This window comes from Nocardia sp. NPDC003482, assembly GCF_053588115.1.
The window spans coordinates 1-51,174 of record NZ_JBSFPI010000034.1 but is presented as its reverse complement, the minus strand read 5'-3'; the positions used below and the strand labels follow the sequence as shown (position 1 = coordinate 51,174).

Below are 51,174 nucleotides of genomic sequence, written 5' to 3'. Positions count from 1 at the left end.
GGTCCCGGGTGCACACAGTGCTCACCCACCAGCCGCTACCAGCAGCGAGTCTGCCCGACGACCGACCCGCTACACCTCATTAGGGTGCGGCTGGGTTCGTCCAACCTCGGAGGTGCACAACCTCTTTCGAGAGCAGCACCCGCGGACGCACACCTTGTTCGGATCCGCACCCGTTTCAGGGCTGTGGAACGTGTGCGGATTCGAATAAAGGGTGCGGCTGGGTTCGTTCCCCAGCCCGGAGGTGTCGAACAAGCCTGGCGGGGTGCGGCTGGGTTCGTCCTCGTGCCCGGAGGTGCCGAACAAGCCTGGAGGGGTGCGGCGGGGGAAGCGTCAAGCGGCGTGGGCGGTGGGGTGGGGGTGCCAGGTGTAGACGTCGGGGACTGCCTCGTGGAACAGGGCCAGGTCGATTGCGTCGAGGAGGGCTTGGCGGGGGGCCGAGCGGGAGAGTTGGGCGGCGGAGACGGCCAGGCGGAGGAGGCCGCCGCGGCGGGCGGTGCGGGCGGCGCTCATGACCAGGGCGTGGCACCACCAGGGTTCGGCGCGGAAGCCTTCGCCGATGCCGTGGACCCAGGAGCGCTGGGTGGTGCCGCGGTCGAGGTCGTGGACCGCGGAGAGGGTGAGGGCGAGGCGGAAGCCCACGTCGGGGAGGGCGGCGAGGGCGCCTTCGGAGGCGTTCCAGCGGGGGGCCGCGAACAGACGGGTGCGCAGGCCGACGCGTTCCATGACGCGGTCGGCGGCCATGAGGCGCAGGCGGGCTTCGTGTTTGGGGAGGGCGGCGAATTCGGAGCGGCGGGTCTTGGTCGCGGCCTGGTCGTAACCGTGCAGGACGATCGAGTCCCCGCCCGCCCGGCGCTGGCGCAGCCAGTCGCGGGTGGCGGGGTCCTCGGTCAGCCGGTACTTGCCCTTGAGGCGAGGGGCGACCAGCAGCGACAGCGGAACCTCACGCCGGTCCATCTCCGCGGCGAAACTCATCGCCGCTTCCCGGGTGGTGTCGCGGATTCCCGACACCGAGACGATCAGTTGCGCGCGCATGGGTGAACCCCCTGTTCGTGCTGTTCACCGGCCGACGCCGGTCGTCCATCCACTGTGCGGGCGGCAGATGACCACCCCGTTCTGATCGGGTGACGCGGCGACGAACACTCGAACCGGGCGCGCCCTAAGCCTCGGCGAGCCCGAGCGTATCCAGCACCCACGCGTACTCGAACGCCACTTCCTTCCACTTCTCGTACCGCCCGCTGACCCCGCCGTGCCCGGCGGTCATCTCGGTCTTCAGCAGCAGCGGCGCGTCACCGGTCTTGGTGGCCCGCAGTTTCGCCACCCACTTGGCGGGTTCCACGTACAGCACGCGGGTGTCGTTGAGGCTGGTGATCGCCAGGATCGCGGGATAGTCCTTGGCCGCCACGTTCTCGTACGGCGAATAGGACTTCATGTACTCGTAGACTTCCTTGTCCGCCAAGGGATTTCCCCACTCGTCCCATTCGATGACGGTCAGCGGCAGCGACGGATCCAGGATCGAGGTGAGCGGATCCACGAACGGCACGTTGGCGAGGATCCCGGCGAACAACTCCGGGGCGAGATTGGCCACCGCGCCCATCAGCAGCCCGCCCGCGCTGCCGCCGTCGGCGACCATCCGGTCCGGCGCGGTGAGCCCGCTGTCGATGAGATGTCTTGCGCAGGAGACGAAGTCGGTGAAGGTGTTCTTCTTGGTGAGCGTCTTGCCGTGCTCGTACCACAACCGGCCCATCTCGCCGCCGCCGCGCACATGCGCGACCGCGAACACCATCCCCCGATCCAGCAGCGACAGCCGCGACACCGAGAACCCGGGATCGATGCTCGCCTCGTAGGAACCATATCCGTAGAGCAGCAACGGTTTCGGTCCCGCGGGCAGATCCCGCCGCCGCACGATCGAGATCGGCACCCGGGTGCCGTCCTCGGCCACCGCCCAGTCCCGGTGCTGCTCGTAATCGGCCGGATCGTACCCGCCGAGCACCGGCTGTTCCTTGCGCAGCAGTAGCTCTCCCGTAGCGGGCACGTAGTCGAACACCTGCATGGGCGTGATGAACGAGGTCACCCCGATCCGCAGCGTCGGCTGCGCCCACTCCGGATTCGCGCCCACCCCGGCCGAGAACAGCTCCAGCCCGAACTCCAGCTCCTTCGGCTCGCCGTAACCCTCGGAAGTCAAGGGCCACACCGCGATTCGCGGCAGCGCCTCGCGCCGATAGGACAGCACCAGATGATCGGCGAAACAGTCGATGTCCTCGAGCCGCACGTCGTCGCGATGCCCGACGAGCAGCGTCATGGCCGCCGGATCGTCCACCGGCGCCTCGGCCAGCACGAAGTTCTCCGCCTTCACCCCGTCCACGACATCGTTGTGCAGGATCAAAAACCGGTCGCGCCCGGCGATCACCGCGTGTTCGACCGAGTACTCCACGCCCTCGCGGCGCGGCAGCAGCACCCGGAATTCGCCCTCGGGATCGTCGGATTCGAGCACCCAGCCCTCGCTGGTGATCTTCGACCCCACCCAGATCATCAGGTACTTCTCCGACCGGCTGGCCCCGATGCTCACCCAGTAGCGCTCGTCGGGCTCGTGGAAGACCCGCACGTCGGCGTCCGAGGCGGTGCCCAGCCGATGCCGCCACACCGTGTCGGGCCGCCACGACTCGTCGACGGTCTGGTAGAAGACGTGGCTGCCGTCCAGCGACCAGGTCGCCCCCGGCGCGGTGCCCGGGATCTCGTCGCCGAGCAGCTCACCGCTGCGCAAATCCTTGAACCGCAACACATATCGCTCGTCGCCGACCGTGTCGACCGAGTACGCGAGCAGCGTCCCGTCGTGACTGACCGAGAAGGCGCCGAGGGCGAAGAAGTCGTGTCCCTCGGCGAGGGCGTTGCTGTCGAGCAGGATCTCCTCACCCGCCGGAGCGGTGTCGGCCTCGAGCCGCGGGGGCGTCCAGTCGTTCGGATCGTCGATCGGGCACCGGCAGTGCACGCCGTACTGCTTGCCCTCGAAACTGCGGGAGTAGTACCAGTAGTCGCCCATCCGGGCCGGGACGGACAGATCGGTCTCGAGCGTGCGGGACTTGATCTCGTCGAAGATGCGGTCGCGCAAGGGTTGCAGATGCGCGGTCCGCGCCTCGGTGTAGGCGTTCTCGGCCTCGAGGTAGGCGATCACCTCGGGATCGTCCTTGTCGCGCAGCCATTCGTACTCGTCGACGAAGGTGTCGCCGTGATGCACGCGCTCGGTGGGCACCTTCTTGGCGACGGGGATCGTTGCGGGACCGCTGTCGAGAGCCATGCGCTCCACCGTAACGGGCGGCACGCGAGCTTCGTGGGCAGGTCGCTGTGTCGTGGCGGATCCGCCGCGCGCTACGACAGTCCGGTGGCTCGCCGCGCCGACGGGCGGGGGGCGCGGTCGTTCGCCCGCGGCACCCGGCGCGCGTCCATCAGGAAGTAGACGGCGGCCTTACGGCGTGGGCATTGGTCGGTGGGGCAGCTGCGGTGGATGTGCAAGATGTTGTGAGCCTGCTCGACGGTGAGGTGCCGGGGCACCACCGCGCAACTGTCGAAGACGGGTGCCATGCGGTGCTCCATCCTGGGTCGTGCGTGGAATGTGGCCGGTCACACAATTCGGGGACGCCGGGTCGGCTCGACCCACGCGGTCCGCTCGACGCCGTAAATCAGCCACAGTGGTCTGTGTTTCCGATTCGGTTGCCGGGTAAACCAGGAGAATTGTCGGGATCGCGCGGTAAATACCGCAGTGGGCGGTCCCGGTGGCATCGCCGCCGCTCCGGGAACGGACGTTTCTCCCCAACCGGCACGTCAGCCGCCGCAGGTCCGGGGCTCGTCAGCGCGTCGGCGCATCGCCTCGCTGGCGTGTCGGACTCTCCCCGGCGATACCGGGCGCGTCACCATGTGTTCATCACCACAGGGTCGCGGCCCGGCGGCTCGGTGCTTGCCACAAGCGCGGGCCCAATTATGCGACATTTCGCAAGTGTCTCGAAAATGTGATCGCGGATAACACAAAGCGATTGTTGAATGTCCAATCAAACGCGCCCCGCGCGCGGATTCCGCTGACTACTGTCTAGCCCCGGGGGCCGGGTGTGATCGCTCCCCCGCTCGGGATGAAACCGCATCGACAGGAGCACGCGTGGAACAGAAGAATCGCGAGATCGAACCCGACGCCGTGTGGCACCGCAGCGGCGACGGCACCGGCGGCGTCGAGGTCGCCTTCCTCGCCAGCGGCAATATCGGCCTGCGCGACGCCAAGAAACCCGACGGCCCGGTGCTGATCTTCACCCCGGGCGAATGGCGCGCCTTCGTCGCGGGCGCCAAGGACGGCGAATTCAACCGCCCGGGAACATAATTCGCGCGTCGATGATGAGCCTGGGGCAGCGGCCCTCAAGCCCCCAAGGCCGGGGCCAGTGCGCCCCAGGACACGTGCAGCGTGTCCTGCCAGTACGACCACGAGTGCGTTCCCACCGCGCTGTGGTCGACCCGGGCCGGAATGCTCAACGCGCGCAGGCGCTGTTCGAAGGCCGAGACGCACCCGTCGACGGCCGCCTCGATCGGGCCGCCGAAGAAGATGTTCTCCGGGAGTTGGGGTTTGATCTCGGTCTCGTGCGGTCCGGGGATGCCGGTGCCGGTGGACAGGTAGATCGTCTTGCCGCGCAAGCGGTCCGCGAGCAGCGCGGGATCGTGCTGGGCCCAGGCCGGGCCGCCGGGCGGGCCCCACATATTGCCGGGGTTGCCGCCGCGATTGGCGATGGAGAACAGCATCGCGCCCTGGGCCAGCCCGAGGTCCGGGCAGGCGCTGTATCCGGCGACCGCGGTGTACAGCTCGGGATTGCGGGCGGCGAGCACGAAGGCCGCGATGCCGCCCATCGACAGCCCGCCGATCCCGTTGACGCCGTTGCCGTCGAAGGCGCTGTCGATGAGCGGGGGCAGTTCGCGGGTCAGGAAGGTCTCCCAGCGGTAGCGGCCGAACCGCGGATCGTCGCTCTGCCAGTCGGTGTAGTAGCTGGCCTGGCCGCCGATCGGCAACACCACATTGACGTTCTTGTCGGCGAAGAACCGCTCGGCGTCGGTGGCGTTGGTCCAGGTGCTCTGCCGGTCGCCCGGATCGAGGCCGTCGAGCAGATAGTAGGTGGGCCGCTCGCCGCCGCCGGGCGGATGCAGCACCTGGACCTGCACGGTCCGGCCCATGGCCGGGGAGTCGACGAAGACGGCCGAACGCGTCGGCCCGAGTTCATCGATGCCGACCAGCCGGGCCGCGGCCGCGCGGGGCAGCCGCCCGGCCCACGGAGCCAGCACACCCAGGGTCACCGCGAGCACCACCACAGCAACGGCACGTCGCCGCATCTCCCCACCTCCATCGCCCCCACCGCTCGGCTCGGCAGCGGAAACGAGAGCGCGACGCCACGGCCGGGTTCCGCGTTACGCGATGCCGATGATCAACATCAACAAAAGTAACCCAGGATCACCGCGAAGGGAACGGATTGGCGAACTGGCATTCAGCCAGCAAACTTCACTGGTCGGCGCGCTCCAGAGCCCCGCGAATCGAGGCCGCCAGATAGTCCAGATCGGCCCGCGGCGGCGAGGTCGGACGCCCGCGCAACCCGAACCCGTCCCCCGGTGTGCGCGGGATGACGTGCAGATGCACATGGAAGACCTCCTGCCCCGCCGTCACCCCGTCGGCCAGGAAGAAGTTCACCCCGTCGCAGCCCACCTCGGACTCCCGCAGCGCCGCCGCCAGCCGCTGCCCGACCCGAAACAGCTTGCCGCCCATGTCCGGATCGAGTTCGGCGAGGCTGCGGGCGGGCGTCTTGGGAATCACCAGCAGATGTCCGGGCGTCATGGGCCGGATGTCGAGGAACGCCAGGGTGTCCTCGTCCTCGTACACCTTGGAGGCGGGCGCGCGCCCGGCGACGATATCGGTGAAGATCGTGTACGGGTTCATATGTCGCGCTACAGGATCGGGGCGGGAGTGTACCGGGCCGCCTCGGGATCGGCGTCGACCAGCTTCTGCACCTGCGCGACGACATCGGTCACCTGCGTCCGCGCCGCGCCGATGAACGCCGACCGATCGGCAAGGGCCGCATCGAGATCCGCGCGCGTGAGCGGCAACCGGTCGTCGGCGGCGAGCCGGTCCAGCAGATCGGGTTCGCGGCCCTGTTCGCGCATGGCCAGCGCTACGGCCACCGCGTGCTCCTTGATGACCTCGTGCGCGGTCTCGCGGCCGACGCCGGCGCGCACGGCGGCCATGAGAATGCGCGTGGTCGCCAAAAACGGCAGGTACCTTGCCAATTCGCGGTCGATGACGGCCGGGTAGGCGCCGAACTCGGCCAGGACGGTCAGGAACGTCTCGATCATGCCGTCCACGGCGAAGAACGCGTCCGGCAGCGCGACGCGGCGCACCACCGAGCAGAACACGTCGCCCTCGTTCCATTGCGCCCCGGCCAGTTCCGCGGCCATCGAGGCGTAGCCGCGCAGCACGACCTGCAGGCCGTTGACGCGCTCACAGGAGCGGGTGTTCATCTTGTGCGGCATGGCCGAACTGCCCACCTGCCCCGGCTGGAAACCCTCGGTGACCAGTTCGTGCCCGGCCATCAGCCGCACGGTGTGCGCGAAAGACGAAGGGCCCGCGCCGATCTGGACCAGCGTGGACAGCACGTCGTGGTCGAGCGAGCGCGGGTACACCTGCCCGACGCTGGTCAGCACCGACGCGAAGCCCAGATGCCGGGCCACCCGCTGTTCGAGCTGGGTCAGTTTGGCCGCGTCGCCGCCGAGCAGATCGAGCATGTCCTGCGCGGTGCCCATCGGACCCTTGATGCCGCGCAACGGGTATCGGTCGATCAGCTCGCGCAGCCGGGTCAGCGCGATCACCAATTCGTCGGCGGCCGAGGCGAATCGCTTGCCCAGCGTGGTGGCCTGCGCGGCGACATTGTGCGAGCGGCCCGCCATCACCAGCGTCTGGTACTCGGCGGCCCGCTCGGCCAGCCGCGCGGCGACCGCGACGCCGTGCGCGTACACGTGCTCGAGCGAGAGCCGGATCTGTAGCTGTTCCACGTTCTCGGTGAGATCGCGGCTGGTCATGCCCTTGTGGATGTGCTCGTGCCCGGCGAGGGCGTTGAACTCCTCGATGCGCGCCTTGACGTCGTGGCGGGTCACCCGCTCACGCTCGGCGATCGAGGCGAGATCGACCTGTTCGAGCACCCGCTCGTAGTCCTCGACGACGCCCGCGGGCACGTCCACCCCGAGGTCGGCCTGCGCCCGCAGCACCTCGAGCCACAGCCGCCGTTCCAGCACGATCTTGTGCTCGGGCGACCACAGCCGCACCAATTCGGGGCTGGCGTAACGGGTGGCGAGGACGTTCGGGACTGGGCTCACGAGCAGCCAGTTTAGTGGGAGTACGAGGGGCCCCCGGAGTCGGAGGTCAGCGGTCGGCCGCGGCCGCCGTCGGCGCTCGCGCCGATGGGCTCGGGCCCGCGCGCGGGGGGCGCGATCACGTCGATCAACTCGAGCAGCGCGCCGCGGGCGACCCGGCGCGGCTGGGGATCCTGTTCGGTCAGGGCGGCGACCACCGCGCCGTCCACCACGGCCACCAGCCGCCGGAGTTGTTCGATCCGAACCGCCCGATCGGATCGGCGCAACACCTCGGCCAGCAGCTCGTCGAGCTGGCTGCGTAGTCGGAGCTGCACCTCGCGGAGTTCGGGGTGCCGGGCCGAGGCCACCGAACGTTCGTAGCGGGCGATGAGGCGGCCGCGCTCGTCGTGCCCGTCGGCGCCGACCAGCAGGTCGAGCACCAGATCGACGGTCGCCTCCGCGCCGCGGCGGCGATGGGTCACCTCGCCCACCCGTCGCCGCATGGCCTCGAGCTCCGCGTTGCCGCTGAACTCGACCGCGCGCGCGATCAGATCCTCGAGCGATTCGAAGTAGTACGTCGTGGACGCCAGCGGGAGGTCCGCGCGGGTGGCCACCGAGCGGTGCCGGACCGCCTCGAAACCACCCTCGAGCAACAACTCGGCCGCGGCCGCGACCAGAGCCTGGCGACGCCTTTCGCCTTTCGGGGTCGTCGCGGTGATCACCGTGTCATCGTGCCAGTCATCATCGGTTCATCCGTGCCAAATCGGTGCGATCCATGGGAATTCAAGTGCGCCGGAGCCGACAACGCCGTCGGGGTTGAAAACGCAACCTTAGTTTTTCTACCGCATTCCGGCGACGCGGGTGGGCGAGACCGGAAAGTCTTTGCGCGACAGCCGGGCTCACGACTCGAGATATCGGCCAAGGCGGGCGAGTGCCTCCTCGATTTCGGCGGTCGCACCCGCGAAAGAGATACGAACCGTATGGTTTCCATTGCGGGTGTCGAAATCGATGCCGGGCGCCAGGGCCACGCCCGTGTGCGCCAGCAGATCCGCGCACCAGCGCGTCGAATCGTCGGTCAGGTGGGCGATATCGGCGTAGGCGTAGAACGCCCCGTCGGCCGGCGCGAGATCGGTGATGCCCAGTTTGGGCAGGCCCTCGAGCAGCAGGGCGCGGTTCTCGGCGTAGCGGCGCACGTGCCCGTCGAGTTCGGCGCGCGCCTCCGGGCCGAAGGCGTGCAGTGCGGCGTACTGCGAGATCGCGGGCGGGCACACGGTCATGTTCGAGGCCAGCCGTTGCAGGGCCGGGCGCAGCGCGGGCGGGGCGAGCATCCAGCCCAGGCGCCAGCCCGTCATGGAGAAGTACTTCGACACCGAGCCGATCACCACCGCCTCGCGCGAGGTCTGCCAGGCCGAGGAGGTGGGTTCGGTGTCGACGCCCGAATAGACGATGCCGTGGTAGATCTCGTCGGAGATCAGCAGCGTGCCGTGCGCGTCGCACCAGCGGGCCAGGGCGGCGAGTTCGGCTGGGGCGATCATGGTTCCGGTGGGGTTGGCCGGGCTGGCCACGATCAGGCCCGCGGGCGGTTCGGGGAGGGCCTCGAGCATGGCGACCGTCGGCTGGAAGCGATGCTCGGGGCCGCAGTCGAGTTCGATCACGCGGCAGCCGAGCGCGGCCAGGGTGTTGCGGTAGGCCGGGTAGCCCGGGCGCGCGACCACCACGGTGTCGCCGGGGTCGAAGGCGGCCAGGAAGATCAGCGTGAACGCGCCCGAGGAGCCGGTGGTGACCACCACGTCGTCGGCGTGCACGGCGTAGCCGTAGGTGCGGCGGTGATGCTCGGCGATCACCTCGCGCAGCGGCAGGATGCCGAAAGTCTCGGTGTAGCCGAGCAATTCGGTCTCGAGCGCGGAGCGCGTGGCGCGCAAGACGGGAACCGGTGCGGGCGTGGACGGTTGACCGGCGGCGAGGACGAGGACGTCGCCGTGGGTGCGGGCGCGTTCGGCGGCGGCCTTCCACACGTCCATGACGTAGAAGGTGGGCACGGTCGACCGTCGGGATTCACTACGCACTCCGACGACAGTAAAACACCCGGCGGCGACGCGCCCGAACTATTCCTGAGACCACCCTGAGTTCTGCCCGCCCCTCCTGCGTATTGGGCAATTGTCCTGTTATCGTCGGCAGAATGCCTGACCGGGCACGCCGCGCGAGGCCGTACGAGGGGGGCTGGATCGTTATCCGGCCCGACTGGCGAACCACGCTGCGCCGGACCGATGGCCGCCCCCGGCGGCCCGAATCCGAGAACCCGAGCGCGGGCGGGAGGTTCGAGGCCGACGCCTCCGACGATCAGGACGTGGACACGAGCCTCGACGCCGACACCTCCGACGAGCAGAGCGTGGACACGAGTGTCGAGGCCGACACCTCCGACCACTCGCATGAGAACGCGAGCCTCGAGGCCGACGCCTCCGACGACTCGCACACGGACACGAACCGCGGGCCTGATCCGGACGCTGACGCGGGACATGAATCGGGCGCGGGCGGGGAACCCGAGCGGCATGTGCGCCGAGAAGATCGACAGGACATGCCGGTTCGACGGGCTTCCCACGCCGCTGCGGCGGCCGTGACGCGAGCGTCGGCGTGGGTTCGCGCGAGCGGTCGTCGTGTCGCCGAAATCGATTGGCGCGAGCGGATTCTCAGCGATCCACGACCGGCCTTGCGGGAGTCCGGGGTTCGGTCGCGGGCATGGGTCGCGGAACATCGGGTGCTGGTCGCGGGAGTGGCCGTGGTCGCGTTGTTCGCGGCGGCCGACGGGGTCGCTCCCCGGCCGGTCTCCGACTCACCCGTCCCCGGGAGCGCGCAACTGGTTCCCGTCGCGTACCCCCTCCAGGTGCGGGCGTCCGCCGAATCGTCCAAGCGCTACCTCAACGCCATCAACAACGGCGAGCGGCTGCGCGAGGCCCAGGTGGTCGCCGCCGCGGCGCGCGCGACCCTCGACCGCGCCAAGGCCGAGGCCGCCGCCGCGATCGCCGGAACCCCGCAGCCGTGGCTCAGCGGACCGGCGACCTCGCTACCCGGCGGCGTCCCGCCCGGCGCGATCCTGCCCGGCGGCGGCGGATTCGCGCTCCCGGCCATCGGCATGTTCACCTCCGGCTACGGACAGCGTTGGGGCACTTTCCATTACGGCATCGATATCGCCGCCCCCATCGGCTCCCCCATCTACGCCGTCACCGACGGCACCGTCATCGACGCGGGCCCCGCCCAGGGTTTCGGCCTCTGGGTGCGCATCCGCCACGACGACGGCAGCATCACCGTCTACGGCCACATGTACGACTTCTCGGTCTCGGTCGGCGAACGCGTCCGCGCGGGCCAGCAAATCGCCCGCGTCGGCAATCGCGGCGACTCGACCGGCCCGCACCTCCACTTCGAGGTCCTCGTCAACGGCCAGCACGTCGACCCGCAGCCCTGGCTGGCCGTGCACGGTATCCGCGTCGGCTGACCGCGTTACGCCCGGGTCGGCACCGAGATGCGGTCCTCGACCGCCGCCAGCGCGATATCCCCGCGGAAATGGCTGCCCGGCAACTTGATTCGCTCGATGCGATCGTAGGCGTGGGTGCGGGCCTCGGCGAGATCGGCGCCGGTGGCCACCACATTGAGGACGCGGCCGCCCGCGGAGATCAGGGCGCCGTCCTCGCGCAGGGCCGTACCGGCGTGCAGCACTTCGGTATTCGGCTCGGCGGCCTCGGTGCCGGTGATCAGGTCGCCCTTGCGCGGGTGGGCCGGGTAGTTCTCCGCGGCCAGCACGACCGTGATGGCCGCGCCGTCGCGCCAGCGCGGGGGCTCGGCCTGGTCGAGGGCGCCGGTGGCGGTGGCGTGCAGCAGCGCGCCGAGCGGGCTGTCCAGCAGCGCCAGCACGGCCTGGGTCTCGGGATCGCCGAAGCGGCAATTGAATTCGACCACCGCGGGCCCGGCCTGTCCGATCGCGAGCCCGGCGTACAGCAGCCCGGAGAACGGGACCCCGCGCCGAACCAGTTCGGCCGCAACGGGTTCCACAATGTCGGTGACGATCTCGGCGACCGTCGATCCGGGCAGCCACGGGAGCGGCGTATACGCGCCCATCCCACCGGTATTGGGCCCGGTGTCGCCCTCGCCGACCCGCTTGTGATCCTGCGCGGGCAGCAGCGGCACCACGGTCTCGCCGTCGACCAGGCAGAACAGCGACACCTCGGGCCCGTCCAGGAACGATTCCAGCAGCACCGGATGACCCTGCTCGAGCAGTTCGGCCCCGTGGTCGCGGGCGGCCGACCGGTCGGCGGTCACGACCACGCCCTTGCCCGCGGCCAGCCCGTCGTCCTTGACCACCCAGGTCGGGCCGAAACGGTCCAGCGCTGCGTCGAGTTCGCCGGGGTGGTCGACGATCTCGCTGTGCGCGGTGCGCACCCCGGCCGCGGCCATCACGTCCTTCGCGAACGCCTTGGACCCCTCGATCCGCGCGGCGTCGGCCGACGGCCCGAAACAGGCGATGCCCGCCGCGCGCACCGCGTCGGCGATGCCCAGCACCAGCGGCACCTCGGGTCCGATCACCACCAGATCGGCGGCGAAATCGCGGGCCAGCGCCACCACCTCGGGACCGCTGCACGGATCGACCGCGCGCACCTCGGCGTGCTGGGCGATCCCCGGGTTACCGGGCGCCGCGCAGATCGCGCTCACCCCCGGATCGCGGCGCAGGGCCTCCACCAGGGCGTGTTCACGGGCTCCGGAACCGATGACGAGTACGCGCACGCACGACAGCTTAGGGGTAGGCCCATAGACTCGCCCCATGGCTTCTGTTTTCAGTGCGATCATCGCGGGCGAGTTGCCCGGACGGTTCGTCTGGGAGGACGACGAGTTCGTCGCGTTCCTCACCATCGCCCCGGTCACCCAGGGTCACACCCTGGTCGTGCCGCGTGCGGAGATCGACCAGTGGCAGGACCTCGACCCGGAGACGTTCGCGCGGCTGACCGCGGTCGCGCAGAAGATCGGCCGGGCCGTGCGCGCCGCGTGGGACGCGCCCCGCGCGGGCCTGCTCATCGCCGGACTCGAGGTGCCGCATCTGCACCTGCACGTCTTCCCGGCGTTCGAACTGAGCGACTTCGACATCTCCGGCGCCGATCCCGAGCCGAGCAAGGAATCCCTCGACGAGGCGCAGGCCAAGATCAAGCAGGCGCTGCGGGATCTCGGTTACGGGGCCAACGTGCCGGACTGAGCCGAGGGCGCCCGCCGCGGCAACCGCTACGCCACCGATGTACCCGACTCGACGCGGCGCGGCAACCGCACGGTGAAGGTGGTCCCCGCGCCCTCGGCGCTGGTCACCGACACCGTGCCGCCGTGCGCGGCGACCAGGGCCTGGACGATGGACAGGCCCAGGCCGGTGCCGCCGCTGTCGCGGCTGCGGGAGGTGTCGGTGCGGTAGAAGCGTTCGAAGACGCGCTCGGCCTGATCGGGCGGCAGGCCGGGGCCGGTGTCGGCGACCTCGACCAGGACATGGTCCTCGTCGGGGGTCAGCCGGACGGTCACCGACGCGCTCGGCGGGGTGTGGATGAGGGCGTTGTTGACCAGATTGGCCAGCACCTGCCGCAGCCTCGGCTCGTCGCCCGGAATCTCCAGAGTGCCTGGGCCGGAACGGATTTCGAGATCGATCGGACGTCCGGGTCCCTCGGGTCGCTGCGCGGTGTCGACCGCCCGCGCGTTGTGCACGGCGTCGCTGGCCAGCGCGAGCAGATCCACCGGACGCCGCTCCAGCGGACGTTGCGCGTCCAGGCGCGCCAGCATGAGCAGATCCTCGACCAGCAGGCTCATTCGATTGGACTCGCGTTCGATGCGGTCGGAGAACATGGCCGGATCGTCAAGGGCCCCTTGCCGATACAGTTCGGCGAAACCCTTGATCGTGGTCAGCGGCGTGCGCAGTTCGTGACTGGCGTCGGCGACGAAGCGGCGCATCTTGGCCTCGGACCGGCGGGCCGCCTCCTCCGACGCCTCGGTCGCGGCGAAGGCGTGCTGGATCTGGGTGAGCATGCCGTTCAGCGATTGCGAGAGCCGACCGACCTCGGTGTTGGTGTTGCGCACCGGAACTCGCCGATCCAGGTCGCCGCCCGCGATGTCGGCGGCGGTCTTCTCCACCTCGCGCAGCGGGCGCAGGCTGCGCCGGATCACCAGTTGCGCCACCGCGGCGAGGGCCACCAGCACGATCGCGCCGACGACGACCTGGAGGCCGATCAGCCGATCCACGATGTTCTCGGTCTCGTTGAGGCGTTGCGCCACAGTCGATGTCGTGCCCTGCGGGGAGACGACCCGCACCACGCGCCAGTGCATACTCGAATCGCCCACGGAGCCAACGGTTCTCGGGTGCCGATCCAGGTCGGCCGGAATCTCCGGGGTGGAGTTGCGGTCGGGCGCCTCGAGCCGGATCTGGTTGCCCGACGCGTCCTTGACGTCGACGTAGAACGGGATGAAGTTGCGATCGAACGACGGTCGCGGTGGCGGCGGCCGGTTGGAATCGGCCGAGCCCCTGGCCAATTGGACGATCTGCCGGTCGACGCTGTCGAGCAGCACCCGCTGCATCGCCGAGGTCACCGCGATGCCGGACACCAGCAGCCCGAGCCCCGCCAGGCACACCAACGCGACCACCAGGGTCACGCGCAGCGGCACCGACGCCAGGCGACGCGCGACCGCCCGCCGCACATCGCTCATTTGGCCGAGGACCTGCTGCGGCTGGGCGCGCGCATCACGTAGCCCACGCCGCGCAGCGTGTGGATGAGCCGGTCCGGGCCCGTGTCGACCTTCTTGCGCAGGTAGGACACGTAGGTCTCGACGACCCCGACCTCCCCGCCGAAGTCGTAGCGCCAGACGTGATCGAGGATGCGCGGCTTGCTCAGCACCGTGCCCGCGTTGACCATGAAGTACCGCAAGAGCGTGAACTCGGTGGGCGACAACGACACCGGCTCCCCCGCCTTCCACACCTCGTGGGTGTCGTCGTCCAGCTCGATGTCCTCGAACGTCAATCGCGAGGACTTCCGCTCGTCGACCGCGTGCCCCGACCGCCGCAGAATCACCCGCAGCCGCGCCACGACCTCCTCGAGGCTGAACGGCTTGGTCACATAGTCGTCGGCCCCCAACGTCAGCCCCGTGACCTTGTCCTCGACCTCGTCACGCGCGGTCAGGAACAACACGGGCGCCTCGATCCCATCGGCCCGCAGCCGCCGCAACAACCCGAACCCGTCCATCCCCGGCATCATCACATCGACGATGAGCGCATCCGGCCGAAACGTCTTGGCCCGATCCAACCCCTCGGCCCCGTTCCCCGCACTGGCCACCTCGAACCCCTGATACCGCAGACTCACCGACAACAGCTCCACGATCATCGGCTCGTCATCCACCACCAGCACCCGAGCCTCGGGCGCCCGATCAGGCACAGCGTTCATGGCCTTCATCCTCCCCGCCCCACCGCAACCCCGGCTGAGCACACGCTGGGAGGTTCCTGGGAGCGTCGCTACGGCTCGTTCCCCTCCGGGGAAAGCGCGGCATACGCGGCCCCGGCGGCGTTCTGCTCGGCCTCCTTCTTGGACCGCCCGACCCCACTACCGTAGGCGACCCCGCCGACGACGGCCCGCGCGGTGAACTCCTTGTCGTGATCGGGCCCGGTGGAGGTGACCTCGTAACTCGGCACCCCGAGCCCCCGTTCGGCGGTCAACTCCTGAAGACTGGTCTTCCAGTCCAGCCCCGCCCCCATCTTCGCGGCCCGCTCCAGCAGATCCGCGAACAACCGCAGCACAACCCGCCGCGCCACCTCGATCCCGTGCTCGAGGAACACCGCCCCCAACAGCGACTCCATCCCATCGGCGAGAATGCTCGACTTGTCCCGCCCCCCGGTCAACTCCTCCCCCCGCCCCAACCGCAGATGCGGCCCGAGCCCCCCGTCCCCCAACCCCCGAGCCACCTCCGCCAGCGCATGCATATTGACCACCCGCGACCGAATCTTCGCCAGATCCCCCTCGGTCCGCTCCGGATGCCGGAGATACAGGAATTCCGTAATGCTCAGTCCGAGAACAGAATCCCCGAGGAACTCCAACCGCTCATTGGTCGGCACGCCGCCGTTCTCGTAGGCGAAGGATCGATGTGTCAGGGCGAGCGTCAACAGGTCGTCCTCGACGGGGACACCCAATGCCTCGATGAGGCCGGTCCGATCGGGCTGCTCCTCTGCACCACGCCGCTGCTCGGTCAAGACAGTCACCCCTCCTCCGCAGTGCTCCGAAGTTTACCCATGCCGGTTGGTCAGCTCGAAATATGCAGCCTCGATCCGGGGGCGACAAGCGCTCTTACAGAAAGTGATCCAGCTCACATCATTTGGTGGAACGTCAGCACGATTCACCCCGTCCAAGCTTTCGACACAACATCGGTTGTGTGAAACAGGAAGTGGGGGAACACAAATGAAGTCATCCGTAACTCGTCGCGCCGCCGTCATCGGAGCGTTGGCGGGCGCGATCGGACTCGCCGCTGTGAGCACAGCGGAGGCCCAAGACGTCGCGTGCCAGCCGAACGGCTCCCCGGTATGCCTCTGCGTCGTCGGCGACGCTCATGGCTACCAGGCCAGCGCTATCGGCCAGGGATTTGTCGGATTCCTGTCCTTCTCGGGCCCCGGAATCGACCGCGATCACGCCGCTTCCCCGACCGAGGCCAACCCGAGCTGGATCGTCAACGGCATCGGTCGTGGGCGGGTCTGCGTGATCGGATATCAGAAGGACGGCGGCAGTTTCCGACAGATCGCCGTGGAGTGCAAGGACGTGGACTGAATTACGATCCGAGCGAGGAGTGGGAGCGGATTTCGCGCTCCCCTCCGACCAGCCACGGACGGGCGATGACGACGGTCTTGTCGTCATGACGCTTGGAGCGAGGCGCCACGACACCGATGGGGGTCAGCATCGGCCTCCCAGCGGTGGCACAGCTCCAAGAACTCGACGAGACCGTCCGAGTCGAGATGAGCGACTTGGTGCTCCCTGAAACACCAAGGGGCACAAGAGATTCGCCACTCCATCCGAAGTGGGCAAACGGCATCGAACGGATAGCCGAGCATGATCGCCCGCCAGGCGGCCACGGAGTCCGGTTCCGCGATCCAATAGCCGTCGGACCGGTTCCCTTGCACGGAATGACCCGTTGGATTGATAACGCGTGCCGGTCATCCAGCAGACGGACCGATGGGGAGATGCCAATACGCCTTGCCACGGCTTCGATCTCGTGGTCCCACGTCAACCCATCGAACGGCTCGATGCCCGGGTGTGGCAGTTCATCAGATGCACCGACGCAGGCTGCTCGACTATCGGTTTGGCAACCGGCTCTGCGTCGATCTCACAGGTACCTTCACCGCATAGTCGGCAGCCCGCGCCCTGCCAGTATCCCGCGAGATTCGATGCGAAGCGCCCAGGAGAGTTCCGGACTATAAGAGCCTCGGATCAGGCCATGCCGGAGGGACACGGCACCCGCGCGTAAAAAGCGCTACTGCCAAGTCGCGGAACCCCACACCTCACCGGAACAGGCGCTCCGTCGAACTGCCGCCACACCAGCTCGCGCGCAGCAGACCGCAGCGCAGCGTTATCCGAGCACTGTACTCCGGCAGCAACAAAGGAACCTGACATTCTTCGCAGGTCAAAGCCCCATTCGAGCCCCCTGTCAGGATTGAACTGACGACCGCTCGCTTACAAGGCGAGTGCTCTACCACTGAGCTAAGGAGGCGGAAAACGCAGACATCATAGCCGGGAGGCAGGGCCGTGCGGGAAGCGTGGGCTTGCCGCACGGCCCTGGGGGCCCGTGCTGGCGCAGTATCGAGGGGGTCAGGACTGCGCGGCTTGGCGGGCCGCGTCGTCGGCGGCCATCGCGTCACGCAGGGACTTGGGACGCATGTCGGTCCAGTTCTTCTCGACGTATTCGACGCAGGCAGCGCGGCTGTCCTCGCCGAACACCACTCGCCACCCGGCCGGGACCTCGGCGAAGGCCGGCCACAGGGAATGCTGCTCCTCGTCGTTGACCAGGACGAAGAAGCGGCCGTCCTCGTCGTCGAAGGGGTTGGTGCTCATTTCACCTCACTGGGGATACTGGCGCTGTGTACGGAAACGCTGGGGTGAGGCACAGGCCCGGCCCCGCAGCGTTGTGTCGACCCTAGCAAGGTCGACGTTACTCGAGGGTCGTTACCTGGCATTACCTGGACCCCGCGAAGAAATCGAGCAGAACCTTGTTCACGGCGTCCGGCCGTTCCAGGTAACCGTAGTGCCCGGCGTCGGGAATCTCCTGGTACCGGGCGTCGGGGATGGCCTCGGCGACCTCGCGGGCCAGGTAGGGGGGAATCATCCGGTCGTCGGCGAAACCGACCGCCAGGCACGGCACCTTGATGCCCCGGTACGCCTGCAGGCGGTCGAAGTCGTGGTCCATCCGGCGTTGCGCCCGGATGCCGGGGGTGACCGGGCCGCCGGTGAATTCGAACAGGTCCAGCCAGTCCCGCGCGGCGTGGGTGTCGGCCATGGTCGCCGGGGACAGGTTCATGACCGCGTTGATCGCGGCCTCGTACTTGGGCGGGAGCTTCACCCCGCTCGCGTCGAGATCGTGCTCGCCCTGCGAGAGCGTCTTCTGGAACTGGTCGAGCCGTCCGTGCCCGGCCATGAACACGGCCTTGCGCACGAGATCGGGCCGGGCCAGCGCGAGTTCCTGGGCGACCCGCGCGCCCATCGACGTCCCGGCCACCAGCACCGGACCCTCGTCGAGGAACTCGATCAGCGCCGCGGTGTCGCGCGTCAGATCGTCGATGTGGATTCCGGCGGGCGACTCGAAAGACGGTGCGATACCCCGATTGTCGAAGGTGCACACCCGATACCCGGCCGCCAGCAGCGCGGGCACCTGGTGCAGCTCCCACACCCGCCCGGGGCTGCCGGTCCCCATGATCAGCACGACCAGCGGCGCCGCGCCCTTGGTGTCGGTGCCCGCGGCCTTGTCACCCTTCACCTGATAGTTCAGCGTGATTCCGTTCACCGTGGCCAACGGCATGATGCTGATCCCCTTCCCGCGACATTAGACTGCCTCCCACGGTATAGCTTTGCCGGGCGGGGACGTTTCGCCGGTGTCGGACGTTTCGCCGGTGTCGAAGGGGTATCTCGTTTCGGGGCACGATCGGCACCGAGGCGACGGCATCGGTACGCGCGCCCGATACCATGGGCTTCTCGTAACCGAGACAAAACACCCGAGCCGAGAGGACACGATGATGGCCGCGAAGGGCGCCAACGACATCGCGGACGACGACCTGGAACCGCTCGCCGACGAGACCGCCCGGCAGGCCCAGCGCGTCGTGGCCGCCTACGCCGCGGACGCCGACGAATGCCGGATGCTCCTGTCGATGCTCGGCATCGGTCCCAACACGCGGAGCGACTGACCGGACCGGCCGTCCCACATCCGCAGCGGGCCCGAGCACCGGAGGATCCAGTGAGTGAAACCCAATCCGAACCGAAGGGCTATCAGGGCGGCGGCGCCGGTTCCGGATTCGTCGTGGTCGCCAACCGATTACCGGTCGATCTGGAGCGACTACCCGACGGCTCCAGACGCTGGAAACGCAGCCCCGGCGGGCTGGTGACCGCGCTGGAGTCGGTGCTGCGCAACAACAACGGCGCGTGGGTCGGCTGGGCGGGCGTGCCCGACGTCGACCTCGATCCGATCACCGAGGACGGCCTGGAACTGCATCCGGTGCCGCTGGCGGCCCAGGAGGTCGCCGACTACTACGAGGGCTTCTCCAACGGCACGCTGTGGCCGCTGTATCACGACGTGATCGTCCGGCCCGAATACCATCGCGAGTGGTGGGCCGCCTACGTCAATGTCAACCGCCGCTTCGCCGAGCACACCGCGAAGGTCGCCGCCGAGGGCGCGACGGTCTGGGTGCAGGACTATCAGCTCCAGCTCGTGCCGAAGATGCTGCGCATGCTGCGCCCCGATCTGACCATCGGCTTCTTCCTGCACATCCCCTTCCCGCCGGTCGAGCTGTTCATGCAGCTCCCGTGGCGGACCGAGATCGTGGAGGGCCTGCTGGGCGCCGACCTGATCGGCTTCCATCTGCCCGGCGGCGCGCAGAACTTCCTCTACCTCGCGAGAAGGCTTGCCGGACAACCCACTTCGCGCGGCAATGTCGGCGTGCGCTCGAAACTCGGTGTGGTGCAGGTCGGTTTCCGCACGGTGCGGGTCGGCGCGTTCCCCATCTCGATCGCCTCGGCCGAACTCGACGAGCTGTCGCGCCGTCGTTCGGTGCGCGAGCGCGCGGCCCAGATCCGTTCGGAGCTGGGCAATCCCAAGAACATCCTGCTCGGCGTCGACCGCCTCGACTACACCAAGGGCATCGATATCCGCCTGGCCGCCCTCGAGGAGTTGTTGCAGGAGGAGCGCATCGATCCGTCGGAGACGGTGATGGTGCAGCTGGCAACCCCTAGCCGGGAACGGGTGGAGAGCTACATCCAGATGCGCGGCGATATCGAACGTCAGGTCGGCCGCATCAACGGCGAATTCTCCCGGGTCGGCTTCCCGGTCGTGCACTATCTGCACCGCCCGATCCCCCGCGACGAGCTGGTAGCCTTCTTCGTCGCCGCGGACGCCATGCTGGTCACCCCGCTGCGCGACGGCATGAACCTGGTGGCAAAGGAGTACGTGGCCTGCCACAGCGGCCTCAACGGCGCGCTCGTGCTGAGCGAATTCACCGGCGCCGCAGCCGAATTGCGGCAGGCGTACCTGTGCAACCCGCACGATCTCGACAGCGTCAAGGACGCCGTCGTGCAGGCGCTCACCGACGACCCCGACACCCGGCGCCGCCGCATGCGCGCCCTGCGCCGCCAGGTGCTCACCCACGATGTGGACCGCTGGGCCCGCGCGTTCCTCGAGGCCCTGGCTCAGGATCAGGTGGCGGGCAGCGCGCTGCTCACCGACGACGATGTGGATCCCGGGGCCCCGTAGGGCCCCCAGTGTTCCCGACGCTCCCCTCCATCGCGGTCCTGGCTTCCGCTCGGCCGGTGCCACCCCCTCGCATGGCACCGGCCGGGATTCGGCCGCACCGCGTTCGGCGTCGGGAACACTGTGCGTCCGACGCTATGGGTGCGGGCTTAACGAGAACCGGGTGCCGCGCTTAACGGGTCAGATGGGCGTGACCTGGGAGACCAGCCAGTGCCCGTCGTCCTTGTCCAGCGTGACGCGCACGCGGCTGGGGGTGACGGTGCCCTGCGGGGAGTCCTTGCCCGTGGTGATCTGGTTGAGGTAGATCAGCACGACCGCGTGCGAGCGGTCGGCGGAGACCACGCCGTCGGCCGTGGTGTTGGCCTTGACGGTGAGCTCCTTCTCCTTGGCGCCCTTGGCGATCACCTCGTCGACCAGTTTGAGGTAGTCCTTGCGGAAGTCGGGGGTGAGGCTGTCGCCCACCTTCGGCAGTTCGGTGTCGACGGTGTGGAAGTCGTAGCTGAACATGGCCTGCACCGTGCGGCGGGCGGCCGATACGGAATCGGTACGGGCCTGTTCGGTCTGCCGATCGGACCAGAACCGGTAGCCGGTGACCCCGCCCACCGCCGCCGCGGCCACGAAAAGGATTGCGGCGCAGGCGATCAGGATGGTGCGCGAATTGGCTCTCATGGCACGAACTCCACTTGTGAGGCGGTCAGGCGGCCGTCGTCGCCGTGGGTGACGGTAATCCGGAAGCGGTAGTACCGCTGCTGCGGATCGGCCGAGGCGGCGTTGGTCAGCGTCTGTTTGGCGGCGACGAGGACGCGGGCGGAGTTGTCGTCCTCGCTCTCGATCGCCGTCTCGATGATCTCGCCGCTGGCCTTCACCTTGGCCTGCTGCACGACCTGGGCGTAGGCGTCCTTGCGGGAGGAGTACTCCTCCTTGAGCTGACCGGAGGCGACGGCGAGCACGCGGTCGATATCGGCCTGCGCGGTGTCGTCCTTGATGTTGGTCAGGTTGAGCACGGTCTGCTTGGCGGTCTGGGTGTAGTCCGCGCGCCGCTGGTCGAGCGCGTCCTGGTGCCGCTGGTGGTAGAAGAACAAGCCGCCGGATCCGATGAGCACCAGCGCCGACAGCACGGCGACCACGGCCGCCGTCCAGCCCAGCCAGCCCAATCCGCGCGAATCCCGATCGGGGACAAGCGTTTCCGACACGGTCACCGCGTCGGCGTCCACCACGACCGGCTCGGCGTCCCGAACCGGTTCCGGCGCAACGGTTTCCGCGTCCAGCTTCACGGTGGGTTCCGCGTCGGCCACCGGCGCGTCGATCTTCTCGGTCGCCTGCGCATCGATCTTCTCGGCCACCGGCGCGTCGAACTTCTCGGTCGCCTCGGCGGCGGACGGGGCCGCCTTGGCGTCGAACTTCAGGGGGACTTCCTCGACGATCCGTGTCGTCTCCGAGGCCCCGTCCACCGGCGGACCCGCCGACCGCATCGCTCGCCGTCGGCCGCGCTTCTCGGTGCTGCTCTCGTTCATCGTTGCTGCTCCTCGAGCATCGTCTGCCAGCTCGACGGTACCGTTCCCGAACCGCCCGGTCCGATATCCCCCTCCCGATAGGTGACACCGTCGGGACCGAGGAAGGTGCCCGTGCCGGGATCGTACTGCCGGTTCACCGAGGCGGGCTGAATCCGCGCGGGTTCGGCCGCGGCCGCGGGGTGCTCCCCGGCGGCGGGCGGATTGGGCGGCCCGAACGGCGGATTCGTCCCCGAGGGCACATAGCCGCGCGGATCGCGGCACAGCTCCGGCGTCGGGGCGCGCTTGCCGGGCACCTCCTGACAGGGGAAGTTCCGGATGCCGCGCACCGCGGTACTGGAGTCCTGCGGGATCTTGCAGTACAGCTCCGGGGTGTCGGGCGTGCTGAAGTCGGCCGGCGAGCGACGGTCCTCCGGATCCAGGAAGCCGGTCGTGCAGCCGGGCGGATCGTTGAGGCCCAGCGCGAAGTCCACGACCGCGCCGTATTTGATCGGCCCGCGCGCCGAGGTGAGCAGCGCCGCGATCAGCGGCGGGAACACCACCAGGATCTGTTCGAGCGCCGCGTGATAGGTGACGCCCACCTGCCCCACGCTGACCAGATTCGACAGCAGCAGCGGCAGCGTCGGCCGCAGATCCTGGAAGGTCGAGGTCACCTTCTGCGCCGCCGACGGCGTGCGCTCGATCAGCTCCCGCAGCGACGGATCGTGTTGGCGCAGTTGGTCGGTCAGCGTCGCCAGGTCCTGGGTCCAGGACCGGATGGCGGCGTCGGACCGGTTCTGGGTGTCCAGCAGCGGACCGAGCTTGGCCAGCAGATCCTTCGTCGGCTCGGTGTTGGCCTTGGCCTCCTGGATCAGCAGCGACGCCGAGTCGATGAACTTCTGTAGATCCGGCCCGGCCCCGTTGAAGGCGATGAACGCGTCGTCGATGACCTGCCGCAGCTGGGTGTCGGCCACCGTGGACAGCAGCCGGTCGGCCTGATCGAGCATCGCCCCGACATCCTGCGGCAGCTTGGTCCGCTCGACCGGGATGACCGCCCCGTCGGCGAGGTTGCCGCCGTGCGGGGACTGTGCGGGAACGAGATCGACGTACTGCTCGCCGATCGCCGACACGCTCTTGACGTAGGCGTCCACATCGGCGGGCACCTTGTACTTGCTGTCGATCGACAGCTTCGCGTCCACGCCCTCGGGCGTGAGCCGCACGTCGTCGACCTTGCCGATATTGGTGCCGCGGTAGGCGACGTTCGCGGTCGGGTACAGCCCGCCGGTCGCCTCCAGTTTGACCGTCACCTGGTAGCGGCCGATGCCGAACATGGCGGGCAGGTGGATGTAACTCGCGGACATCACCAGCAGGCCGACCAGCGTGAGCACCGCGAAGATGATCAGCTGGGACCGCACGAAACGGGTGAGCTTCACTGCCCCGGACCTCCTTGCGGCGCACCGGGAGTCGTGAGCCCGGGGATGGCGGGCAGGCCCGGGATCTGCGGCAGCCCGGGAATCGCCGGCGCGGGCGGCGGCGCGGGTTGCAGCGGACCCTGCACGGGATCGCCCTTCTCCCCGGCGGTTCCGGCGATGGTGCCCAGCGCCGCCTCGACGCCGTACATGGCCTGCACGCCGCCGAACCGCCCGCCGAGCGGGGTGCCGGTCAGGAAGTTGGAGTCCAGCCGGGAACTGGTCAGGTCGTAGGTGACGAACAGGTTCATGTAGTCGCCCTTGACCGCCTTGTTGATGCCCTTGATCGGGAAGGGGAAGGTCAGCAGCAGTTGCAGCGAGGCGGCCAGGCGGTCGCCGGTGCTGGCCAGCGACTGCAACGTCGGCGCGAGGTTGGCCAGATTCGCCTTCAGATCGTCGCCCCCCTGCGCGATCACCCGCTGCACCACATCGCTCAGATCACCCAGCGCCGTAATGGTTTTCGTGATGTTCTCGCGTCGATCCGCGAGCACGGTCAGCGCCGGATGGATCTGCTGGATGGCGGCGGTGACCTGATCCTTCTGCTGGGCCAGCTGCCCGGAGAACCGGTCCAGTCCGTTCATGGCGGCCACGATGTCGCCGGTCTGCTGATCCAGAGTGGCTGTCAGCTGGGCCAATTGGGGCAGCAGATCGCGGATGGCGTCCTGGCGGCCGGTGAAGGTGGCGTTCAGCTCGTGGGTGATGGTCTCCAGCTGGGAGATCCCGCCGCCGTTGAGCACCACCGACAACGACGACAACGTCTGCTCGGTGGTCGGATACGTCCCGGCGCGAGCGAGCGGGATGAGGTCCCCGTCGTGCAACCGGCCCTCCGGCTCGACGCCCTCGGGCGCGGCCAGCTCGACGTGATTGCTGCCCAGCAGGCTGGTCTGCCCGATCCGCGCGATCGCGTTGGCGGGCAACGTCACATCCTTGTCCAGGCTCACGGTGACCAGCGCGTGCCAGTCCTCCACCTCGATGTCGGTGACGGTGCCGACGGTCACGTCGTCCACCTTGACCGGCGAATTGCGGGTCAGCGTGGTGACATTCGGCATCTGGATGCGCACCCGCCAGGAACCCTCGCCCGTTCCGGCGGCGCCGGGCATCGGCAGCGAGTTCAGGCCGTCCCATTGACAGCCGGTGGCGCCGAGCAGCACGGCCAGCCCGATCGCCGCCCCCGCCAACCGCATTCGTCGTCGTCCGGTCATCGCCCGCCTCCCGGAAGCGCGAGTCCGGCGATGCCCGCGGGCACCGAGACCGGGGCCTGCTGCGCGTCGACCTGCCCGGCGAGTTCCTGCGGGCTGTACACCAGCTGACTCGGGAACGCCGACTGCGTGGACGCCGGATTCACCAGCAGCGGTGGATAATTCGTCATCAGCGTGTTCAGCACCGGGCCCAGATACTGGCGGCACAGCGCCGCGGACTTGTCGGAGTCGTCGGCCTGGATGCCCTCCACCGCGCCGCACAGGAACTGCACGGGATTGGCGAAGTTGGTGCCCACGACCGTGCCCGCGAGCGAACCCTGCGCGGGCTTGTAGATCTGATAGAAGTTCACCAGCCCGTTCGGCCCGGCGTGCAGCACCCGTTCGATCTCGGGCCGCTTGTCGGCCAGCAGCTGGGTCACATCGGTGAGCCGTTGCAGGCTCTCGGTCAGCGCGCCGCCGCGCTCGTCGAGGAACCGCTTCACATCGGCGATGGCCGAATCCAGATTGTCCAGTCCCGTACCGAGATCCGAGGACACGCCCGCCAGTACCGACGACACCGAGGACAGCCGCCCGCCGAACTGCACGATCTGCTCGTTGCTCTTGGACAGCACGTCCACGAACTGCTGGAGGTTGCGGATCGTGCCGAACAGGTCGGTGCGCCCGTCGGAGAGCGTGTCCAGCGTGCTCGACAACTCCTTCAACGTGTCGCGGAACGCCTGCGCGTTGCCGTTGCCGAGGTTGGCGGCCGCGGTGTCGACGAACCGGCCGAAGGAGCCCTTCTCGTCGCTGCCGACCGGTCCCAGCGCCTGCGACAGCTTGGTCAGCTCGGCCTTGATGTCGTCCCATTCGACCGGCACCGCGGTGCGCTCGACGGGAATCCGGCCGTTGTCGTGCATCTTCGGGCCGCCGGTGTAGGCGGGGGCGAGCTGGACGAACCGCGCCGACACCAGCGACGGCGAGATGGTCACCGCGCGCGCGTCGGCGGGGATGTCGACGCCGCGGTCGACGGTCATGGTGACCGTCACCCGGTCCTTGCCCGGTTCGATGGAGTCGATCCGGCCCACCTTCACCCCGAGGATCCGCACGTCGTCCCCGGCGTACAGGCCGGTGGTCGAGGGGAAGTAGGCGGTGATGTGCGTCTTGCCGATATTGGCGACCGCGCTGTAGACGACCCAGCCCACGAGCGCCACCACCAGGGCGGCGGCGATCACCCGGGCCCAGCGCGGCACGGCGGACAGCTTGCGGACGGCGTTCATCGCGGCGGCTCCGTGACGGCGGGGTTGGTGGTCGGCAGGCCGAACGCGTCGGACAGCGACTGCGGCAGGCGATCCGGCCAGACCATGGCATCGACCAGGGCCCGCAGCGGGATGCTCTCCACGTTCGACAGATAGGACTGGAAGTACGGGCCGCTGCCGACCTGCTCACCGAGCGCGGCGGCGTAGGGGCCCAGCGCCTCGAGCGCCCTGCCGAGGTTGTCCTTGTTGCGTTGCAGCAGCGCCAGCACCGAATTCAGTTTGTCCAGCGCGGGTTTGAGCTGCGCCTCGTTGTCGTTGACGAAACCCGTGAGCTGCTGGGCCAATTGGTTGACGTAGACGATCAGCTGGCTCAGCGCCGAGCGGCGCGCGTCCAGCTCGCCGAGCAGGTCGTTGCCGTCCACGAGCAGGGCGTTGATCTGATTCGCGCGGTCCGACAACACCTTCGTGACGTTCTGGGCGTGCGCGAGCAGATCGGTGAGCGCCTGATCGCGGGCGTTGAGGCTGCGCGACAGCGCGGTGACCCCGTCCAGGGCCGAGCGCAGCGGGGCCGGGGTGTCGGCGAAGGTCTGCGACAGCGTGTCCAGGGTGGTGTTGACCCGATCCAGATCCAGACCCTGCACGGTCTTGGTCAGATCACCGAGGGCGTCGTTGAGCGAATACGGAGATGTGGTGCGCTCCAACGGAATCGGCGTGTCGCCGCGGATCGCGCCGTCGCCCTGCGGCACCACCTCGAGGCTCTTGCGACCCAGGATGGTGTTGGTCTTGATGGCGGCGGTGGTGCGGCGGCCGAGCACGATCGACTCGTCGAGGGTGAACCGGACGTCCACCGCCGCCCCGGCCAGGCGGACCTCCTCGACCCGGCCCGAGCGCACGCCCGCGACCTGCACCGGATCTCCGACGACGAGGCCGCCCGCGTCGGCGAACACGGCGGTGTAGCCCGCGCCGCCCTTGATGAACGGGAGCTGGTCGAACTGCAACGCCGACAACGAGATCGCGATCGCCATGACGATGCCGACGACACCGATCGAAACGAGTGGGGAGCGTTCACCGTTCACTAGCCCGCACACCTTCCGGTCGTCTGGTTCCCCTTCAGGTGGACCTCCATGGGCTTGCCGTCCGGACCGTCGGCGAGCATGGTCACGCCGCAGACGTACATGTTCAGGAACGAGCCGTAGGAGCCGACGCGAACCAGCTTGCGGTAGGTCTCCGGCAGCTGTTGCAGGATCCACTCGATGTCCTCGGAGTGGTCATCGATGTTCTGCGACAACTGCCCGAGCTGGCCGAAGGTCTCCTTCAGATCCGGCCGCGCCTGCCGCAGCAGATCGGTCAGATCCCCGGTGGCCCCCGCCAGCCGCGGCAGCGCCGCGCCGATCGGATCCTTGTCCGCGGCCAAACCGCTGACCAGCCTTTGCAATTCGGTGAGGGTGGTGTCGAATTCCTTGCCGTGGTCGTCGATCGTCGCCAGCACGGTCTTCAGGTTCTCGATCACGCTGCCGATCAACGCGTCCCGATCGGCGAGGGTCTTGGCGAACGAACCCGAGCTGTTCAACAGCGCCACCAGCGCCCCGCCCTGCCCCTGGAACACCTGGAGCAGCGCGCTGGTCAGATCGTTGACCTGATTCGGATCCAGCCCGCGCAGCAGCGGTTTGAACCCGCCCAGCAGCAGATCCAGATCCAGCGCGGGTTTGGTCTTGTCGGCGCCGATCGTGCCGCCCTTGGCCAGCGCCTGCGCGGTGCCGGGGCCGTCGAGCAGTTCCAGATACCGGTCGCCGACGAGGTTCTCGTAGCGGATGGCGGCCTGCGTACTGCGCAGCACCCGGTACTTGGAGTCGACGTCGAAGTCCACGTGCGCGAGGTGATCCTTGCCGACGTACACCCGGCCCACCGACCCGACCGGCACCCCGGCGATGCGCACCTTGGCCCCGGGCAGGATGCCCGAGGAACTGGTGAAGATCGCGTGGTAGCCGGTCTCGCGGGAGAACCGCATCTGGCTGAAGATGATCCCCAGCATGGCGAGGACGAGCACCATCACCAGGGTGAAGATCGACAGCTTCACGGTCGCGGCGTGCGGTTTGAACCTCATGGGTTGGGCACCCCCGGCAGTCCGGCGAACATGAGCTCGAACACCCGTGGGCCGTTGAGATGGGTGTGCAGCTCCGGCGTCCACACCTCGCCCTCGGAGGTGTCGGTCACCACGTAGTTCGCGTGGCTGCCCGGCACCCGGTCGGTGGTCCCCGCGCAGTGCGGGCCGCCGGTCGCGTTGACCTTGGGCAGATCCTGCGGATAGTGGTAGGGCTCGCCGCCGGGCATGAAGCCCGCGTTGAGCAGTACGCCCGCGCCGGTGCCGCCGAAGATCTCGTTCATCACGTCCACCTGACTGCCGACGCCCTCGATCACGCAGTTCAGCGCGGAGCGGTACTCGGCGAGCAGGGAGGTGGTGGGGCGCAACAGGTTCAGCGCGGTCACCAGCGGCTGCTCGTTCTCGGTCAGGATCGGGCGGGTGGTGTCGGCGAGGCCGATCAGATCGACCAGCATGGCGTCGAAGTTGTGCTGTTCGGCGACGATCGTGTTCGCGGTGACCTCCGCGTTGTCGGTGGTGCGCAACAGATTCGGCACGGTGTCGGCGTAGAGGTTGGTCACCCCGACCGAGGTCTGGAGATCCCGTTGCAGATCCGGCAGGCTCGGATTGATATCGCGCAGATACTGATCCGAGTCGGCGAGCAGTTGGCCGAACTTGTCGCCGCGGCCCTGCAACGCGGTGCCGAGGGCGGTCAGGGTGGCGTTCAGTTTCTCCGGCGCGATCTTGGCCAGCACATCGGTCAGATGCTGGAACAGCGTGTTGAATTCCACGGTCACCGACTGCGCGTTGACGGTCACCCCCGGGCTCAGATGTTTGGCCGAGGGATGCTGCGGCAGAATGAAATTCACGTATTTCGCGCCGAATACCGTGGTGGAGCGAATATCGACGCCGACATTGGCGGGGAGCAGTTTCAGCTCGTCGGGATCGATGGCCAGGCGCAGGCGCGCATTGTTCCCGGTGTACGAAATGTCGGAAACGCGGCCGATTTCCACGCCGCGCACCTTCACCTTGGCGTCGGGGTCGAGCACCAGGCCCGCGCGCTGCGCGTCCACGTATACCGTTTCGGTGCTGGTGAATCCGCCCGCGAACAGGGTCAGCGCGACGGCCACCACGGCCACCAGCGTCAGCACCATGGCGAGCCCGGCCAGTTTCACACCCCAGCCCGCGCCGAAAATCCTTCCGGCGCCGTCTTTTTCGACGAGTTTGTTTGCCGCCATACCGCCTACCCCGAGAGATGGAAATTGCCGGAGGTGCCGTAGATGGCCAGCGAGACCAGCAGGGTCACGGTCACGACCGCGACCAGTGAGGCGCGCACCGCGTTGCCCACCGCCACGCCGACCCCGACGGGACCGCCGGTGGCGTGATATCCGTAATACGTATGAATCATCATGACCGCCAAGGCCATGAAGATCGCCTGCACGAACGACCAGAGGATGTCCGTGGGGATCAGGAAGGTCGAGAAGTAGTGGTCGTAGACACCGGCCGACTGCCCGTAGATCACCACGGTCGCGAACCGGCTGGCCACGAACGAGGCGATCACCGCCAGCGCGTACAGCGGCACGATCGCGATCATGCCCGCGAGCACCCGCGTCCCGACCAGGAACGGCACCGGCCGGATCGCCATGGACTCGAGCGCGTCGATCTCCTCGGCCACCCGCATCGCGCCCAGCTGCGCGGTCGAGCCCGCCCCGATGGTGGCGGCCAGGCCGATGCCGGAGATCACCGGCGCGGCGATGCGCACATTGATGAACGCGGCGAAGAAGCCGGTCAGCGCCTCGACGCCGATATTGCCCAGCGAGCTGTAGCCCTGCACGGCGATCGTGCCGCCCGCGAACAGGGTCAGGAAGCCGACGATCACCACCGTGCCGCCGATCACCGCCAGCGCGCCCGTGCCCATGCTGATCTCCGCGATGAGCCGGATCGTCTCGGTGCGGTAGTGGGTCAGCGCCCGGGGCACCGAGGCCAGCGACTGTGCGTAGAAGAGGGCATGTCTTCCGACATTGTCGAGCGAGTCGGACATCCTTCGCACGCGTCGAACAGTACGCGGGAAGCGGGATTCGATCACGAACGCCATACCGTCACCGCGCCGTGAACTTGATGCCGACGGCGGTGACCACCACGTTGACCACGAACAACGCCATGAACGAGAACACCACCGTCTGATTGACCGCGTCGCCGACGCTCTTGGGCCCGCCCCGGACGTTGAGTCCGAGGTAGCACGCCGTGAGACCGGCGACCAGACCGAACAGCGTGGCCTTGACCTCGGAGATGACCAACTCCGGCAGATGGGTCAGCAGCGTGATGCCGTTGACGAACGATCCGGGATTGACGCCCTGGAGGAACACCGAGAACAGGAAGCCGCCGACGATGCCGATCGTGCACACCAGCCCGTTCAGCAGCGCCGCGACGAACATCGAGGCCAGCACGCGCGGCACCACCAGCCGGTGCACCGGATCGATGCCGAGCACCCGCATGGCGTCGATCTCCTCGCGGATCGTGCGCGCGCCCAGATCCGCGCAGATCGCGGTCGCGCCCGCCCCGGCCACGATCAGCACCGTGACGATCGGGCCGACCTGGGTGACCGCGCCGAACGCCGCTCCGGCGCCGGACAGGTCGGCCGCGCCGATCTCGCGCAGCAGGATATTGAGCGTGAAGCTCACCAGCACGGTGAACGGAATCGCGACCAGCAGGGTCGGAATGATCGATACCCGCGCGACGAACCAGGACTGGTCGATGAATTCGCGGCGTTGAAACGGCGGCCGCACGGCCGCGCGGGCGACGGCGGCGGTGAGTTCGAAGAACCCGCCGACCGCTCGCAACGGCACGGCAAGAACCTCGTTCATCCGCGATTCCTCCTAGCCCTGCCCAGCGGTACCACCCTGTACCCCGTCTGAAGATTAGAACACGTTCTTGGTTCTTAAGGTCACAATTCGACCACTTTTGAAGTGCTCTTTTCTTCTGGAGCGGTACCAGAAGATAGAACGTGTTCATAGCGCATATGAATTGCCTTTGTGAAGCAACGCACATACCGATCCCATGTCTACCAACTGCCGGACCGCCGATCAACAGGCGGTCGCGGTCGGTGGCGGCGCGAGCCGGGAGTCAGCCCAGATCGCGCAGGGACGATGCCGAGAACGTACGCCCCTCGGGACGCCGTGCGAAATAGTTTCCGAGTTCGTCGGCCAGCTCGGCCGGTGTCCACTCCGCGCCCGCGGCGTCGAAGCGACGCTCGACCTCCGGCGCGGCCATGAGCGCGACCATCCGGCCGTACACCACGAACACCTGACCGGAGATCGCGTCGGCGGCCGGGGACGCGAGGTAGGCGACCAACCGGCCGACATGATCGGGCGAGAGCGGATCCGGACCCTCGTCGGGCGCGTCGGAGAAGACGCTCTCGGTCATCGCCGTGCGCGCCCGCGGGCAGATCGCGTTGGCCCGCACGCCGTAGCGGGCCATGACCCGCGACGCCGACAGCGTCAGCGCGGTGATGCCCGCCTTGGCCGCGGCGTAGTTCGCCTGCCCCTCGGGACCGAGCAGGCCCGCCTCGGAGGAGGTGTTGATCAGCCGCCCGTACACCGGGCCGCCCGACTCCTTGGACTTGCCCCGCCAGTAGGCCGCGGCATTGCGCGTGAGCAGGAAGTGCCCGCGCAGATGGACCGCGAGGACGGCGTCCCAGTCCTCGTCGGACATGTTGAAAAGCATTCGGTCGCGGACGATTCCGGCGTTGTTCACGACGATGTCGACGCCGCCGAAGGTCTCGTCCGCGGTGCGGATGAGGGCGTCGGCGGTGGCCCGCTCGGCCACGCTGCCGCCCACGAATTCCGCCTTCACGCCGAGCGCCCGGATGTCGGCCAGCGTCGCCGCGGCCGCCTCGTTCTCGGCCAGGTCGTTGATCACGACCGCGGCCCCGGCACGGGCCAGCGCGAGCGCCTCGGCCCGGCCCAGTCCGGCACCGGCTCCGGTCACGATCGCGACTCGACCGGAAAGGCTCTGTTCGTTGTCTCCCACGCCGTGACTCTAGAACGTGTTCCAGTTCACTGGCAAGGGTCGGTTCACTCGAGCCGGAGCGCGGCCTTCGGGCACTGGGCCACCGCGGTGCGCACGTCGTCGAGCCGATCGTCGGGCACCTCGGTCAGCCCGACGTGCAGCTGATCCTCGTCGTCGAGTTCGAAGACGTCGGGGGCGATTCCGACGCAGATGCCGTTCGCCTCGCACTGGTCGAAATCCACGCTGAGCTTCATCGATGACTCCTTTGCCGCAGGTACCGCGAGATTAACAAGCCGACCCCGGTCGGCGCGACGGAAACGACCGGTTCCCGGGTCCATACTGGAACATGTTTCACTCGGTATGCAATGATCGGGACCATCCCCGGCGGCCATCCAATCGACAAGAGGTGCGCGTATGCGGATCGCCTATACATCCCAGCAGGAGCAGCTGCGGGCGGAGCTGCGCGAGTACTTCGCGAAGCTCATCACCCCCGAGCGACGCGCGGCGCTGAGCGCGCAGACCGGCGAGTACGGCCACGGGAACGTCTACCGCGACGTCGTGCGCGATATGGGCCGCGACGGCTGGCTCGCGCTGGGCTGGCCGAAGGAGTTCGGCGGGCAGGACCGGCCGATGCTCGACCAGCTCATCTTCACCGACGAGGCCGCGATCGCGGGCGCGCCGGTGCCGTTCCTGACCATCAACTCCGTCGCGCCGACGATCATGCACTACGGCACCGAGGAGCAGAAGAAATTCTTCCTGCCCAAGATCGCGGCGGGTGAGCTGCACTTCTCCATCGGCTACTCGGAGCCGGGCGCGGGCACCGATCTGGCGTCGCTGCGCACCACGGCCGTGCGCGACGGCGACGACTGGGTCATCAACGGGCAGAAGATGTGGACCAGCCTCATCCAGTACGCCGACTACATCTGGCTCGCGGCCCGCACCGACCCGAATGCCAAGAAGCACAAGGGCATCAGCATGTTCATCGTGCCGACCACGGCCCCGGGCTTCTCCTGGACGCCGGTGCACACCATGGCCGGGCCCGACACCAGCGCGACCTACTACCAGGACGTGCGGGTGCCCGTGACGGCACTGGTCGGCCCCGAGAACGGCGGCTGGCCGCTGGTCACCAACCAGCTCAACCACGAGCGGGTCGCGCTCACCTCGGCCGCGCCGCTGCAACTGGCCCTGACCCAGACGCTGGACTGGGCGCGAAACACCAAGGACGCCCGCGGTTCTCGCGTGATCGACGGCGAATGGGTGCGGATCAATCTGGCCCGCGTGCACGCCAAGGTCGAATACCTGAAGCTGCTCAACTGGGAGATCGCCGCCCGCGCCGACGCCGACGACGCCGCCCCGCGCCCGTGGGACGCCTCCACCTGCAAGGTGCTGGGCACCGAATTGGCCACGGAGGCATACCGATTGCTCATGGAGGTCCTCGGCCCGCAGGCGTATCTGCGGCAGGACTCCCCCGGCGCGGCCCTGCGCGGCCGCCTCGAGCGGATGCACCGCGCCTGCCTCATCCTCACCTTCGGCGGCGGCACCAACGAGGTCCAGCGCGACATCATCGCCATGACCGCCCTGAAACAGCCCGCAGCCGCCCGCTAGATCCGGAGTATCGCAATGGATTTCACCCCCACCGAAGCACAGCAGGATCTGACCCGGCTGACGGGCGAGGTGTGCGACAAGCTGGTCACCGCCGACCGCCTGCGCGAACTGGACAAGGCGGAGGTCCGGTTCGACGAGGCGCTGTGGCACGCGCTGGCCGAGACCGGCGTCCTGGCGGCGACCCTGGCCGAGGCCGTGGGCGGCAGCGACCTGGGCGTTCCGGAACAGACGGCGGTGCTGCGCGAGCTGGGCAAATCGGTTGCGGCCGTGCCCTTCCTGTGGTCGATCGTGCTCGGCGCGAGCACCCTGGCCCGCTACGGCTCCGCCGAACAGCGGGAGTGGGCGGCCAAGGCCGGGTCCGGTCAGGCCGTGCTCACGGTGGCGCTGTCCGAGGAGCGCAACTGGGACCCCGCCGCGCCCACGACGACGGCCGCCGAGGACGCCGACGGCTGGCGGCTCACCGGCGCGAAGACGGTCGTCCCGTTCGCGGCGCAGGCCGATCGAATCCTGGTGTCGGCCAATGTTTCCGGAGCACCCGCGGTGTTCCTGGTGGATCCGTCGGCGGCCGGGGTGCGGGTGACGCCACAGCAGGTGGTCGACCACTCTCCCGACGCGGAGATCGAATTCGACTCCGCCCCGGCGCAATTGGTGGGCTCGATCGACACGGGCGCCGAGATCCTCACCCGGCTGCTCGAGTACGGCTGGCTCGGCCTGGCCGCCCAGCAGCTCGGCACCCTGGAACGCGCGCTCGATCTGGTCGCCGAATACGGCCGCGAGCGTGAGCAGTTCGGCCGCAAGATCGGCGGCTTCCAGGCCGTCGCCCAGCGCCTCGCCGACGGCTACATCGACCTCCAGGGCCTCCGCCTGGCCGTCACCCAGGCCGCCTGGCGACTGTCGGAGGACCTCCCCGCCGCCGCCGAGATCCACACCGCCAAATTCTGGGCCGCCGAGGCGGGCCACCGCATCGCCCACACCGTCGTCCACGTCCACGGCGGCGTCGGCATCGACCGCGACCACGTCGTGCACAACTACTTCACCGCCGCCAAACACAACGAGTTCGCCCTCGGCGGCGCCACCGACCACCTCCGCGCGCTGGGCGACCTCCTGGCCGAGGCGCGCTGACTCACCGCCGGATCGGCTCGGCGCGGTCCAGGATCTCGGTCACGGTCTGCCCGACCGTGAGATCCGAAGTGTCGAGCCACAATCCGACCCGCGGCGTCTCGGCGCGCAACACCGCGTCGAGATCGGCGACCGTGAACGCGCCGTAGGCGTTCTCGGCCCGGCCCGCCTCGCGCCGGGCCACCGCCTCGGGCCGCGGGGCCAGCACCACGACGTGCAGCGGATCGGTCCGCACGCGGTCGATCATGTACGGCAGCATCTCCCCGAGGAACACGTCCTGCACCACGGCCGTGAACCCCGCCGCCGCGTACTCGTCGGCCACCCGCGCCGCGATGCGGTGCCGAAGTCGCAACTGCGCCAATGCCTCCGGGCCGGGCTCCGGTCCCATCTCCGCCCGGCCGCCGACCACGAACCGCCGGAACGCGTCCCCGCGCACATGGGCCGACCGGGGTAGCCGCTCGGCCAGCGCCTGCGCCACGGTGGATTTTCCGGCCGCCTGGATGCCGGTGATCAGGTAGACGGCTCCGGAGTTCGTCATGGTCGCAAGGTATCGGAGCCGATGCCGGACACGCCGCTCATTTTCGCGCCGATGAGTTCCGGCGGCGCGGGGCGTCGTTATCGATGCATACGTACGCGACCGCGCCGTCGAGAGGACCGACCATGGCCACCAAGATGATCTTCTTGAATCTTCCCGTGGATGATCTGGAGCGGTCCATGACCTTCTACGAGACCCTGGGGTGGAAGGTGAATCAGGACTTCAGCGACGAGAACGCCGCCTGTGTGGTGGTGGACGACAACATCTGCCTGATGCTGCTGGTGAAGCCGTTCTTCACGACGTTCACCGATCGGCCCATCGCCGACGCGGGAACCACCACCGCGGCCACCTACGCCCTCGCGCTGGGCAGTCCGGAGGCGGTCGACCAGTTGACCGCGGCCGCGCTGCGCGCGGGCGGCACCGAACTGGTGAACGAGGACAAGCGAGCCCAGGAGGCCGCGGTCGGCATGCACGGGCGTGCCTTCCGCGACCCGGACGGACACCACTGGGAGCCCTTCCACATGGCGGGCTGACTCACTCCTCGCGGAGCTCCGGGGGCAGCCCGAACAGTGGGAACAGTCGCTCGGTGTCCAGGAAGAAGTTCAGCCCGCTGATCCGGCCCTCGTCGAACTCCAGCACGGTGATCGACCACGGGGTGTACAAGCCGGGCTCGCCGCTGGGCTTGTACTGCCCGAACGCGGGCAGGCCGTTGGCGCCCGCGAGCGGAATCATCTTGGAGCCCCGGCACGCCGACGGGCCCGGCGACTGCATGAACTCCGCGACATTGGCCGGACCGCTGACCCACAGATCGAACGGCGGCATGGACAGCGCGACGTCCTCCTTGAGCAGGGCGGTGAGCGCGTCCATGTCGTAGGCCTCGAAGGCCCGCACGAAGCCGTCGACGAGTTTGCGCTGCTGCGCGTCGTTCTCGTCGTAGGAGTTCGACTGGCTGGGCTGCACCTTGGCCATGGTGGCCCGCGCGCGTTGCAGGGCGCTGTTGACCGAGGCGGGCGACATGGTGAGCGCCTCGGCCGTCTCGTTGGCCGAGAAGCGCAGCACCTCGCGCATGATCAGGATCGCGCGCTGGGTGGCGGGCAGGTGCTGGACCGCGGCCACGAACGCCAGCCGCAGCGAATCCTTGGCCGTGGCGTGTTCGGCCGGATCGGAGCCGAAGGCCAGGCCGTTGGGGATCGGCTCGATCCAGACGTAGTCCGGCTGCGGCGGGGGCAGCGGACGGTCCGGATCGGACGGGCCGTTCAGGTCCATCGGCCGGGCCCGGCGCTGCGGTCCGTCGAGCATGTCGAGGCACACGTTCGTCGTGATCTTGTACAGCCACGACCGCAGGCTGGCCCGGCCCTCGAAGGAGTCGTAGGCCTTCCACGCCCGGGTGAAGGTCTCCTGCACGGCGTCCTCGGCCTCGAAGGAGGACCCCAACATCCGGTAGGCGTAAGCGCACAGCTCCCGCCGATACCCCTCGAACTGGCGCAGCACCTCGTCCACGGTGCCTGTGGAACTGCCCGTCTCGCTCATGCCTGACAGCCTGGCACAGGGCACCGACAAGTAATACCCCGAAAACGAGGGTTTCCCGACGAGTGCTACGACCGCGTGGTCGACGGCGCCCCGAACGATCGCCGATCCCCCGCCCAGCCCTCGATCGGGACGATCCGTTCCAGTTCGTCGAGTTGCTCGGCGCTCAGCTCGACCGCCGCGGCCGCCGCGTTCTCGGCGATGCGCGCGGCGCGGCGGCTGCCCGGAATCGGCACCACGTCCGGTCCCCGCGCCAGCAGCCACGCCAGTGCCAGCTGCCCCGCGGTGAGCCCGAGTCCGGCGGCGACATCGCGCAGGGCCGCCACCTGGGAAAGGTTGTCCGCCAAGCTGTCTCCCTGGAAGCGCGGATCGTCGCGGCGGAACGCGCTGGCGCCCACGGTGTTCGCGTCGAGGGTCGCGGTCAGCAGCCCGCGGCCCAGCGGGCTGTAGGGCACGAGCCCGATGCCCAGCTCCCGCGCGGCCGGGACCACGTCCCGCTCCGGTTCGCGCCACAGCAGCGACCATTCGAACTGCACGGCCGCGATCGGATGCACGGCCGCGGCCCGGGCCAGCTGCTCCGGGGTCGCCTCGGAGATGCCGAGGTGGCGCACCTTGCCCGCCGTCACCAATTCGGCCATGGCCCCGACGGTTTCGGCCACCGGCACCCGCGGATCGACCCGGTGCAGGTAGTACAGATCGATGACGTCGCGCTCCAGCCTGGCCAGCGAGGCGTCGCAGTACTCGCGCACCCGAGCGGGATCGCCGTCCAGCCCCACCCCGTCCGCGGTGCGCACGATGCCGAATTTCGTCGCGACCGTGACGTTCTCGCCGACACCGCGCAGCGCGCGGGCGAGCAGCCGCTCGTTGTGGCCGCTGCCGTAACTCATGGCCGTGTCGAAAAGCGTTGTCCCCGAATCGATCGCGGCGTGGATGGCGGCCACCGACTCGTCGTCGTCGACCTGGCCGTACCCCTGTGAGAATCCCATACATCCCAGCCCGACGGCCGAGACGGCCGGGCCGGTGGCCCCGAGCTCGCGTTGCTGCATGCCCACATCGTCATCGAGAGCACCGAGGATCGCCAATAGCCTTTTCGATGCCGTCCATCGGAAAGGCTATGGCGCGCTGTGCTATTTGGTGGCCGGGGCGGGCGCGTCGTCGTCGGCCGGATTGGCCTCGGCGTGCGCGTGCGCCCACTTGTAGTCGGGCTTGCCCGCCGGGGACCGCTTGATCTCCTCGACGTACCAGAGCGTGCGCGGCAGCTTGTAGGAGGAGATCTCCCGGTTCAGCACCGGCCGCAACTCCTCGAGGGTGGGCCTGCGGTCGCCGCGGCACTGCACGACGGCGGCCACCCGCTGCCCCCAGCGCTCGTCGGGCACGCCGATCACCAAGGCGTCGAAGACATCCGGATGACACTTGAGCGCGCCCTCGACCTCCTCCGGGTAGATCTTCTCGCCGCCGCTGTTGATGCTCACCGAACCGCGGCCGAGCATGGTCACGGTGCCGTCCTCCTCCACCCGGGCGTAGTCGCCGGGGATGGAGTAGCGGACACCGTGGAACTCCTTGAACGTCGCCGCCGTCTTGACCGGGTCGTTGTAGTACCCGACCGGGATGTGGCCCCGGCGCGCGATGAATCCGACCTGCCCCGAACCGGGGACCACCGGATTGCCGTCGTCGTCGAGCACATGCGTGGACGCGTCGATCTTGACCCGCGGCCCGCCGGTGTGGGTCGCGCCCTTGGTGGCGATCGACAGACCGCCGAAGCCGGTCTCGGTGGCGCCGATCGAGTCGGTGATCACCGTGTTCGGCAGCAGCTCGATGAACTCGTCCTTGAGCGCCGGGGAGAACAGCGCCGCGCTCGAGGCGAGCGCCCACAGGCTCGAATGCCGGTACGGCTCACCGGTTTCCGGGTTCCCGGCCTTCAGCGCGTCCAGCATGGGCCGGGCCATGGCGTCGCCGGTTATGAAGATCATGTTGACCTCGTGGCGGTCGATGGCCTGCCACACGCCGTGCGCGCTGAACTCCGGCAGCATGATGGCCTTGCCGCCGTCGAACAGGCTGTGGAAGGTCGCGGTCAGCGCGCCGCCGTGAATCATCGGCGGGGCCGGGTAGCGGACCATCTGGTTGCCCGCCGCGCCCTTCTTGGCCTGCTCCCACTCGTCGTCGATGTAGCTGCCGTCGTAGAAGCTGATGCCGCCGCCGAGCACCCGCCACCAGTCCTCCTGCCGCCACATGACGCCCTTGGGCAGGCCGGTGGTGCCGCCGGTGTAGATCATCAGGATGTCGTCGGGCGAGCGGTCCTCGAAGTCGCGCGCGCCCGAGGAGGCGGCCAGCACGGCCTCGTATTCCGCCGAATCCGCTGCGGTGGGGAACCGGTCTTCGGTACCGTCGTCCACGACGACGACCGTCTTCAGCTTCGGCGTATTCGGGCGCACTCCGGCCACCCGGTCGGAATACCGACGCTCGTGAATAAGCGCGACCATATCCGAATTGTCGAAGATGTATTGCAACTCGTTCTCGACGTATCGGAAGTTCACGTTCACCATGACGGCGCGCACCTTGAAGATGGCGACCATGGCCTCCACGGCCTCGATGGTGTTGCGCGAGTAGAGCCCGACCTTGTCGCCCGGTCGAACCCCGTGTTCCTGCAGGTAGTGCGCGAGCCGATTGGCCCGGTCCTCCAGCTGAGCGTAGGTCACCGAGCGGGTGTCGTCGGCCAGCGCGACACGGTCCGGCACGAGGTCGATGGTGTGTTCGACAAGGTCCGCTATGTTGTAGCTCACAGGTCAAAAATAGAACGCGTTCTCGCACCTGACAAGACTCAATTTACGGTGTTTACCAAAACCGGCGAAAGGGCCCTTTCCCAACACCGAACGCCCGCCCGGCGGGCCGGGCGGGCGGGGTGCTCACGCGATCAGGCGCTCACATACCTCTCCCGCAGTTTGCGCTTGTAGAGCTTTCCGTTCGGATCGCGCGGCAGCTCGTCCAGATAGTCGACGCTGCGCGGCAGCTTGTACTTGGCCAGCCGGGCGGCGGCGAACGCCAGCAGTTCCCGGGTGAGTTCGTCGTCGGCGGTCACCCCCGGCGCGGGCTGCACGACGGCCTTGACCTCCTGGCCCCAATCCGGGTGCGGCACACCGAAAACCGCGACATCGGCGACCTTCGGATGGGTGATCAGCTCGCTCTCGATCTCGGCCGGGTAGATGTTCACCCCGCCGGACAGGATCAGATCCGAGCGCCGATCGCAGAGGAACAGATAGCCCTCGTCGTCCATGTACCCGATGTCGCCGACGGTGAACAGATCGCCCACGCGCGCGCCCTCGGTCTTGGCCTTGTCCTTGTGGTACTCGAAGTTGGACCCGCCCATCCGCAGGTACACCTGGCCGATCTCGCCGGGCGGCAACTCCGTGCCGTCCTCGCCGAGCACCTTGACCACCGCGTACGGCCACGCCTTGCCCACCGAACCCGGTTTGCGCAGCCACTCCGCGCCCGTGATGGAGGTGCCGCCGCCCTCGGTCGCGGCGTAGTACTCGGTGACCACCGGACCCCACCACTCGAGCATCCGCCGCTTGGTCTCCTGCGGGCACGGCGCGGCCCCGTGGATCATGCAGCGCAGCGAGGACACGTCGTACTTCGCGCGGACGTCCTCGGGCAGCGCCAGCAGCCGATGGAACTGCGTGGGCACCATGTGGCTGTGCGTCACGCGATGCCGCTCGATCAGCCGCAGCATCTCCTCGGGATCCCACTTGTCCATCAGAACGACCTTGTGCCCCAACTGAATCGAGATGGAGGCGAAGTTCAGCACGGCCGTGTGATACAGCGGCGAGCCGCAGATGTGCACGTGATCGTCGAACGGCCGCAGGTCGAACAACCCGAAGAAGCCGGTCGCCTGCGGGCCGACCACATCCGGATCGGCGCCGGTCAGCGGGCGCCGAACGCCCTTGGGGCGGCCCGTGGTTCCGGAGGTGTAGAGCATGGGGGCGCCCGTGGTGCGGACCTCGGGCCGCCCGGTCTCCCCCGCGCCCAGCTCCGCCAGATCCCGGAAGCCCGCGACCGTGCCCACCGAATAACGCGCCGCCGCAGGGACATTCGCCTCGTCCGCGGCGATGCGCGCGGCCTCGGCGAAGCGTTCGTCGGCGATGAACACCTTGGCCTCGCTGTCACCGAGGATGTAGGCGACCTCCGGTCCGGTCAGATGCCAGTTCACCGCGACGATGTAGAGCCCCGCCTGATACGCGGCGAAGTACACCGCCAGCGCCTCGGCGCTGTTGTGCACCATGGAGACCAGCACGTCCCCGGGCCGTAACCCCTTGGCCTGCAAGCCCCGTGCGATCCGGTCGGCCTGTCCGGCCAGTTCCCCGTAGCCGATCTCCCGCCCCGACGGATCGACGACCGCGATCCGTTCGGGGGCGGCGGCAGCGATGTTCCACAGTCCCAGCTGCTCCGTCGAAGTCATCCCTCGAATCTAGAACGTGTTCTACCCCTGGACAAGAGGGGCGAGGGCCCGCAATTGATCCACCGAATGGGTCGTCACGAGCAGCATGCCGACCCCCGCCTTCGCCCAGACCTCGAGCTGCTCGCGCACGTGCGCCTCGTCGCCGATGATCGCGGTGTCGAGGATGAGCTCGTCCGGAACGGCCGCCGCGGCCTCGTCCTTGCGGCCGGATCGGAACAATGTGGTGATCTCGTCGACCACCTCGCCGTAGCCCATCCGGCGGTACACCTGGGCGTGGAAGTTCAGCTCCTCAGCGCCCATGCCGCCGATGTAGAGGGCCATCACCGGCTTGATCCGATCGAGTTCGCCGCGGGTGTCGCCGGTGACGAGCACCTGGCAGCTCGCGGCGATCTCGAAGTCCGCGCGCGAGCGCCGCGCACCCGGGCGGGCGAACCCCTCGTCGAGCCATTCGTCGTACATTCCGGCGAGCCGCGGGGTGTAGTAGATGGCCAGCCAGCCGTCCGCGATCTCGGCGGTCAGCGCCACGTTCTTCGGGCCCTCCGCGCCCAGCCAGATCGGGATATCCGCACGTAGCGGATGGGTGATCGGCTTGAGCGGCTTGCCGAGGCCGGTCGCGCCCGGACCCCGGTAGGGCAGCGGGTAGTGCGGCCCGTCGCTGGTGACCTTGCCCTCGCGGGCCAGCACCTGCCGGACGATGTCGACGTACTCGCGGGTGCGCCGCAACGGCTTCTCGAACGGCTGCCCGTACCAGCCCTCCACCACCTGCGGACCGGAGACGCCGAGGCCCAGCACGGCCCGTCCGCCGCTGAGGTGGTCGAGGGTCAGCGCGGCCATGGCGGTGGCGGTGGGCGTGCGCGCCGACAGCTGCGCCACCGAGGTGCCCAGCCGCACCCGGCGGGTCGCCGACCCCCACCAGGCCAGCGGGGTGAACGCGTCCGATCCCCAGGACTCAGCGGTGAAGACGGCGTCGAATCCGATCTCCTCGGCGGCGATCACCATCTCCGCGGCCTGGGCGGGCGGCCGCGCGCCCCAGTAACCGAGCTGCAATCCGAATCGCATGGGCGGGACCTTTCTCTTGCCACCAGAATAAGAACCTGTTCTACTCGATATCGTGACTCAGGGGAACACCATGACCGGCGCAATTCCCGACATTCTCGCCGCGGAACTGCGCATGAAGTTCGACTACACCCGCTCGGTCGGACCGACCATCGGGCGCTTCCTCACCGGGTTGCGCGCCGGACGCGTGGTCGGGGTCCGCGGCTCGGACGGGCGCGTGCTGGTTCCGCCCGCGGAGTTCGATCCGGTGACCTCCGAACGGCTCACCGAGTTCGTCGACGTCGCCGATGTCGGCACCGTGCAGACGTGGTCGTGGGTGCGGGAGCCGTTGCCCGGCCAGCCCTTCGACCGCCCGTTCGCCTACGCGCTGATCAAACTCGACGGGGCGGACACCGGCCTGCTGCACGCGGTCGACGTCGCCGCGCCCGAGGACATCCACACCGGGATGCGGGTGCGGGCGCGCTGGGCCGCCGAGCGCACGGGCGTCATCGGCGACATCGTGTGTTTCGAGCCCGGCGACACCTCCACCGCGCCCGCCGACGCCGACCCCGGCGAACCGGTGACGGGCATCGTGACCCCGATCGACCTGCGCTACAAGCACACCGCCTCGCCGCAGGAGACGGTGTTCCTGCGCGGCATCGCCGAGGGCAGGCTCATCGGCGCGCGGGCCGCCGACGGCAAGGTCTACTTCCCGCCGCGCGGCGCCGACCCGCGCACCGGCGAGGCGACCGAGGACTACGTCGACCTCGCCGACACCGGCATCGTCACCACCTTCTGCATCGTGAACGTGCCGTTCCAGGGTCAGCGCATCAAGCCGCCGTACGTGGCCGCCTACATCCTGCTCGACGGCGCGGACATCCCGTTCCTGCATCTGGTGCTGGGCTGTGAGCCGAGCGAGGTGCGCATGGGCCTGCGCGTCAAGGCCGTGTGGAAACCGCGCGCGGAGTGGACCTACGACGGGCTGGACAACGTGGCCCACTTCGAGCCCACCGGCGAGCCCGACGCCGAATACGAGACCTACGCGCACCACCTGTAGAGAGGCGCTGAAAGACCTTGAGCGACAACGTGACCGATATCGCGGTGGTGGGCTTCGCGCACGCCCCGCACGTCCCCGAGACCTACGGCACCACCAACGGCGTCGAGATGCTGGTGCCCTGCTTCCGCGAGCTGTACGACACGCTCGGCATCTCGGTCTCCGATATCGACTTCTGGTGCTCCGGATCCTCGGATTACCTTGCCGGACGGGCCTTCTCGTTCATCTCCGCGATCGACTCCATCGGCGCGGTGCCGCCGATCAACGAATCGCACGTGGAGATGGACGCGGCCTGGGCGCTGTACGAGGCGTGGGTGAAAATCCGCTCCGGACAGGCGAAGACGGCGCTGGTGTACGGCTTCGGCAAGCCGTCGGCGGGCATCCTGCGCCAGGTGCTGACCATGCAGACCGATCCCTATCTGGTCGCGCCGCTGTGGCCGGACGCGGTCTCGATGGCCGGGCTCCAGGCGCGGGCCGGTCTGGACGCCGGGAAGTGGACCGAGAAGGATATGGCGGCGGTCACCGCGAGCGACGCCGCCGATCTCGAAAAGCGTTTGGCCGCACCATATGTCGCCGATCCGCTGCGCGCCCACGACATCGCGCCGATCACCGACGGCGCGGCGGCCGTCGTGCTCGCGGCCGGTGACCGGGCGCGCGAGCTGTGCCCGAATCCGGCCTGGATCACCGGCATCGCCCATCGGATCGACACCCCCGTACTGGGCGCCCGCGATCTCACCACCTCGCCCTCGGCCGCCGCGGCCGCGCGGGACGTGACCGGCGGGGACGCAAGCGATTTCGACATCGCCGAGCTGCACGCCCAGTTCAGCCACGAGCAGCTCATCCTGGCCGAGGCCCTCGGCCTGGGCGCGGGCACCCGGATCAATCCGTCCGGCGGCGCGCTCGCGGGCAATCCCATGTTCGCGGCGGGTCTGGAACGCATCGGCTTCGCCGCCACCGAAATCATCAACGGCAACGCCCGGCGCGCCCTCGCCCACGCGGCGAGCGGCCCGGCGTTGCAGCAGAACCTTGTGGCCACCCTGGAGGCACGATGAGCAACCCCACGGCCGTGCTCGGCACCGGCCAAACCCATCACGTGACGAAACGCACCGACGTTTCCATGGCCGGGATGATCCGCGAGGCAATCGATCGCGCGCTCACCGACGCCGAGCTCACGATGGCCGAGATCGATGCCGTCGTGGTCGGCAAGGCGCCGGACCTGTTCGAGGGTTCGATGATGCCCGAGCTGTTCCTCGCCGACGCGTTGGGCGCCAGCGGGAAACCGATGCTGCGCGTGCACACCGCGGGGTCGGTCGGCGGGTCGACCGGTATCGTCGCCGCCAACCAGGTCCAGGCCGGGGTGCACGGCAAGGTGCTCGCGGTGGCCTGGGAGAAGCAGTCCGAATCCAATGCCATGTGGGCGCTGTCGAATCCGGTGCCGTTCACCAAGCCGGTCGGCGCGGGCGCGGGCGGATACTTCGCCCCGCACGTGCGCGCCTACATCCGGCGCTCCAGCGCGCCCCTGCACATCGGCGCCATGGTCGCGGTGAAGGATCGCCGCAACGGCGCGCGCAATCCGCTGGCCCATCTCCAGCAGGCCGACATCACCATGGAGTCGGTGCTGGCCTCGCAAATGCTCTGGGACCCAATCCGTTTCGACGAGACCTGCCCCTCCTCCGACGGCGCGTGCGCCATCGTGCTCGGCGACGAGGCGTCGGCCAAGGCCGCGGAGTCCGCGGGCCGCACGGTGGCGTGGGTGCACGGCACCGCGATGCGCACCGAACCGCTGGCCTACGCCGGGCGCGATCAGGTCAGCCCGCAGGCGGGCCGGGACGCGGCCGCGGCGCTGTGGCGGCAGGCCGGGATCACCAATCCGCTCGAGGAGATCGACGCGGCCGAGATCTATGTGCCGTTCTCCTGGTTCGAGCCGATGTGGCTGGAGAACCTCGGCTTCACCGCCGAGGGCGAGGGCTGGAAGCTGACCGACGCCAAGGAGACCGAGATCGGCGGGAAGCTGCCGGTGAATCCGTCCGGCGGCGTGCTCAGTTCCAATCCGATCGGCGCCTCGGGCCTGATCCGATTCGCCGAGGCGGCCAAACAGGTGATGCGGCGGGCCGGTGACTACCAGGTCGACGGGGCGCGAAAGGCGTTCGGTCACGCATACGGCGGCGGGTCGCAGTACTTCTCCATGTGGGTGGTCGGCAGCGAACAGCCGTAGTTTCAGGCGGAACGGATTGTGCGCGGCCACAATCCGATTTCGCCACAAGTTCTGATGCAGATTTCAAGGACATTTGTAAATTCATCAGCAAACTCATTCGAGGCAGCATGACCACCACCACCGATCATCCCGCCCGGCTCGCGGGTCGCGCATCCCAAGCCGCCGTCCGCGCCCGCGACAAGCAGGCATGGCTGGAGTTGTTCGCCCCCGACGGCATCGTCGAGGACCCCATCGGCCCCTCGGTCTTCGACCCCGAGGGCCGCGGCCACCGCGGCCGCGACGCCATCGCCGCCTTCTGGGACAAGGCCATCGCCCCCACCGAATCGATCGAGTTCCTCTTCGAGGACTCCTTCGCCTGCGGCCACGAGATCGCCTTCACCGGCCTCATCCGCACCCGCATGGCCGGACACGTCATCGACGCGGAGGGCGTGTTCACCTACCGCGTCGACGCCTCCGGCAAGATCACCGCCCTGCGCGCGTTCTGGGAGACCGACCGCGCGATGGCGACCATGCGCAAGGAGTGAATCACCTCGTCCGGTAGTCCACCGGGAACTCCTTGATCCCGTTCAACCACCCCGAGCGGAGGCGCTTGGGGTCGCCGAGGCGGGTGATGTCGGGGAGGTGGTCGGCGATGGCGTTGAAGATCAGGTCGATCTCCAGGCGGGCCAGGTTGGCGCCGATGCAGAAGTGGGCGCCGGTGCCGCCGAAGGCCAGGTGCGGGTTGGGGTCTCGGGTGATGTCGAAGGTGAAGGGCCGGTCGAAGACGTCCTCGTCGAAGTTGGCCGAGCGGTAGATCATCAGGACCCGCTGGCCCTTCTTCATCTGGACGCCGGACAGTTCCACGTCCTCGAGGGCCGTGCGCTGGAAGGTGCTCACCGGGGTGGCCCAGCGGATGATCTCGTCGGCGGCCGTCGCCGGGCGCTCCCGCTTGAACAGCTCCCACTGGTCCGGGTTGTCCAGGAACGCGATCATGCCGTGGCTGATGGCGTTTCGCGTGGTCTCGTTGCCCGCGACCGCGAGCATCATCACGAAGAAGCCGAACTCCTCCGAGGTCAGCGCCTCACCGTCGATGTCGGCGTGCACCAGCTCGGTGACGATGTCCTGCTCGGGCGCGGCCTTGCGGGCCTCGGCCATCTGGTAGGCGTAGCCGAGGATCTCCATCGAGGCGGTCAGCGGATCGACATCGATGTCCGGATCGTCGTAGCCGGTCATCTCGTTGGACCAGCGGAAGACCTTCATCCGGTCCTCCTGCGGAATGCCGATCAGCTCGGCGATCGCCTGCAACGGCAGCTCGCACGCCACCTGCGTGACGAAGTCGCCGGACCCCTCGGCCGCGGCGGCCTCGACGATCGCGGCGGCCCGGGCCGAGAGTTCGGCGCGCAGGCCGTTGATCGCGCGCGGGGTGAAGCCCTTGGAGACCAGCTTGCGCAGTTTGGTGTGCTCGGGGGCGTCCTTGTTCAGCAGCACCAAGCGCTGCATCTCGATGTTCTCGCGGGTGATGTCGTCGTTGAACCGCGGGATCGCGGTGTTCTCGAAGTTGGAGAACACATCGCTGCGCCGCGAGATCTCCTTGACATCGGCGTGCTTGGTGACCACCCAGAAGCCGTCGTCGTGGAAGCCGCCGACCTCGGGCGACTTGGGGTTCCACCAGATCGGGGCGGTCCGGCGCAGCTCCGCGAGTTCCTCGACCGGAACCCGCTGCGCCCACAGATCCGGATCGGTCACGTCGAAACCGTCCGGAAGCCGGGGCGCCGGTCGAGTGTCAACCACGGGTCGTCTCCTTCGCACACGTATTGGAACACGTTCTACCCTCATTGCAACATAGGTGGTATCACTAGTAAAGGAGCCGTTTTCAGCGGTTTCTCCAGGTGGAGAAACCTGTTTCAATTTCTGGTCGGAAGGATGGACCATGGGCACACCCGTCATCGTCGAGGCCGCGCGGACCCCGATCGGCAAGCGCGGGGGCTGGCTCGCCGGGCTGCACGCCGCCGAGATCCTCGGCGCGGCCCAGCGCGGCGTCCTCGAGCGCGCCCAGCTCGATCCGGCCCTGGTCGAACAGGTCATCGGCGGCTGTGTGACGCAGGCCGGGGAGCAGTCCAACAACGTCACCCGCACGGCCTGGCTGCATTCCGGCCTGCCGTGGCAGGCGGGCGCGACCACCATCGACGCGCAGTGCGGTTCGGCCCAGCAGGCCAATCACCTGGTCGCCGGGCTCATCGCCGCGGGCGCGATCGAGGTCGGCATCGCCTGCGGCGTCGAGGCCATGACGCACGTCCCGCTGGGCGCGAACGTCGGCGAGCACGCGGGCCCGCGCCGCCCCGCGACCTGGGACATCGATATGCCCAACCAGTTCCAGGCCGCCGAGCGAATCGCCAAGCGGCGCGGCATCACTCGCGCCGACGTCGACGAATTCGGCGCTCGCTCACAGCGTCTGGCGGCCCGGGCCTGGGCCGAGGGGCGGTTCGACCGCGAGGTGCTCACCGTCCCCGCGCCGCAGGTCGACAAGGAGGGCAACCCCACCGGCGAGAAGCTCGACGTCAGCCGCGATCAAGGTCTGCGGGACACCACGATCGAGGGACTGGCCAAACTGAAGCCGGTGCTCGAGGACGGCATCCACACCGCGGGCACCTCCTCGCAGATCTCCGACGGCGCCGCCGCGGTGCTGCTCATGGACGAACAGGCCGCCGCGCGTGCGGGTCTGCGCCCGCGGGCGCGCATCGTGACGCAATGCCTGGTCGGCGCGGAACCGGAGTTCCATCTCGACGGGCCGGTGCAGGCGTGCGCGCGGCTGCTGGAACGATCCGGCATGAGCATGTCCGATATCGACCTGTTCGAGATCAACGAGGCGTTCGCGTCGGTGCCGCTGTCCTGGGCCTCGGTGCACAAGCCGGATCTGGACCGGGTCAACGTCAACGGCGGCGCGATCGCGATCGGCCATCCGGTGGGCAGCACCGGATCCCGGCTCCTCACAACGGCTTTGCACGAACTCGAGCGGTCCGACTCGTCGATTGCTATGGTCCTCATGTGCGCCGGTGGCGCACTTGCGACGGGTACGATCATCGAACGCGTCTAGGAGACTGGCCTTTTCGGCCAAGTTGAACGTTCATCCCGAGGGCCGCAGAACGTGGCGTACACCACACAAAATGCGGTACAGACAGGAAGATGAGACGTCAGCTATCCTACGGTTATCCCTGGCCCGTCGCGCTGGAAGCTCGCGACGGGCCAGAATCCGTCTGTACCAGCGTTTCCCAACAAACGGCCGCGGTCGCCCGCAAACGCCCCGACCCACTTCCGTTCCCGAACCGGCCCCCTGGAAGCTTCAAGGAAATCGCCAATCAGGCGTAGGTTTTCAGTTACTTAGCCGCTAATATCAATGATACGTATCCGAGATAACGACTGTTAGTACAGCGAAGGGAATTGGGCGGCTCACAATGGCTGATTTCGCGGCGCGGCTGAACAAGCTGTTCGAAACCGTGCATCCCCCGGGGCGTAAGCCGCACACCAACGCGGAGGTGGCTGCCGCGCTGACGGCAGCAGGGCATCCGATCTCGAAACCGTACCTCTCCCAGTTGCGGTCGGGACAACGGACCAACCCGTCCGACGAGACGGTGGCTGCGCTGGCGAAGTTCTTCAAGGTCAAACCGGACTACTTCTTCAACGACATCTACGCGGCCAAGATCGACCACGATCTCGAGCTGCTGTCCCAGCTGCAAGGCTACGGACTCCGTCGGTTGTCGAGTAGGGCGTTCGACCTCTCCGAAGAGTCACAGAACCTGCTCACCTCGATGGCCGAGAAGCTGCGAGCGAGCGAGGGTCTGCCCGAGATTCCGCCGGACGGCACGGAATAGGAAGTACCCCAAGGCAACACAGTGCGGCCTCAGGAACCGCACTGTGTTTGTTTTGGGACACGGAGCCGAAGCGTGCGGGCCGCTTCGGTTCCGACTCATGCCCTCGGTGTGACCTACGACATCAAACCGAGCGGTTGGGCGAATCTCCGGCGTCCTGTGACCTCAGCGACTCCGGGCACTCGCCCGCCGATCGGCGCCCTCGTACGCGCGGGCGATGGCCTGGACCCAGCCGCGCGGGCTCAGGCCCTCCGGCGGGGCGATCCAGCGCGCGTCGATGACCACCTCGCCCAAGGGTTCTCGGGCCCAGCGGGCCACCTGGTCGGCGCGTTCGCCGATCGAGCGGGGCGGCGGCCCGGCGGCCGCCAACTCCACGCCGCCGCCGGACTGTAGATACAGCGCGTCCAGGATCTGCGCAACCTGGTCGGACGCCTTGAGCTGCGTGGTGGATCCGAGCTGGTCGTGCGCGACCACCTCTGGGAACCGTTCGAGCAGGACCCGGTGCAGCAGCCGAATCTGCCGCAGCAGCAGGCGAGCTCGGGCCCACAGCTCCAGCACGATCCACACCGCGCCCACCGCGATCAGCAGGCTCGCCGCCTGCCAGGCGGGCCAGAACCAGCCCGGCTCCCCCGGCCGCGCGGCGTCCTCGTCGACGAGCAGCCGCCGGATGGTCAGCACCGAGAGCACGCCCACCACAACGGTTCCCGAGGTGTAGAGCGCGATGCCGCGGCCGAGCGCGGTCCAGTCCAGATTGCGCAGTCCGGTGACCGCGATGAACCCGCACGCGAGCAGTACGGCCACCCATCCGAAGGTCGCGGACCAGGCCAGCGCGATCGCGACGGCGACGAGCCCGGCCGCGTAGATCATGGCCGCGATCTGGCGCAGGTTGCGCCGCGAGACGACCGGCCAGGCCGCGGCGGCGACCACGGAGGTGGCCACCGCGAACAGCAGCCAGGCCGCGAGCTGCGCGTGGTCGGCCACCGATCGGCCCCGAATGCCGTGCGGCGCCAGATGATCCAGCGGCACCCCGACCTCGGGGATGGTGACCGTGGCCGCGACGGCGACGGCGGCGACGGCCACCACGATCGCGACGCGCGCGGTGGTGGCGGGTTTGACCAGTACGCGCCCCACCCGCGCGCCGGCCGCCATCCAGACCAGCAGGGCCGTGAGCCAGAACGTCATGGTGTCCCCTTCACCCCAGCGCCTCGTCGAATCGGAGGACCGAGACGCCCGCGCCCCGGTTGTTGAGTACGCGCAGCCTCGTCATGAGCATGTTCGCGAACGTCTCCGCCTCCCATTCGCAGTGCTCGTCGCCGCCGTCCTCGACGATCTGCTCGTGCGCGCGCTGGCTGAGCATGTAGGCGATGAGGTCGTCGCTCGCCTCGAGGGTCACCTCGGTCGCGGGTTCGCCGGGGTGGTCGAAGACGATGTGCCCCAGTTCGTGCGCGAGGGTGTGGTCGCGGCTGGGCAGTGCCGCGGCGAGCACGATGACGTCCCGGTCCGGGTAGCTGCGGCGCTGGCCGCAGACGCCGGGGCCGAGCTGTTCGCTGAGGATGTCGATGGGACGGCGGCGTTCGGCCGCGATCGCCAGCACCACCTCGTCGAGCGTGGTGGCGTCGAAGTCGGCGGCCACCGCGCAGACCGCGTCGACCGCCGCGGCGACGCGCCGATAGGAACGGCCGCTCTGGGCCCGGCTCTCGGTCATCTACTCACCCCCTCATGCCCTCGGCCCGAAGAACTCCGCGCGCGCGGCGTCGATCCGCGCCTGCGCGGCCGAGGCGCTCTGGAAGCTGACCGCTCCGGATCCGGCCGCCGCCAACGCCATTGCGATCAGACCGCCCACGACGGTCAGCACCTTCACCGGCCAGTCGCGTACCGGCGTCGAGTGGGCCGGAACCACCGCGATCGTGCTGACCGCGGGGCTGACCCTGATCGTCGGCACCTACTTCC

49 protein-coding genes, 1 tRNA gene and 2 pseudogenes are annotated in these 51,174 nt (G+C 68.7%); 16 read left to right on the top strand and 36 right to left on the bottom strand.

Annotated elements, in window-relative coordinates:
- Positions 1-330 precede the first annotated feature (330 nt).
- From ACWDSJ_RS34805 to ACWDSJ_RS34795, 3 genes are all read right to left on the bottom strand, one after another.
- Positions 331-1,032: a DUF2334 domain-containing protein gene (locus ACWDSJ_RS34805; RefSeq protein ID WP_450037030.1), complete on the bottom strand. Its 702-nt coding sequence runs from the start codon at positions 1,030-1,032 to the stop codon at positions 331-333.
- 124 nt (positions 1,033-1,156) lie between these two features.
- Positions 1,157-3,292, bottom strand: coding sequence for a S9 family peptidase (locus tag ACWDSJ_RS34800; RefSeq protein ID WP_450037029.1), 2,136 nt, complete (start codon positions 3,290-3,292; stop codon positions 1,157-1,159).
- Between the two features lie 71 nt (positions 3,293-3,363).
- Positions 3,364-3,576 (bottom strand): hypothetical protein, encoded by a 213-nt coding sequence (locus ACWDSJ_RS34795; protein ID WP_387367576.1) that lies wholly within the window; start codon positions 3,574-3,576, stop codon positions 3,364-3,366.
- 568 nt (positions 3,577-4,144) lie between these two features.
- Between ACWDSJ_RS34795 and ACWDSJ_RS34790 the strand changes: the two genes are divergently transcribed.
- Positions 4,145-4,360 carry a DUF397 domain-containing protein gene (locus tag ACWDSJ_RS34790; protein WP_387367573.1) on the top strand — a complete coding sequence of 72 codons (216 nt, stop codon included), beginning with the start codon at positions 4,145-4,147 and terminating at the stop codon, positions 4,358-4,360.
- Between the two features lie 35 nt (positions 4,361-4,395).
- On the opposite strand, the gene ACWDSJ_RS34785 is transcribed toward ACWDSJ_RS34790, so the two are convergent.
- The 5 genes from ACWDSJ_RS34785 to ACWDSJ_RS34765 all read right to left on the bottom strand — a co-directional run bounded on the left by ACWDSJ_RS34785 (position 4,396) and on the right by ACWDSJ_RS34765 (position 9,425).
- The gene (locus ACWDSJ_RS34785; RefSeq protein ID WP_450037028.1) at positions 4,396-5,355 is read right to left on the bottom strand and encodes an alpha/beta hydrolase; all 960 of its coding nucleotides are present in this window, start codon (positions 5,353-5,355) and stop codon (positions 4,396-4,398) included.
- Between the two features lie 166 nt (positions 5,356-5,521).
- Positions 5,522-5,953 (bottom strand): HIT family protein, encoded by a 432-nt coding sequence (locus tag ACWDSJ_RS34780; protein ID WP_450037027.1) that lies wholly within the window; start codon positions 5,951-5,953, stop codon positions 5,522-5,524.
- 8 nt (positions 5,954-5,961) lie between these two features.
- Positions 5,962-7,383, bottom strand: coding sequence for an adenylosuccinate lyase (gene purB, locus ACWDSJ_RS34775; protein ID WP_450037026.1), 1,422 nt, complete (start codon positions 7,381-7,383; stop codon positions 5,962-5,964).
- Between the two features lie 11 nt (positions 7,384-7,394).
- Entirely contained in the window at positions 7,395-8,081 is a 687-nt protein-coding gene (locus tag ACWDSJ_RS34770) for a TetR/AcrR family transcriptional regulator (protein WP_387367562.1), read from the bottom strand.
- Positions 8,082-8,258: 177 nt separating this feature from the next.
- Complete coding sequence (locus ACWDSJ_RS34765; RefSeq protein WP_450037024.1) at positions 8,259-9,425, bottom strand: pyridoxal phosphate-dependent aminotransferase; 1,167 nt, start codon at positions 9,423-9,425, stop codon at positions 8,259-8,261.
- Positions 9,426-9,934: 509 nt separating this feature from the next.
- On the opposite strand from ACWDSJ_RS34765, the gene ACWDSJ_RS34760 reads away from it, so the two are divergent.
- Entirely contained in the window at positions 9,935-10,849 is a 915-nt protein-coding gene (locus ACWDSJ_RS34760) for a M23 family metallopeptidase (protein ID WP_450037033.1), read from the top strand.
- 5 nt (positions 10,850-10,854) lie between these two features.
- On the opposite strand, the gene purD is transcribed toward ACWDSJ_RS34760, so the two are convergent.
- Complete coding sequence (gene purD / locus ACWDSJ_RS34755) at positions 10,855-12,132, bottom strand: phosphoribosylamine--glycine ligase (RefSeq protein WP_450037023.1); 1,278 nt, start codon at positions 12,130-12,132, stop codon at positions 10,855-10,857.
- A gap of 37 nt (positions 12,133-12,169) precedes the next feature.
- On the opposite strand from purD, the gene ACWDSJ_RS34750 reads away from it, so the two are divergent.
- Positions 12,170-12,595: an HIT family protein gene (locus ACWDSJ_RS34750; RefSeq protein WP_387367550.1), complete on the top strand. Its 426-nt coding sequence runs from the start codon at positions 12,170-12,172 to the stop codon at positions 12,593-12,595.
- Positions 12,596-12,621: 26 nt separating this feature from the next.
- On the opposite strand, the gene ACWDSJ_RS34745 is transcribed toward ACWDSJ_RS34750, so the two are convergent.
- From ACWDSJ_RS34745 to rnc, 3 genes are all read right to left on the bottom strand, one after another.
- On the bottom strand, positions 12,622-14,079 hold the full coding sequence (locus tag ACWDSJ_RS34745; protein ID WP_387367547.1) for a sensor histidine kinase: 1,458 nt from the start codon (positions 14,077-14,079) through the stop codon (positions 12,622-12,624).
- Positions 14,076-14,810: a response regulator transcription factor gene (locus ACWDSJ_RS34740; protein WP_450037021.1), complete on the bottom strand. Its 735-nt coding sequence runs from the start codon at positions 14,808-14,810 to the stop codon at positions 14,076-14,078. The genes ACWDSJ_RS34745 and ACWDSJ_RS34740 overlap by 4 nt, the downstream gene beginning before the upstream one ends.
- A 68-nt stretch (positions 14,811-14,878) precedes the next feature.
- Complete coding sequence (gene rnc / locus ACWDSJ_RS34735) at positions 14,879-15,610, bottom strand: ribonuclease III (protein ID WP_450037031.1); 732 nt, start codon at positions 15,608-15,610, stop codon at positions 14,879-14,881.
- A 274-nt stretch (positions 15,611-15,884) separates the two neighbouring features.
- On the opposite strand from rnc, the gene ACWDSJ_RS34730 reads away from it, so the two are divergent.
- On the top strand, positions 15,885-16,178 hold the full coding sequence (locus tag ACWDSJ_RS34730) for a hypothetical protein (protein WP_450037020.1): 294 nt from the start codon (positions 15,885-15,887) through the stop codon (positions 16,176-16,178).
- Between the two features lie 865 nt (positions 16,179-17,043).
- Here the strand turns inward: ACWDSJ_RS34730 and ACWDSJ_RS34725 are convergent.
- The 3 genes from ACWDSJ_RS34725 to ACWDSJ_RS34715 all read right to left on the bottom strand — a co-directional run bounded on the left by ACWDSJ_RS34725 (position 17,044) and on the right by ACWDSJ_RS34715 (position 18,417).
- Positions 17,044-17,115: transfer RNA gene (locus ACWDSJ_RS34725), tRNA-Thr, on the bottom strand.
- Between the two features lie 98 nt (positions 17,116-17,213).
- Positions 17,214-17,456, bottom strand: coding sequence for an MbtH family protein (locus ACWDSJ_RS34720; protein WP_019931522.1), 243 nt, complete (start codon positions 17,454-17,456; stop codon positions 17,214-17,216).
- A 121-nt stretch (positions 17,457-17,577) separates the two neighbouring features.
- A complete protein-coding gene (locus ACWDSJ_RS34715; protein WP_450037018.1) occupies positions 17,578-18,417 on the bottom strand; it encodes an alpha/beta fold hydrolase in 840 nt (279 codons plus the stop codon).
- A gap of 214 nt (positions 18,418-18,631) precedes the next feature.
- On the opposite strand from ACWDSJ_RS34715, the gene ACWDSJ_RS34710 reads away from it, so the two are divergent.
- Complete coding sequence (locus tag ACWDSJ_RS34710; protein ID WP_387368432.1) at positions 18,632-18,799, top strand: hypothetical protein; 168 nt, start codon at positions 18,632-18,634, stop codon at positions 18,797-18,799.
- Positions 18,745-20,358: an alpha,alpha-trehalose-phosphate synthase (UDP-forming) gene (locus ACWDSJ_RS34705; RefSeq protein ID WP_387368430.1), complete on the top strand. Its 1,614-nt coding sequence runs from the start codon at positions 18,745-18,747 to the stop codon at positions 20,356-20,358. Before ACWDSJ_RS34710 ends, ACWDSJ_RS34705 begins: the two co-directional genes overlap by 55 nt.
- 177 nt (positions 20,359-20,535) lie before the next feature.
- Here ACWDSJ_RS34705 and ACWDSJ_RS34700 read toward each other — a convergent pair whose 3' ends face one another.
- The 12 genes from ACWDSJ_RS34700 to ACWDSJ_RS34645 all read right to left on the bottom strand — a co-directional run bounded on the left by ACWDSJ_RS34700 (position 20,536) and on the right by ACWDSJ_RS34645 (position 32,090).
- Positions 20,536-21,024 (bottom strand): h domain protein, encoded by a 489-nt coding sequence (locus tag ACWDSJ_RS34700; protein ID WP_450037016.1) that lies wholly within the window; start codon positions 21,022-21,024, stop codon positions 20,536-20,538.
- On the bottom strand, positions 21,021-21,869 hold the full coding sequence (locus tag ACWDSJ_RS34695) for a hypothetical protein (protein ID WP_450037014.1): 849 nt from the start codon (positions 21,867-21,869) through the stop codon (positions 21,021-21,023). Before ACWDSJ_RS34695 ends, ACWDSJ_RS34700 begins: the two co-directional genes overlap by 4 nt.
- Complete coding sequence (locus ACWDSJ_RS34690; RefSeq protein ID WP_450037013.1) at positions 21,866-23,278, bottom strand: MCE family protein; 1,413 nt, start codon at positions 23,276-23,278, stop codon at positions 21,866-21,868. The genes ACWDSJ_RS34695 and ACWDSJ_RS34690 overlap by 4 nt, the downstream gene beginning before the upstream one ends.
- Complete coding sequence (locus tag ACWDSJ_RS34685) at positions 23,275-24,516, bottom strand: MCE family protein (protein ID WP_387368422.1); 1,242 nt, start codon at positions 24,514-24,516, stop codon at positions 23,275-23,277. Before ACWDSJ_RS34685 ends, ACWDSJ_RS34690 begins: the two co-directional genes overlap by 4 nt.
- Complete coding sequence (locus tag ACWDSJ_RS34680; RefSeq protein WP_450037011.1) at positions 24,513-25,769, bottom strand: MCE family protein; 1,257 nt, start codon at positions 25,767-25,769, stop codon at positions 24,513-24,515. The genes ACWDSJ_RS34685 and ACWDSJ_RS34680 overlap by 4 nt, the downstream gene beginning before the upstream one ends.
- Positions 25,766-26,824 (bottom strand): MCE family protein, encoded by a 1,059-nt coding sequence (locus tag ACWDSJ_RS34675; RefSeq protein WP_450037010.1) that lies wholly within the window; start codon positions 26,822-26,824, stop codon positions 25,766-25,768. Before ACWDSJ_RS34675 ends, ACWDSJ_RS34680 begins: the two co-directional genes overlap by 4 nt.
- Complete coding sequence (locus ACWDSJ_RS34670) at positions 26,824-27,852, bottom strand: MCE family protein (RefSeq protein WP_387368416.1); 1,029 nt, start codon at positions 27,850-27,852, stop codon at positions 26,824-26,826. Before ACWDSJ_RS34670 ends, ACWDSJ_RS34675 begins: the two co-directional genes overlap by 1 nt.
- Positions 27,849-29,066, bottom strand: coding sequence for an MCE family protein (locus ACWDSJ_RS34665; RefSeq protein ID WP_450037009.1), 1,218 nt, complete (start codon positions 29,064-29,066; stop codon positions 27,849-27,851). Before ACWDSJ_RS34665 ends, ACWDSJ_RS34670 begins: the two co-directional genes overlap by 4 nt.
- A 5-nt stretch (positions 29,067-29,071) precedes the next feature.
- Positions 29,072-29,923 carry an MlaE family ABC transporter permease gene (locus ACWDSJ_RS34660; protein WP_387368412.1) on the bottom strand — a complete coding sequence of 284 codons (852 nt, stop codon included), beginning with the start codon at positions 29,921-29,923 and terminating at the stop codon, positions 29,072-29,074.
- A gap of 4 nt (positions 29,924-29,927) precedes the next feature.
- Positions 29,928-30,692 (bottom strand): MlaE family ABC transporter permease, encoded by a 765-nt coding sequence (locus ACWDSJ_RS34655; protein ID WP_387368410.1) that lies wholly within the window; start codon positions 30,690-30,692, stop codon positions 29,928-29,930.
- A 259-nt stretch (positions 30,693-30,951) separates the two neighbouring features.
- A complete protein-coding gene (locus ACWDSJ_RS34650) occupies positions 30,952-31,857 on the bottom strand; it encodes a 3-oxoacyl-ACP reductase (RefSeq protein WP_387368408.1) in 906 nt (301 codons plus the stop codon).
- Positions 31,858-31,901: 44 nt separating this feature from the next.
- The gene (locus ACWDSJ_RS34645; protein ID WP_450037006.1) at positions 31,902-32,090 is read right to left on the bottom strand and encodes a ferredoxin; all 189 of its coding nucleotides are present in this window, start codon (positions 32,088-32,090) and stop codon (positions 31,902-31,904) included.
- A gap of 160 nt (positions 32,091-32,250) precedes the next feature.
- Between ACWDSJ_RS34645 and ACWDSJ_RS34640 the strand changes: the two genes are divergently transcribed.
- Entirely contained in the window at positions 32,251-33,441 is a 1,191-nt protein-coding gene (locus tag ACWDSJ_RS34640) for an acyl-CoA dehydrogenase family protein (protein WP_450037005.1), read from the top strand.
- 15 nt (positions 33,442-33,456) lie between these two features.
- Entirely contained in the window at positions 33,457-34,563 is a 1,107-nt protein-coding gene (locus ACWDSJ_RS34635; RefSeq protein ID WP_450037003.1) for an acyl-CoA dehydrogenase family protein, read from the top strand.
- 1 nt (position 34,564) lies between these two features.
- On the opposite strand, the gene ACWDSJ_RS34630 is transcribed toward ACWDSJ_RS34635, so the two are convergent.
- Positions 34,565-35,098, bottom strand: a complete 534-nt coding sequence (locus ACWDSJ_RS34630; RefSeq protein ID WP_450037002.1) for an AAA family ATPase — start codon at positions 35,096-35,098, stop codon at positions 34,565-34,567.
- A gap of 122 nt (positions 35,099-35,220) precedes the next feature.
- Between ACWDSJ_RS34630 and ACWDSJ_RS34625 the strand changes: the two genes are divergently transcribed.
- The gene (locus ACWDSJ_RS34625; RefSeq protein ID WP_387368396.1) at positions 35,221-35,628 is read left to right on the top strand and encodes a VOC family protein; all 408 of its coding nucleotides are present in this window, start codon (positions 35,221-35,223) and stop codon (positions 35,626-35,628) included.
- 1 nt (position 35,629) lies between these two features.
- Here ACWDSJ_RS34625 and ACWDSJ_RS34620 read toward each other — a convergent pair whose 3' ends face one another.
- The 5 genes and pseudogenes from ACWDSJ_RS34620 to ACWDSJ_RS34600 all read right to left on the bottom strand — a co-directional run bounded on the left by ACWDSJ_RS34620 (position 35,630) and on the right by ACWDSJ_RS34600 (position 42,134).
- Positions 35,630-36,625, bottom strand: coding sequence for a sigma-70 family RNA polymerase sigma factor (locus tag ACWDSJ_RS34620; protein WP_387368394.1), 996 nt, complete (start codon positions 36,623-36,625; stop codon positions 35,630-35,632).
- A 65-nt stretch (positions 36,626-36,690) separates the two neighbouring features.
- A complete protein-coding gene (locus ACWDSJ_RS34615) occupies positions 36,691-37,668 on the bottom strand; it encodes an aldo/keto reductase (protein ID WP_450037000.1) in 978 nt (325 codons plus the stop codon).
- 81 nt (positions 37,669-37,749) lie between these two features.
- Complete coding sequence (locus tag ACWDSJ_RS34610; protein ID WP_450036998.1) at positions 37,750-39,402, bottom strand: acyl-CoA synthetase; 1,653 nt, start codon at positions 39,400-39,402, stop codon at positions 37,750-37,752.
- Between the two features lie 131 nt (positions 39,403-39,533).
- Positions 39,534-41,130, bottom strand: a pseudogene (locus tag ACWDSJ_RS34605) (acyl-CoA synthetase).
- Positions 41,097-42,134 carry an LLM class F420-dependent oxidoreductase gene (locus tag ACWDSJ_RS34600; protein WP_450036997.1) on the bottom strand — a complete coding sequence of 346 codons (1,038 nt, stop codon included), beginning with the start codon at positions 42,132-42,134 and terminating at the stop codon, positions 41,097-41,099. Before ACWDSJ_RS34600 ends, ACWDSJ_RS34605 begins: the two are co-directional and overlap by 34 nt.
- Before the next feature lie 70 nt (positions 42,135-42,204).
- Here ACWDSJ_RS34600 and ACWDSJ_RS34595 point away from each other — a divergent pair, with 70 nt between their 5' ends.
- From ACWDSJ_RS34595 to ACWDSJ_RS34580, 4 genes are all read left to right on the top strand, one after another.
- Positions 42,205-43,167, top strand: coding sequence for a Zn-ribbon domain-containing OB-fold protein (locus ACWDSJ_RS34595; RefSeq protein WP_387368467.1), 963 nt, complete (start codon positions 42,205-42,207; stop codon positions 43,165-43,167).
- Between the two features lie 29 nt (positions 43,168-43,196).
- Positions 43,197-44,216 carry a thiolase domain-containing protein gene (locus ACWDSJ_RS34590; protein WP_387368465.1) on the top strand — a complete coding sequence of 340 codons (1,020 nt, stop codon included), beginning with the start codon at positions 43,197-43,199 and terminating at the stop codon, positions 44,214-44,216.
- Positions 44,213-45,379: a thiolase domain-containing protein gene (locus ACWDSJ_RS34585; RefSeq protein WP_450036995.1), complete on the top strand. Its 1,167-nt coding sequence runs from the start codon at positions 44,213-44,215 to the stop codon at positions 45,377-45,379. The genes ACWDSJ_RS34590 and ACWDSJ_RS34585 overlap by 4 nt, the downstream gene beginning before the upstream one ends.
- 107 nt (positions 45,380-45,486) lie before the next feature.
- A complete protein-coding gene (locus ACWDSJ_RS34580) occupies positions 45,487-45,903 on the top strand; it encodes a nuclear transport factor 2 family protein (protein ID WP_450036994.1) in 417 nt (138 codons plus the stop codon).
- A 1-nt stretch (position 45,904) separates the two neighbouring features.
- On the opposite strand, the gene ACWDSJ_RS34575 is transcribed toward ACWDSJ_RS34580, so the two are convergent.
- Positions 45,905-47,149, bottom strand: coding sequence for a cytochrome P450 (locus tag ACWDSJ_RS34575; RefSeq protein WP_450036993.1), 1,245 nt, complete (start codon positions 47,147-47,149; stop codon positions 45,905-45,907).
- A 139-nt stretch (positions 47,150-47,288) separates the two neighbouring features.
- Between ACWDSJ_RS34575 and ACWDSJ_RS34570 the strand changes: the two genes are divergently transcribed.
- Both ACWDSJ_RS34570 and ACWDSJ_RS34565 read left to right on the top strand, forming a co-directional pair.
- Entirely contained in the window at positions 47,289-48,452 is a 1,164-nt protein-coding gene (locus ACWDSJ_RS34570; protein WP_387368380.1) for a steroid 3-ketoacyl-CoA thiolase, read from the top strand.
- Positions 48,453-48,810: 358 nt separating this feature from the next.
- On the top strand, positions 48,811-49,227 hold the full coding sequence (locus tag ACWDSJ_RS34565; protein ID WP_062508866.1) for a helix-turn-helix domain-containing protein: 417 nt from the start codon (positions 48,811-48,813) through the stop codon (positions 49,225-49,227).
- A gap of 162 nt (positions 49,228-49,389) precedes the next feature.
- Here ACWDSJ_RS34565 and ACWDSJ_RS34560 read toward each other — a convergent pair whose 3' ends face one another.
- Both ACWDSJ_RS34560 and ACWDSJ_RS34555 read right to left on the bottom strand, forming a co-directional pair.
- Complete coding sequence (locus tag ACWDSJ_RS34560; protein WP_450036991.1) at positions 49,390-50,406, bottom strand: hypothetical protein; 1,017 nt, start codon at positions 50,404-50,406, stop codon at positions 49,390-49,392.
- 10 nt (positions 50,407-50,416) lie between these two features.
- Positions 50,417-50,929 carry an ImmA/IrrE family metallo-endopeptidase gene (locus ACWDSJ_RS34555; RefSeq protein WP_387368375.1) on the bottom strand — a complete coding sequence of 171 codons (513 nt, stop codon included), beginning with the start codon at positions 50,927-50,929 and terminating at the stop codon, positions 50,417-50,419.
- A gap of 151 nt (positions 50,930-51,080) precedes the next feature.
- Here ACWDSJ_RS34555 and ACWDSJ_RS34550 point away from each other — a divergent pair.
- A pseudogene (locus ACWDSJ_RS34550) lies at positions 51,081-51,174 on the top strand (cytochrome c oxidase subunit 4); the annotation flags it as partial.

Excerpts from the sequence above, each read along its gene's own strand:
- ACWDSJ_RS34805 (WP_450037030.1), bottom strand. The coding sequence starts at position 1,032 with ATGCGCGCGCAACTGATCGTCTCGGTGTCGGGAATCCGCGACACCACC.
- ACWDSJ_RS34800 (WP_450037029.1), bottom strand. The coding sequence starts at position 3,292 with ATGGCTCTCGACAGCGGTCCCGCAACGATCCCCGTCGCCAAGAAGGTG.
- ACWDSJ_RS34795 (WP_387367576.1), bottom strand. The coding sequence starts at position 3,576 with ATGGCACCCGTCTTCGACAGTTGCGCGGTGGTGCCCCGGCACCTCACC.
- ACWDSJ_RS34785 (WP_450037028.1), bottom strand. The coding sequence starts at position 5,355 with ATGCGGCGACGTGCCGTTGCTGTGGTGGTGCTCGCGGTGACCCTGGGT.
- ACWDSJ_RS34780 (WP_450037027.1), bottom strand. The coding sequence starts at position 5,953 with ATGAACCCGTACACGATCTTCACCGATATCGTCGCCGGGCGCGCGCCC.
- ACWDSJ_RS34760 (WP_450037033.1), top strand. The coding sequence starts at position 9,935 with ATGCCGGTTCGACGGGCTTCCCACGCCGCTGCGGCGGCCGTGACGCGA.
- ACWDSJ_RS34750 (WP_387367550.1), top strand. The coding sequence starts at position 12,170 with ATGGCTTCTGTTTTCAGTGCGATCATCGCGGGCGAGTTGCCCGGACGG.
- ACWDSJ_RS34745 (WP_387367547.1), bottom strand. The coding sequence starts at position 14,079 with ATGAGCGATGTGCGGCGGGCGGTCGCGCGTCGCCTGGCGTCGGTGCCG.
- ACWDSJ_RS34740 (WP_450037021.1), bottom strand. The coding sequence starts at position 14,810 with ATGAACGCTGTGCCTGATCGGGCGCCCGAGGCTCGGGTGCTGGTGGTG.
- ACWDSJ_RS34720 (WP_019931522.1), bottom strand. The coding sequence starts at position 17,456 with ATGAGCACCAACCCCTTCGACGACGAGGACGGCCGCTTCTTCGTCCTG.
- ACWDSJ_RS34715 (WP_450037018.1), bottom strand. The coding sequence starts at position 18,417 with ATGCCGTTGGCCACGGTGAACGGAATCACGCTGAACTATCAGGTGAAG.
- ACWDSJ_RS34710 (WP_387368432.1), top strand. The coding sequence starts at position 18,632 with ATGGCCGCGAAGGGCGCCAACGACATCGCGGACGACGACCTGGAACCG.
- ACWDSJ_RS34705 (WP_387368430.1), top strand. The coding sequence starts at position 18,745 with ATGCCGGATGCTCCTGTCGATGCTCGGCATCGGTCCCAACACGCGGAG.
- ACWDSJ_RS34700 (WP_450037016.1), bottom strand. The coding sequence starts at position 21,024 with ATGAGAGCCAATTCGCGCACCATCCTGATCGCCTGCGCCGCAATCCTT.
- ACWDSJ_RS34695 (WP_450037014.1), bottom strand. The coding sequence starts at position 21,869 with ATGAACGAGAGCAGCACCGAGAAGCGCGGCCGACGGCGAGCGATGCGG.
- ACWDSJ_RS34685 (WP_387368422.1), bottom strand. The coding sequence starts at position 24,516 with ATGACCGGACGACGACGAATGCGGTTGGCGGGGGCGGCGATCGGGCTG.
- ACWDSJ_RS34680 (WP_450037011.1), bottom strand. The coding sequence starts at position 25,769 with ATGAACGCCGTCCGCAAGCTGTCCGCCGTGCCGCGCTGGGCCCGGGTG.
- ACWDSJ_RS34670 (WP_387368416.1), bottom strand. The coding sequence starts at position 27,852 with ATGAGGTTCAAACCGCACGCCGCGACCGTGAAGCTGTCGATCTTCACC.
- ACWDSJ_RS34665 (WP_450037009.1), bottom strand. The coding sequence starts at position 29,066 with ATGGCGGCAAACAAACTCGTCGAAAAAGACGGCGCCGGAAGGATTTTC.
- ACWDSJ_RS34660 (WP_387368412.1), bottom strand. The coding sequence starts at position 29,923 with ATGGCGTTCGTGATCGAATCCCGCTTCCCGCGTACTGTTCGACGCGTG.
- ACWDSJ_RS34655 (WP_387368410.1), bottom strand. The coding sequence starts at position 30,692 with ATGAACGAGGTTCTTGCCGTGCCGTTGCGAGCGGTCGGCGGGTTCTTC.
- ACWDSJ_RS34645 (WP_450037006.1), bottom strand. The coding sequence starts at position 32,090 with ATGAAGCTCAGCGTGGATTTCGACCAGTGCGAGGCGAACGGCATCTGC.
- ACWDSJ_RS34640 (WP_450037005.1), top strand. The coding sequence starts at position 32,251 with ATGCGGATCGCCTATACATCCCAGCAGGAGCAGCTGCGGGCGGAGCTG.
- ACWDSJ_RS34635 (WP_450037003.1), top strand. The coding sequence starts at position 33,457 with ATGGATTTCACCCCCACCGAAGCACAGCAGGATCTGACCCGGCTGACG.
- ACWDSJ_RS34630 (WP_450037002.1), bottom strand. The coding sequence starts at position 35,098 with ATGACGAACTCCGGAGCCGTCTACCTGATCACCGGCATCCAGGCGGCC.
- ACWDSJ_RS34625 (WP_387368396.1), top strand. The coding sequence starts at position 35,221 with ATGGCCACCAAGATGATCTTCTTGAATCTTCCCGTGGATGATCTGGAG.
- ACWDSJ_RS34620 (WP_387368394.1), bottom strand. The coding sequence starts at position 36,625 with ATGAGCGAGACGGGCAGTTCCACAGGCACCGTGGACGAGGTGCTGCGC.
- ACWDSJ_RS34615 (WP_450037000.1), bottom strand. The coding sequence starts at position 37,668 with ATGCAGCAACGCGAGCTCGGGGCCACCGGCCCGGCCGTCTCGGCCGTC.
- ACWDSJ_RS34600 (WP_450036997.1), bottom strand. The coding sequence starts at position 42,134 with ATGCGATTCGGATTGCAGCTCGGTTACTGGGGCGCGCGGCCGCCCGCC.
- ACWDSJ_RS34595 (WP_387368467.1), top strand. The coding sequence starts at position 42,205 with ATGACCGGCGCAATTCCCGACATTCTCGCCGCGGAACTGCGCATGAAG.
- ACWDSJ_RS34585 (WP_450036995.1), top strand. The coding sequence starts at position 44,213 with ATGAGCAACCCCACGGCCGTGCTCGGCACCGGCCAAACCCATCACGTG.
- ACWDSJ_RS34580 (WP_450036994.1), top strand. The coding sequence starts at position 45,487 with ATGACCACCACCACCGATCATCCCGCCCGGCTCGCGGGTCGCGCATCC.
- ACWDSJ_RS34570 (WP_387368380.1), top strand. The coding sequence starts at position 47,289 with ATGGGCACACCCGTCATCGTCGAGGCCGCGCGGACCCCGATCGGCAAG.
- ACWDSJ_RS34565 (WP_062508866.1), top strand. The coding sequence starts at position 48,811 with ATGGCTGATTTCGCGGCGCGGCTGAACAAGCTGTTCGAAACCGTGCAT.
- ACWDSJ_RS34560 (WP_450036991.1), bottom strand. The coding sequence starts at position 50,406 with ATGACGTTCTGGCTCACGGCCCTGCTGGTCTGGATGGCGGCCGGCGCG.
- ACWDSJ_RS34555 (WP_387368375.1), bottom strand. The coding sequence starts at position 50,929 with ATGACCGAGAGCCGGGCCCAGAGCGGCCGTTCCTATCGGCGCGTCGCC.